General features: G+C 70.2%; 48 protein-coding genes (1 of these 48 cut by a window edge). 31 read left to right on the top strand and 17 right to left on the bottom strand.

Annotated elements, in window-relative coordinates:
• Window positions 1-1,986: the 5' portion of an MFS transporter gene (locus LPC04_RS26405; protein ID WP_275685317.1), read on the bottom strand. It extends 450 nt beyond the left edge of the window; 1,986 of the gene's 2,436 nt are visible here — the first part of the coding sequence; it begins with the start codon at window positions 1,984-1,986; its stop codon lies beyond the left edge, outside the window.
• Between the two features lie 595 nt (window positions 1,987-2,581).
• On the opposite strand from LPC04_RS26405, the gene LPC04_RS26400 reads away from it, so the two are divergent.
• The 4 genes from LPC04_RS26400 to LPC04_RS26385 all read left to right on the top strand — a co-directional run bounded on the left by LPC04_RS26400 (window position 2,582) and on the right by LPC04_RS26385 (window position 10,364).
• Window positions 2,582-4,714 (top strand): putative bifunctional diguanylate cyclase/phosphodiesterase, encoded by a 2,133-nt coding sequence (locus LPC04_RS26400; RefSeq protein WP_275685316.1) that lies wholly within the window; start codon window positions 2,582-2,584, stop codon window positions 4,712-4,714.
• Between the two features lie 155 nt (window positions 4,715-4,869).
• Window positions 4,870-5,787, top strand: a complete 918-nt coding sequence (locus LPC04_RS26395) for a substrate-binding periplasmic protein (RefSeq protein ID WP_275685315.1) — start codon at window positions 4,870-4,872, stop codon at window positions 5,785-5,787.
• Between the two features lie 19 nt (window positions 5,788-5,806).
• A complete protein-coding gene (locus LPC04_RS26390) occupies window positions 5,807-8,422 on the top strand; it encodes a CHASE domain-containing protein (RefSeq protein WP_275685314.1) in 2,616 nt (871 codons plus the stop codon).
• A 37-nt stretch (window positions 8,423-8,459) separates the two neighbouring features.
• Complete coding sequence (locus LPC04_RS26385) at window positions 8,460-10,364, top strand: S9 family peptidase (RefSeq protein ID WP_275685313.1); 1,905 nt, start codon at window positions 8,460-8,462, stop codon at window positions 10,362-10,364.
• A 19-nt stretch (window positions 10,365-10,383) separates the two neighbouring features.
• On the opposite strand, the gene LPC04_RS26380 is transcribed toward LPC04_RS26385, so the two are convergent.
• A complete protein-coding gene (locus LPC04_RS26380) occupies window positions 10,384-13,320 on the bottom strand; it encodes a serine/threonine-protein kinase (RefSeq protein ID WP_275685312.1) in 2,937 nt (978 codons plus the stop codon).
• Window positions 13,321-13,481: 161 nt separating this feature from the next.
• Between LPC04_RS26380 and LPC04_RS26375 the strand changes: the two genes are divergently transcribed.
• Window positions 13,482-13,736 (top strand): hypothetical protein, encoded by a 255-nt coding sequence (locus LPC04_RS26375; protein WP_275685311.1) that lies wholly within the window; start codon window positions 13,482-13,484, stop codon window positions 13,734-13,736.
• A gap of 127 nt (window positions 13,737-13,863) precedes the next feature.
• On the opposite strand, the gene LPC04_RS26370 is transcribed toward LPC04_RS26375, so the two are convergent.
• The gene (locus LPC04_RS26370; protein ID WP_275685310.1) at window positions 13,864-13,992 is read right to left on the bottom strand and encodes a hypothetical protein; all 129 of its coding nucleotides are present in this window, start codon (window positions 13,990-13,992) and stop codon (window positions 13,864-13,866) included.
• 55 nt (window positions 13,993-14,047) lie between these two features.
• Between LPC04_RS26370 and LPC04_RS26365 the strand changes: the two genes are divergently transcribed.
• Genes LPC04_RS26365 through LPC04_RS26355 form a run of 3 tightly spaced genes read left to right on the top strand, consistent with a single transcriptional unit; the run spans window position 14,048 to window position 16,819 of the window.
• Window positions 14,048-14,446 carry a GntR family transcriptional regulator gene (locus LPC04_RS26365; protein WP_275685309.1) on the top strand — a complete coding sequence of 133 codons (399 nt, stop codon included), beginning with the start codon at window positions 14,048-14,050 and terminating at the stop codon, window positions 14,444-14,446.
• A gap of 1 nt (window position 14,447) precedes the next feature.
• Window positions 14,448-15,329 (top strand): ABC transporter ATP-binding protein, encoded by an 882-nt coding sequence (locus LPC04_RS26360; protein ID WP_275685308.1) that lies wholly within the window; start codon window positions 14,448-14,450, stop codon window positions 15,327-15,329.
• An 11-nt stretch (window positions 15,330-15,340) separates the two neighbouring features.
• Window positions 15,341-16,819, top strand: a complete 1,479-nt coding sequence (locus LPC04_RS26355) for a hypothetical protein (protein WP_275685307.1) — start codon at window positions 15,341-15,343, stop codon at window positions 16,817-16,819.
• Between the two features lie 4 nt (window positions 16,820-16,823).
• On the opposite strand, the gene gshA is transcribed toward LPC04_RS26355, so the two are convergent.
• The 9 genes from gshA to ureA all read right to left on the bottom strand — a co-directional run bounded on the left by gshA (window position 16,824) and on the right by ureA (window position 26,481).
• Window positions 16,824-18,365, bottom strand: coding sequence for a glutamate--cysteine ligase (gene gshA, locus LPC04_RS26350; RefSeq protein WP_275685306.1), 1,542 nt, complete (start codon window positions 18,363-18,365; stop codon window positions 16,824-16,826).
• Between the two features lie 206 nt (window positions 18,366-18,571).
• On the bottom strand, window positions 18,572-19,249 hold the full coding sequence (gene ureG, locus LPC04_RS26345; protein ID WP_275685305.1) for an urease accessory protein UreG: 678 nt from the start codon (window positions 19,247-19,249) through the stop codon (window positions 18,572-18,574).
• A gap of 16 nt (window positions 19,250-19,265) precedes the next feature.
• The gene (locus LPC04_RS26340; protein ID WP_275685304.1) at window positions 19,266-19,949 is read right to left on the bottom strand and encodes an urease accessory protein UreF; all 684 of its coding nucleotides are present in this window, start codon (window positions 19,947-19,949) and stop codon (window positions 19,266-19,268) included.
• Window positions 19,949-20,698, bottom strand: a complete 750-nt coding sequence (ureE, locus tag LPC04_RS26335; protein WP_275685303.1) for an urease accessory protein UreE — start codon at window positions 20,696-20,698, stop codon at window positions 19,949-19,951. The genes LPC04_RS26340 and ureE overlap by 1 nt, the downstream gene beginning before the upstream one ends.
• Window positions 20,699-20,787: 89 nt before the next feature.
• Complete coding sequence (locus tag LPC04_RS26330) at window positions 20,788-22,923, bottom strand: M13 family metallopeptidase (protein WP_275685302.1); 2,136 nt, start codon at window positions 22,921-22,923, stop codon at window positions 20,788-20,790.
• Window positions 22,924-22,979: 56 nt separating this feature from the next.
• Window positions 22,980-23,258, bottom strand: a complete 279-nt coding sequence (locus tag LPC04_RS26325; protein ID WP_275685301.1) for a DUF427 domain-containing protein — start codon at window positions 23,256-23,258, stop codon at window positions 22,980-22,982.
• A gap of 841 nt (window positions 23,259-24,099) precedes the next feature.
• Window positions 24,100-25,827: an urease subunit alpha gene (ureC, locus tag LPC04_RS26320; protein WP_275685300.1), complete on the bottom strand. Its 1,728-nt coding sequence runs from the start codon at window positions 25,825-25,827 to the stop codon at window positions 24,100-24,102.
• The gene (locus tag LPC04_RS26315) at window positions 25,827-26,132 is read right to left on the bottom strand and encodes an urease subunit beta (RefSeq protein ID WP_275685299.1); all 306 of its coding nucleotides are present in this window, start codon (window positions 26,130-26,132) and stop codon (window positions 25,827-25,829) included. Before LPC04_RS26315 ends, ureC begins: the two co-directional genes overlap by 1 nt.
• Before the next feature lie 46 nt (window positions 26,133-26,178).
• Window positions 26,179-26,481 (bottom strand): urease subunit gamma, encoded by a 303-nt coding sequence (ureA, locus tag LPC04_RS26310; RefSeq protein WP_275685298.1) that lies wholly within the window; start codon window positions 26,479-26,481, stop codon window positions 26,179-26,181.
• Between the two features lie 68 nt (window positions 26,482-26,549).
• On the opposite strand from ureA, the gene LPC04_RS26305 reads away from it, so the two are divergent.
• From LPC04_RS26305 to LPC04_RS26285, 5 genes are all read left to right on the top strand, one after another.
• Window positions 26,550-30,035 (top strand): hybrid sensor histidine kinase/response regulator, encoded by a 3,486-nt coding sequence (locus LPC04_RS26305; protein ID WP_275685297.1) that lies wholly within the window; start codon window positions 26,550-26,552, stop codon window positions 30,033-30,035.
• The gene (locus tag LPC04_RS26300; protein WP_275685296.1) at window positions 30,028-31,038 is read left to right on the top strand and encodes a response regulator transcription factor; all 1,011 of its coding nucleotides are present in this window, start codon (window positions 30,028-30,030) and stop codon (window positions 31,036-31,038) included. The genes LPC04_RS26305 and LPC04_RS26300 overlap by 8 nt, the downstream gene beginning before the upstream one ends.
• A gap of 65 nt (window positions 31,039-31,103) precedes the next feature.
• Window positions 31,104-31,397: a hypothetical protein gene (locus LPC04_RS26295; RefSeq protein ID WP_275685295.1), complete on the top strand. Its 294-nt coding sequence runs from the start codon at window positions 31,104-31,106 to the stop codon at window positions 31,395-31,397.
• A 111-nt stretch (window positions 31,398-31,508) separates the two neighbouring features.
• Window positions 31,509-32,324 (top strand): helix-turn-helix transcriptional regulator, encoded by an 816-nt coding sequence (locus LPC04_RS26290; protein ID WP_275685294.1) that lies wholly within the window; start codon window positions 31,509-31,511, stop codon window positions 32,322-32,324.
• 71 nt (window positions 32,325-32,395) lie between these two features.
• A complete protein-coding gene (locus LPC04_RS26285; RefSeq protein WP_275685293.1) occupies window positions 32,396-33,433 on the top strand; it encodes a hypothetical protein in 1,038 nt (345 codons plus the stop codon).
• Here the strand turns inward: LPC04_RS26285 and LPC04_RS26280 are convergent.
• Window positions 33,430-33,876: a hypothetical protein gene (locus LPC04_RS26280; RefSeq protein WP_275685292.1), complete on the bottom strand. Its 447-nt coding sequence runs from the start codon at window positions 33,874-33,876 to the stop codon at window positions 33,430-33,432. The genes LPC04_RS26285 and LPC04_RS26280 overlap by 4 nt on opposite strands.
• 128 nt (window positions 33,877-34,004) lie before the next feature.
• Window positions 34,005-34,697: a TetR/AcrR family transcriptional regulator gene (locus LPC04_RS26275; RefSeq protein ID WP_275685291.1), complete on the bottom strand. Its 693-nt coding sequence runs from the start codon at window positions 34,695-34,697 to the stop codon at window positions 34,005-34,007.
• Window positions 34,698-34,991: 294 nt separating this feature from the next.
• On the opposite strand from LPC04_RS26275, the gene urtA reads away from it, so the two are divergent.
• The 5 genes from urtA (at window position 34,992) to urtE (ending at window position 40,647) form a co-directional block, all read left to right on the top strand.
• Window positions 34,992-36,266: an urea ABC transporter substrate-binding protein gene (urtA, locus tag LPC04_RS26270; protein WP_275685290.1), complete on the top strand. Its 1,275-nt coding sequence runs from the start codon at window positions 34,992-34,994 to the stop codon at window positions 36,264-36,266.
• A gap of 7 nt (window positions 36,267-36,273) precedes the next feature.
• Window positions 36,274-37,875, top strand: a complete 1,602-nt coding sequence (gene urtB / locus LPC04_RS26265; RefSeq protein ID WP_275685289.1) for an urea ABC transporter permease subunit UrtB — start codon at window positions 36,274-36,276, stop codon at window positions 37,873-37,875.
• Between the two features lie 70 nt (window positions 37,876-37,945).
• Window positions 37,946-39,082: an urea ABC transporter permease subunit UrtC gene (urtC, locus tag LPC04_RS26260; RefSeq protein ID WP_275685288.1), complete on the top strand. Its 1,137-nt coding sequence runs from the start codon at window positions 37,946-37,948 to the stop codon at window positions 39,080-39,082.
• Complete coding sequence (urtD, locus tag LPC04_RS26255; RefSeq protein ID WP_275685287.1) at window positions 39,079-39,951, top strand: urea ABC transporter ATP-binding protein UrtD; 873 nt, start codon at window positions 39,079-39,081, stop codon at window positions 39,949-39,951. Before urtC ends, urtD begins: the two co-directional genes overlap by 4 nt.
• A 3-nt stretch (window positions 39,952-39,954) precedes the next feature.
• Entirely contained in the window at window positions 39,955-40,647 is a 693-nt protein-coding gene (gene urtE, locus LPC04_RS26250) for an urea ABC transporter ATP-binding subunit UrtE (RefSeq protein WP_275685286.1), read from the top strand.
• 55 nt (window positions 40,648-40,702) lie between these two features.
• On the opposite strand, the gene LPC04_RS26245 is transcribed toward urtE, so the two are convergent.
• On the bottom strand, window positions 40,703-41,539 hold the full coding sequence (locus tag LPC04_RS26245; RefSeq protein ID WP_275685285.1) for an urease accessory protein UreD: 837 nt from the start codon (window positions 41,537-41,539) through the stop codon (window positions 40,703-40,705).
• A 315-nt stretch (window positions 41,540-41,854) separates the two neighbouring features.
• Here LPC04_RS26245 and LPC04_RS26240 point away from each other — a divergent pair, with 315 nt between their 5' ends.
• Window positions 41,855-42,559, top strand: a complete 705-nt coding sequence (locus tag LPC04_RS26240) for a response regulator (protein WP_275685284.1) — start codon at window positions 41,855-41,857, stop codon at window positions 42,557-42,559.
• A 70-nt stretch (window positions 42,560-42,629) separates the two neighbouring features.
• A complete protein-coding gene (locus LPC04_RS26235; RefSeq protein ID WP_275685283.1) occupies window positions 42,630-44,033 on the top strand; it encodes a sensor histidine kinase in 1,404 nt (467 codons plus the stop codon).
• Between the two features lie 166 nt (window positions 44,034-44,199).
• On the opposite strand, the gene LPC04_RS26230 is transcribed toward LPC04_RS26235, so the two are convergent.
• Window positions 44,200-44,655, bottom strand: a complete 456-nt coding sequence (locus LPC04_RS26230) for a DUF3717 domain-containing protein (protein WP_275685396.1) — start codon at window positions 44,653-44,655, stop codon at window positions 44,200-44,202.
• Window positions 44,656-44,675: 20 nt separating this feature from the next.
• Window positions 44,676-45,884 (bottom strand): tryptophan--tRNA ligase, encoded by a 1,209-nt coding sequence (locus LPC04_RS26225; RefSeq protein ID WP_275685282.1) that lies wholly within the window; start codon window positions 45,882-45,884, stop codon window positions 44,676-44,678.
• A 109-nt stretch (window positions 45,885-45,993) separates the two neighbouring features.
• On the opposite strand from LPC04_RS26225, the gene purN reads away from it, so the two are divergent.
• From purN to LPC04_RS26170, 11 genes are all read left to right on the top strand, one after another.
• Window positions 45,994-46,623 carry a phosphoribosylglycinamide formyltransferase gene (gene purN, locus LPC04_RS26220; protein WP_275685281.1) on the top strand — a complete coding sequence of 210 codons (630 nt, stop codon included), beginning with the start codon at window positions 45,994-45,996 and terminating at the stop codon, window positions 46,621-46,623.
• Window positions 46,624-46,738: 115 nt separating this feature from the next.
• A complete protein-coding gene (locus LPC04_RS26215; RefSeq protein WP_275685280.1) occupies window positions 46,739-47,998 on the top strand; it encodes an RsmB/NOP family class I SAM-dependent RNA methyltransferase in 1,260 nt (419 codons plus the stop codon).
• Window positions 47,999-48,204: 206 nt separating this feature from the next.
• Window positions 48,205-49,431 carry a DesA family fatty acid desaturase gene (locus LPC04_RS26210; protein ID WP_275685279.1) on the top strand — a complete coding sequence of 409 codons (1,227 nt, stop codon included), beginning with the start codon at window positions 48,205-48,207 and terminating at the stop codon, window positions 49,429-49,431.
• Window positions 49,432-49,663: 232 nt separating this feature from the next.
• The gene (locus LPC04_RS26205) at window positions 49,664-49,855 is read left to right on the top strand and encodes a hypothetical protein (RefSeq protein WP_275685278.1); all 192 of its coding nucleotides are present in this window, start codon (window positions 49,664-49,666) and stop codon (window positions 49,853-49,855) included.
• A gap of 406 nt (window positions 49,856-50,261) precedes the next feature.
• Window positions 50,262-51,206, top strand: a complete 945-nt coding sequence (locus LPC04_RS26200; RefSeq protein WP_275685277.1) for a LysR family transcriptional regulator — start codon at window positions 50,262-50,264, stop codon at window positions 51,204-51,206.
• 14 nt (window positions 51,207-51,220) lie between these two features.
• On the top strand, window positions 51,221-52,633 hold the full coding sequence (gene leuC / locus LPC04_RS26195; protein WP_275685276.1) for a 3-isopropylmalate dehydratase large subunit: 1,413 nt from the start codon (window positions 51,221-51,223) through the stop codon (window positions 52,631-52,633).
• 10 nt (window positions 52,634-52,643) lie between these two features.
• On the top strand, window positions 52,644-53,294 hold the full coding sequence (gene leuD, locus LPC04_RS26190; RefSeq protein ID WP_275685275.1) for a 3-isopropylmalate dehydratase small subunit: 651 nt from the start codon (window positions 52,644-52,646) through the stop codon (window positions 53,292-53,294).
• Window positions 53,295-53,300: 6 nt separating this feature from the next.
• Window positions 53,301-53,645 (top strand): hypothetical protein, encoded by a 345-nt coding sequence (locus tag LPC04_RS26185; protein ID WP_275685274.1) that lies wholly within the window; start codon window positions 53,301-53,303, stop codon window positions 53,643-53,645.
• 1 nt (window position 53,646) lies between these two features.
• A complete protein-coding gene (leuB, locus tag LPC04_RS26180) occupies window positions 53,647-54,765 on the top strand; it encodes a 3-isopropylmalate dehydrogenase (RefSeq protein WP_275685273.1) in 1,119 nt (372 codons plus the stop codon).
• Between the two features lie 145 nt (window positions 54,766-54,910).
• A complete protein-coding gene (gene asd / locus LPC04_RS26175; protein WP_275685272.1) occupies window positions 54,911-56,038 on the top strand; it encodes an aspartate-semialdehyde dehydrogenase in 1,128 nt (375 codons plus the stop codon).
• 333 nt (window positions 56,039-56,371) lie between these two features.
• Window positions 56,372-57,016, top strand: a 645-nt coding sequence (locus tag LPC04_RS26170) for a type IV pilus assembly protein FimV (protein WP_420854774.1), incomplete at its 3' end; no start/stop codon positions are given.

The raw sequence follows: 57,016 nt of genomic DNA, 5'->3' as shown, positions 1-57,016 counted from the left end.
CTCCTGGTGGATGGGAAAGGCATCGCAGGTCTTCAGGTCGACGCAGTTCTCCTTCTCGCCTTTCGCGTTGGGCACGTCGTTCGTGATGAACACCACGCGGATGCGGTCGCGGATGCCCGCCCAGTCAGTCGCGGCGTCGGCGCCGGCGCCGGTCTTCGCGCGGGCTTCGTAGCCGGCCTCGATGTCCTTGAGCATCTGCAGCAGTGCGAAGCTGCCCGAGTTCTCGAAATAGCCGCCGTCGACCAGCGAGTCCCAGACGCGGCGATTCGGGCTACCTTGCGCCGGCGGATACGGGTCGCCGCGCACGATCTCGCCGCCGGGGCTGATGATCGGGAAACGCGCGCTGTTGTGGACGACGGCCGCCAGCGCAAGCCCGCGCGCCTGCGGCCAGTTGGTGAACAGGTCGTCCGCCTCGCTGGTGGCGATCGTGACCGGCGCCTGGAGCACCGGGCGGCCGAGCCCGGCTCGCGTCGAATTCAGCAGCAGCAGCGGGATGTCGAAGCGCACGCCGCTGGATGCGGTGCCCGGCGCGGCCGCGCTGGCGGGCAGCGCGGCGACGGGTGGATAGAGATCCATGAACGGATGCTCGAAGGTGTCGTCGCCGAAGAGTTCGTGCCAGTCCTTCTGCCAGGCGACCTCGAGGCCGCGGCTGCGATCCCAGCTCGTGTTGCGAAATGGCATGAAGCGCTGGAACAGGTCCGGGAACAGCATGTAGCCGATGGTGGTCGACAGCACGTCGCGCCCGATGAAGCATTCCGACTGCATCGGCATCGGCCAGTCCTTGTGGCCGGTGACCAGCGTCGCGCAATCGTCGGCGCCCGGAAACGTCGGGGCCGACACCGAGGCGGAGGCCGCGGCGCCGCGGCCGTGCGCGAGCAGCGCCACCCAGGTCGCCGCCCCGAGGCTGCCGCCGGAGATGCCGCTGACCGCGAAGACGCGCCGGGAGAACTCGCCGTGCGTTGCATAGTCGGCGGTGCCGAGCACATGGGCCACCCACCAGCCGCTGCGCGATGCGCCGCCCTCGGCGGCCACCAGGAAGATCGGATCGTTCGCGCCCTCGTCCTTCACGACCAGGTCCTTCGGATCCGTCGCCCTGGGCTTCAGGTGATTGGCGAGCCACAGGTCGAACTGGGCGCCGACGGGAGGCCGTCTCTCTTCGGGGGCCGGGTCCGAGACGCCGAAGCCCGCGCGGTCGGACAGTCGATGGTTGTGGTTCCAGTCCTCTTGCGCCCACGCGAGCGCCAGCACGACCGGCAGCCAGACGATCTGCGGCCAGTCGAAGGAGATCGGCAGGTAGACCAGCACGATCGCGCCGAACAGCGTGATGGAGCTCAGCGCGAAGAACAGCAGGGCGGGCGCCCCGAGCAGCCGGGCGATGGCCACGTTGGCGAACGTCAGCGAGAACAACAGGACGAAGGACAGCACCAGCGCCACCACCAGCGTGCGCCGATCGCCGGCGGGCAGCCGGCCGAATCGATCGGTGGGCTGGCCGCGCATCCTCAACAGGAAGCGGCGCACGCCGATGAACAGGGCGACGATGGCCGTCGAGGCGAACGCGACGACCTGCGCGATCGGCAGGCGCTCGGAGTCATCGGGCATCTCGAACGCGATCAGGCCCATCGCGAGCAGTGGAAAAACGCGCGGGAACCAGACGCGCCACCGCTCGATGAACTGCGTCTCGGTGGGCGCGGCACCCGCCTCCCGTGTGCGCCGCTCCTTGGGCGCCTCCTGGGCGAGCAGCAGCCGGGCGGCGTACCAGTTCGCCAGGCCCCATGCCGCATAGCCGAAGAAGAAGGAGACGACGCGCGAGATCTCGTTCGCATCATCCTGCCCGTGCGGGGCGAACGCGGCAATGGCGCGCAACGTCTCGTGGCCTTGCGGCACGCCCAGCAGCACCACGACGGCGACGAGCGCCGAGGCGATCGGAAAGATGCACAGGCGCAAGCTGTGCATGACATAGCCCAGGTTGCGGCCGAAATTGCTCATGGAGACGACCCGCCCAGCTCGTGGTTCGACGCGTCGAACCTCAATTCGGATGCGAATGCGCGTCTGGGCCGGCGGCGTCGCGGCACGGTCGTCCGCCCACGGCAGGGGCTGCCATGAACGAGCGCTCAGGTGCGGCGGCCGACAGTCGGTCCGGTGAGCATTCGCCGTATTGCAGACGGCTTGCGGTCGCTAGGGCGAATGTCTTGCCACGGAGTTTCCTTCCTCGCTGCCTTGTCGTGTCCGAAACTCTTCGAAGGCTAACCTTCAACTGCATCGGACGGCCCGGATCGTCAGGAACTGTCGCTCCGAACCGATTCGATGAACAGCATGGGTTAACCCGAGCCCGGGCGGCAACGACGCTTGCGCTTGCCGGTTGCGGCGTGCGAGGCGCCGCGCGCAGCCCTGGATTGAAGGACGCCGCCGCGCGTTCCTGCGCACGGCCCCGCCGCCCGGTTGATGCCACCGCTTCGGAATTCCTGTTGAATTCGTGCGATTTCTTTCCTGCGCCGCCCTCAATGCCCGGCATCCCGCGCCGATACAAGAGGCAGCACGCCCCCCCCGGCGTCCGACTGCCGCATCCCCGAGGAGCCACGGCGTGACCTTCCTCACACCCGCCTACGACCTGCGCATCGTCGCAGCGTCCTTCTTCATCGCCAGCTTCGCCTCCTACGTCGCTCTCGACCTGGCCAGGCGCGTGCGCACGCCCGATCGCGGCGTGGCGCGCACCTGGTGGGCGTGCGGGTCGGTGGCGATGGGCACCGGGATCTGGTGCATGCATTTCGTGGGCATGCTGGCGTTCTCGCTGCCGATCGCGCTCGGCTACGGCGTCGCGATGACGCTGGGCTCGTGGCTGGCGGCGGTGGTGGTGTCGGGCATCGCGCTGGGCATCGCGAGCCGCACGCACCTGCGCTGGAAACGGCTGGCGCTGGGCGCCGGCGCGATGGGGCTGGGCATCTGCGCGATGCACTATGTCGGCATGGCGGCGCTGGACATGGCGCCCGGCGTCGTGTGGAACCGGTCGCTGGTGGCGGTATCCGCGGTGTGGGCGGTGGTGGCGTCGGGCGTCGCGCTCAAGGTCTTCCACTGGTTCCGCAGCGGGGTGGCGTCGCGCAGCCGGCTCTACCAGTTCGTGGCCGCGCTCGTGCTCGGTGCGGCGATCTGCGGCATGCACTACCTGGGCATGGCCGCGGCGAATTTCCCGTCCGACGCCGTCTGCCTGAGCGCCGGCGGCCTCAGCGGCGAGCGTCTCGGCGCGCTGGTGTCGGTGTCGTCCGTGCTGCTGCTGATGCTGACGCTGTTCACGTCCACGCTGGACGCCCGCATGCAGACGCGTACGGCGCGGCTGGCCGAGTCGCTGCGCAGCGCCAACAGCGAGCTGCAGGCCGCCAACGCAGCCTTGAAGCAGCGCGCGCTGACCGATCCGTTGACCGGCCTGCCCAACCGCGTGCTGTTCGAGGATCGCCTCGCCCAAGCCTGCAAGCGGCCCGACCGGTTCGCCGTGCTGTTCATCGACCTCGACGGCTTCAAGCCGGTCAACGACGTGCTGGGCCACGCCGCCGGCGACCACGTTCTGCAGGAAGCGGCGCTGCGGCTTCGCATCGCGGGGCGCGACAACGACACCGTCGCCCGCATCGGCGGCGACGAGTTCCTGCTGCTGGCCGAGGGCGTCTCGGGCGTGGCCGAGGCGACGACGCTGGCCGACCGCCTCATCAAGCGGCTCGCGCGGCCGTTCGAGGTCGACGGCCGGCGCGTGCACGTGTCGGCGTCCGTCGGCGTGGTGCTGCATCCCGAGCACGGCCAGCGCGAGCAGCTCGTCACTCGCGCCGACGCCGCGATGTATGCCGCCAAGCGCGCCGGCGGCAACACGCGTGCCGTGTTCGAGCCGCGCATGGACGAGGCCGGCGAGGAACGGCTCAACCTGCAGGGCGAGCTGCGCATGGCCATCGAGCGCCGGCAGCTCAAGCTCCACTACCAGCCCAAGATCGACTCGACCACCGGCCAGATCCGCGGCGTCGAGGCGCTGCTGCGCTGGACGCACCCGGAGCGCGGCAGCGTCAGCCCGGTCGTGTTCATCCCGATCGCCGAACGCTTCGGCCTCATCAACGCGATCGGCAACTGGGTCATCGACGAGGCCTGCCGCCAGATGCAGGACTGGGCCGAGGACGGCCTGCGCATCCGCGTCGCGGTCAACCTCTCGGTGCACCAGCTGCGCCAGGACGACCTCGTCGACCGCATCGAATCCGCCTTGAAGCGGCACCACCTCGACCCGGCGCAGCTGCTGTGCGAGGTCACCGAATCGGTGGCGATGGGCGATCCCGAGACGCTGCAGCGCGTCTTCGACGGCCTCGCCCGCATCGGCGTGTTCATCTCGATCGACGACTTCGGCACCGGCTACTCGAGCCTGATCAACCTGCGCCAGTTGCCCGCGGCGCAGCTCAAGATCGACCGCAGCTTCATCAACGACATCGAGACCAGCCGCGACGCGCTGGCCATCGTCGGCGCGGTCGTCAACCTCGCGCATTCGCTGGGCCTGAAGGTGGTCGCCGAGGGCGTGGAGACGGTCGGCCAGCGCGACATCCTGATCGGCATGAACTGCGACGAGATGCAGGGCTTCTACTTCGCCCGGCCGATGGGCGCCGAGGCGCTGCTCGAATGGTTCCTGGGCAACAAGCCGGACGGCTCGGTGGATTTCTCGCCATCGGCGATGCTGGAAGACATTCCGAACTGAGCGGGATCGCGGACTTCGGCACGGCGGCAGCGGGAAACCGGGCAGCCTGTCGTAGGCGCCCTGCAGGCGCATCTGTAACATGGGCGATGCGCCGGGGCCTGTGTCCCGGCATCGCCGTGCCCAGCCGGTCTCCTCGCCCAGCCTTGTCGTCGCCCATGCCTCTTCGAGCCCACCCCCAGTCGTCCCTGCTGCGCCGCGGCATGAGGCTGCGGGTCGCGGGACTCGCGCTCGCGCTGGCTTGCGCGGGCGCGGGCGCGCGGGCCGCGGTGCCCGAGGCGCCGCCGCCGCAGGACTCGGCCGCCCCCGCGCCGCCGCCGGCCCTGGCCGCTCCGGCGCCGTCGCGGGGCGGGGCGCGCCTGCCCGACTGCTCGCGCCCGCTGTCGCTGGGCCTGCACGAGCACGGCCTGCTGTACACGGCGCAGACGGGCGAGGGCATCGACAAGGACATCGCCGAGGAGATGACGCGCCGCAGCCACTGCCACATCACGCTGACGGTGCTGCCGCGCGCGCGCATCTGGCAGCTGATCGAGACGGGCGCGCTCGATTTCACGCTGTCGGGCATCTCGAACCCGCAGCGCGACAAGTTCGCCGCCTACGCCTGGTACGTGTCCAACAAGTACTACCTGCTTGTGCGGCGCGACGCGGACGTGCGCAGCGTGGCCGACTTCCACCGCAGGCGCGCGCTGCGCCTCGGGCTCATCCGCAGCTTCCGCTACGGCGACCGCGCCAACGAGTTCGTCGACGCGCTCGAGAGCGAGGAGCGCGTCACCTATGCCGGCAGCCTCGAGCCGCTGTACACGATCCTGCTCGACGACGACATCCAGGCGATGATCATCGAGCCGTTCGACTTCCCCGTGATCGCTGGCGCGCAGCTGAAGGCGCAGACCCAGATCCTCGAGTTCGCGGATGCGCCGGTGCCGCACGGGCTGGTGATGTCGCGCCGGTCGCTTGCGCCAGCGCAGATCCAGGCCTGGGGCGACATCATCCAGTCCATGCGCGCGGACGGCACGATGCTGCGCATCTTCGCGAAGTACTTCCCGGCCGACCTGGCGCGCCAGATGACGCAGTTCTAGGCCGGGCAGCAGCGAACCCATGCGACGCGCCCTGCCTCACCTGATCGCGCTGTTCGTCGGCGCCAGCACGCTCGCGTTCACGATCGGGCTGTGCGTGCACGAGCGCGACAACGAGCAGGCGCGGCTGCGCGCCGTCTTCGACGCCAACGCGCGCCAGGCGGCCGGCCGCATCGAACAGCGGATCTCCAACTACGAGCAGATGCTGCGCGGCGTGCAGGGCCTGCTGTCGGCCGACCAGGGCATCGATCGCATGGCCTTCGAGGCCTATGTCGACACCGTGATGGCCGGCCCCGACGCCGCGGGCCTGCAGAGCGTCGCGTTCTCGCGGCTGGTGATGCCGGGGGAGCTGGCCGACCACGTCGGCCACGAGCGCATGACGGGCCATTCGGACTACAACGTCCGCCCCGAGGGCGCGCGCGACCTCTACGCGCCCATCGTGCTGGTGGCCCCCGACAGCGTGGCCAACCGGCGCGTGATCGGCTTCGACCCGATGTCGAACGCCACCCGCCGCGCCGCGATGCTGCAGTCGCGCGATTCGGGCAACGCCACGTTGACGGCGCTGGTGCAACTGCAGGTGGACGCCGCCGGCGACCTCAGGCCGGGCTGCCTGATCTACCTGCCGGTCTATCGCAAGGGGGCCTCCGTCGACTCGGTGGCCGAGCGCCGCGACAACGCCATCGGCTGGGTGCGCGGGGCGTTCCGCGTCGGCGACCTGATGTCGACGCTCTACGGCGAACAGAGCCCGGGCCTCGTCGTGCGCGTGCACGACGGCGCCGACACCAGCGCCGCCTCGCTGATGTACCGCTCCGGCCCCGCCGCCGAGCCTGGCCAGGACCTCGACGAGCAGATCCGCCACGCGCGCTTCCAGGCGCGGGAATACGTGACGCTCGCGGGCCACACGTGGACGGTGCAGCTGAACTCGCTGCCCGAGTTCGAGCGCGTGCACGAGCGCAACGCGTCCAGCGTGATCCTGGTGGCCGGCGTGCTGCTGAGCCTGCTGCTGGGCCTGATCACGCACCAGCTCGTCACCGGCCGCGCGCGCGCCACCGCGGCCGCGCAGGCGATGACGCGCGAGCTGCGCGAGAGCGAGGAACGCTATCGCCGCATCGTCGACACCGCCAGCGAGGGCATCTGGCTGCTGGACGCGGCCAACCACCTCGTGTTCGTCAACCCGCGCATCGCGCAGTGGCTGGGCCTGACCGAGGAGGCGATGCGCGGCCGGCCGGTCGACGACTTCATGGACGCGGGCGAGGCCGAGCGCTGCCGCGCGGCGCTGGCGCAGGGCGATGGCGAGGGCAACACGATCGAGCTGCGCCTGCGCCGCCTGGACGGCTCGCCGATGTGGGTGTCGCTGTCGACCCGCAGCATCGTCGACGACGCCGGCCGCGCCTCGGGCGCGCTGGGCATGCTGACCGACATCAACGAGCGCCGCCACGCCGAGGAGCGCCGCGCCGCGCTCGAGACGCAGCTGCGCGACGCGCAGAAGATGGAGGCGATCGGCACGCTCGCCGGCGGCATCGCGCACGACTTCAACAACATCCTCGCCGCCATCATCGGCAACGTGGCGGCGGCGCGCCAGGACACGGCGATCGGCCTGTCGAACGACGCCAGCCTCGTGCAGATCGAGCGCGCGGCCGTGCGGGCGCGCAGCCTGGTGCAGCAGATCCTCACCTTCAGCCGCATGCAGGCGCAGGCGCTGCAGACGCAGGCGCTGCAGCCGGTCATCGACGAGTCGCTGGACATGCTGCGCGCGACGCTGCCCGCGCAGGTCGAGCTGCGCGTCAGCCGGCAGGCCGAGCCGGTGAACGTGCGCGCCGACGCCACGCAGATCCAGCAGATCGTGATGAACCTGTGCACCAACGCCTGGCACGCGCTGCCCGCCGGCCGCGGGCGCATCGAGGTCGGCCTCGCCGCGGAGGATGCGCTGCCCGATTCGCAGGCCGACGCCGCGCGCACCTGGCCGCCCGCGCTGCTGGACGGCCCGCGCGCCCATCTCTGGATCGCCGACAACGGCTGCGGCATGGACGAGGCGACGCGGGCGCGCGTGTTCGAGCCGTTCTTCACGACCAAGCAGGTCGGCCACGGCACCGGGCTCGGCCTGGCCGTGGTGCACGGCATCGTCAGCGGGCATGGCGGGGCGATCCACGTCGAGAGCGCGCCCGGCGTCGGCACCCGCTTCGATCTCTGGTTCCCGCTGCAGGACGCGCCCGGCGAGGCGGTCGAATCGCAACACGGCGCGCTCGACGCGCCGCCGGGCAGCGGCCAGCACGTGCTGTGCGTCGACGACGACCCCGCCATGGTGCTCATGGTCGACGGCCTGCTGCGGCGCGCCGGCTACAAGGTGACGACCTACGAGCAGCCGGCCGCCGCGCTGGCGCGCGTGCAGGCCGACCCGGGCGCGTTCGACATCGTCGTCACCGACTTCAACATGCCCGAGATGAACGGCATGGAGCTCGCCGCCGCGATCGCGCGCGCGGCGCCCGGGCTGCCCATCGTCGTCACGTCCGGCTTCATCTCCGACGAGATGCGCCAGCGCGCCGCCGAGCTGCGCATCGGTGCCTTGCTGCAGAAGGAATACACGCTCGAGCGCCTGGCGGGCATCGTGCATGCGGTGCTCGAACAGCGTCGAGAATGACGGCCCGGGCCGTCGCCACCACCCGCTTCCGACCGACATGACCGATCCCCTCACCGCCCCTTGCGGCACCTGGGCCTCGCCCATCACCGCCGCCCGCGTCGCCGCCGGCGTGCGGCCCGTCTCCGCGCCGCGCATCGTCGGCGCCCGCGTGCTGTGGCTGCAGAGCCTGCCGGAGCAGGGCGGGTGCATGGCCGTCGCCACGCGCGACGGCCTCGTCACGCCGGCGCCGTTCAACGTGCGCACGCGCGTGCACGAGTACGGCGGCGGCGCGCTGGCGGCGGCGGGCGACACGGTGTGGTTCTCCAACTTCGCCGACAACCTCGTCTACGCACAGCAAGGCGACGCGGCGCCGGTGGCGATCACGTCCGACCGCTCGCAGCGCCACGCCGACCTCGAGCTCGACGCGCGCCACCAGCGCCTGATCGCGATCCGCGAGCAGCACGGTGGCGCGGGCGAGCCGCGCAACACGATCGTCGCGCTGAAGCTGGACGGCAGCGGCTCGACAACTCTGGCAGAGGGCGCCGACTTCTACGCGTCGGCGCGCGTCTCGCCCGAGGGCCGGCGGCTCGCGTGGCTGCAGTGGAACCATCCGGACATGCCCTGGCAAGGTACCGAGCTGCGGCTGGCGGCGTTCGCGGACGACGGCTCGCTGATCCACGAGCGACGCGTCGCCGGCGGTCCCGGCGAGTCGCTGTGCCAACCGGCATGGGCGCCGGACGGCAAGTTGCATGTCGTGTCGGACCGCAGCGGCTTCTGGAACCTCTACCGGCTCGAGGTCAACGGGCTGGTGCCGGTGTGTCCGATGGACGCCGAGTTCGGCCTGCCGCAATGGGTGTTCGCGCAGTCGTCCTACGGCTTCAACGGCCCCGGCGAGATCATCGCGGCGTGCCGCGAGAACGCGATCAGCCGGCTCGTGCGCATCGACGTGCGCAGCGGCCGGGCCACGACCATCGCGACGCCGTTCGAGGACATCGCCGAGCTGCGCGTGGGCAACGGCGTCGCCGTCGTCGAGGCCGGCTCGCCGACGATGCCCACCTGCATCGCGGCGATCTCGCTGGCCGGCGGCGCGGTCGAGATGCTCGCCCGCAGCGCCGACGACCTGCCCGACGCATCGGTGCTGTCGGTGCCGCGCGCGATCAGCTACCCGAGCGCCGGCGGCCGCACCGCGCACGCGTTCCACTACGCGCCGCGCAATACCGGGTACCGCATGCCGGACGGCGAGCGCCCGCCGCTGATCGTCATCAGCCACGGCGGTCCGACCGCGATGGCCACCAACACGCTCAAGCTCGCGACGCAGTTCTGGACCAGCCGCGGCTTCGCGGTGCTCGACGTCAACTACGGCGGCTCGACCGGCTTCGGCCGTGCCTACCGGCAACTGCTCAGTGGCCAGTGGGGCATCGTCGACGTCGAGGACTGCATCGCCGGCGCGCAGTTCCTCGTCGCGCAAGGACTCGCCGACGGCGAGCGCCTGGCGATCCGCGGCGGCAGCGCCGGCGGCTTCACGACGCTGGCGGCGCTCGCGTTCCACGACGTCTTCAAGGCCGGCGCCAGCCATTACGGCGTCGGCGACCTGCGCGCGCTCGACGCCGACACCCACAAGTTCGAATCGCGCTACACCAACGACCTGCTGGCGCCGCTGCCCGAGCGCGAGCGCCTGTATCTCGAGCGCTCGCCCATCCACGCGGCCGACCGCCTGTCGTGCCCGGTGATCTTCTTCCAGGGCCTGGACGACAAGGTGGTGCCGCCCGCCCAGGCCGAGACCATGATCGCCGCGCTGCGCGCGCGCGGCATCCCGGTGGCCTACCTCGCGTTCGAGGGCGAAGGACACGGCTTCCGGCGCAAGGAGACAGTGCAGCGGACGCTGGAGGCGGAGCTGTCGTTCTATGGGCAGGTGTTCGGGTTCGAGGCGGGGGATGCGGGCGAGCGGGTGATCTTGTCGTAATCGACTCGGGATCGCGATGTCAGCAGCTGTCGTCGGTCGCGAGCTTCGAAGTCGACGCCTTCGCGGCGGCCGTCTTGCTCGAGGTCAGGTGAAGCGACTGTTCCAGCTTGATCAGAGGCTCCCGATATCTTGGGCCGATGAGCGGCTGTTCATCGAAGGCACGACGAGCCTCGCGCGCGCACTCGACCGCCAGTGCTCGCTGCCCCCCTGCCAAGGCGCAGAGGCCCGCGCGGCTGCGCATCATGGCGATGTCGGGATCGTGGACGTATGTGCCTCCGTCGAGCCCGCGGCGTATCGAGTCGCGCAGCATCGACAGGCCGCGAGTGGACGCTCCAGTCTGGCACAGCACCCTGCTGCGCGTCTCCAGCAACCACTCGCGCTGGCCTCCGCTTTCGCCTTCCTCGGGGGGCAGGAGTGTCCTGGCCCGTTGCGGGTCGCCGCGCGCCAATGCGATGTTGGCGCGCGTGTTGGCAATGTAGACCGCCGCGCGGCTGCTCGATGCCGAGCTGGCTGGGTGCGGCGCTGCATCGAGTACTTGTTCCGCGCGATCGAACTGCCCTTGCCACGTGAGCTCGTTCGCAATGTAGTCATGTGACAGGGCAACGTTCGTGCTGTTTGATCCATGGAGTTGCTGCGTCAGATGCAGGAGTTCCCAGAGCAGATCCAGCGCTTCCGAATCCCGACCGCGAAGATGGGCCATGTACTGGCGCACGCCAAGAGTCGAGATCCTCGAGCGAATGCTGAGCGTGGATCGCTGAAGGACGGCGATGCTGGGGTCCAGCAATTCAGCGGCCAGGCGCACGTTCGTCCAGTCCATGTACATGCAGCCCAGCGCGTAGTCGACCTTGGCGCGCAATGTCGGCGGGATGGCGCTTCCTTGCGCTTCGAGCAGGTCATGGCTTGCCTGCACTTTCACCAGCGTCTCCTGGAACGGGAGGGCGGTCTTCTCGTGGGCGATGGACCAGAAGGAGGCTGATCGCACGGCCTCGCGCAAGCGCGCCAAGCTGCTGCTGCGTTGGCGCGAGATCGACATGGCCTGCTCGAAGTTGGCACGGGCGTCATCGAGCATTCCCAGGCGCAGGAATGCCAGGGCTCTGCCGAACAACAGATCTTCGGCCGACCGCGACCCTGCGCCCTCGGTACGCAACGCCGCCGACACGGCTCTTGCGGTCTGAGGCTTCGATTCCCTGATGTGTTCGTCGAGTGTCAGCAGCATCGCCTCAACGCAGAGCACGCGCGCTGCGGCTGCGGAATCCTGCAGCCGCGGCGCGGCTTGAAGCAGGGTCTGCGCACTCCGCAGGCTCTGGCGTGCCTCGACGATGTTGCCGTTCTCGAATTGCGCTCGCGCCAATGCCGCCAGCGAGTCGAGTCGGAGATCGGACTCCGATCCCGCGACCTCGAGGGCGCGGCGCGCCGTTTTCGCCGCCGCTTCGTCATCCTCGTCCTGCACGTAGGCATTGCTGGCCAACAACAGGCTCTGCACCTGCTGTTTGCGCGTGTCGGGTAGCTGCTGCAGCAGCTGAAGTCGGCGTGTCGCGTATTCGGCAGCCAGCGAATTGGCACCCATGTCGTCGTATGCCTCGCCGACCGCGCCTAGCAAGGCTGCTTGCATCTCGGGTTGTCCGGCGAAGCGGGCTTGAGTCAGCGATGCGCCACGGTCGATGAACTCAGTCGGCACGGGAGCGCCGGAACTGCCGGCGTTGAGCCGGAACAGCTCCGCCACGAACTCCGTCGCCGCCTTGGCCCGCTCCGCCTCACGCGCCGCATGCCGCGCCTGCACGATCGCCGTCGCCCCGCCCGCCACGATCGCCACGCAGATCGCCGCCGCCGCCGCCAGCCCGAACCAGTGCCTGCGCGCGAAGCGCCCCGCGACGTAGAGCGCGCCGTCCGGCCGCGCCTGCACCGGCCGTCCGGCCAGGTGGTTCTCGAGATCGTTGGCGAACGCCTCCATCGTCGCGTAGCGCCGCGCCGGGTCGTGTCGCAGCGCCTTGCCGACGATCGCGTCGAGGTCGCCGCGCAGCGCGCGCGCGGCGCCGCGGTCGACGACGCCGCGGCTCGCGGGCGCCGGATCTTCGCTGGGCGACGCCGGCGACGGCAGGCTGCCGGTCAGCAGCTGGTGCAGCACCACGCCCAGCGAATAGACGTCCGAGGCCACGGTGACCGGACGGCCGTCGGCCTGCTCCGGCGATGCGTAGCGCGGCGTGAGCAGCCGCGCCTGGGTCTGCGTGACGTCGCCGTCGGGCCCGTCGGTCGCCTCGAGCAGCTTGGCGATGCCGAAGTCCAGCAGGTGCACCTCGCCGACCTGCGTGACGAGGATGTTGGACGCCTTCAGGTCGCGATGCACGACCAGGCTGCCGTGCGCGTGGCCGACCGCCATGGCCACCTGCACGGCCAGCGCGAGCCGCTGGCGCAGCGGCAGCGCGCGCGCTCCGCACCAGGCGTCGATGGGCTGGCCGTCGATGAATTCGAGCGCGAGGTAGGGACGGCCCTGGTCGTCCAGGCCGGCGTCGTAGAGGCGGGCGATGTTCGGATGCGCCAGGCGGGCGACGATGTCGCGCTCGCGGGCCATCCGCCGCGCGAGGCCCGGGCCCCAGGCAAGGCGCGGCAGCTTGAGGGCGACCTGGCGCTTGAGCGTGCCGTCGGCGCGCGCCGCGAGCCACACGGTGCCCATGCCGCCGTGGCCCAGCTCGCGGATCAGCACGTAGGGCCCGACGCGCTCGCCCGCGCGCGGGCCGGACGGATCGGGCGCCTCGCCGTCCAGCCGCGGGCCGTTGGACAGGAAGCCGGCATGCGTCGGCGCCGCGTGCCGGTCCAGCATCGCCTGCAGCTGCGGGCGCAGCCGCTGCAGGTCGGGCGGCAGCGCGGCCAGCCACGGGGCGCGCCGCTCGGGCGCGAGGTCGAGCGCCTCGTCCAGCAGGCGGCTCAGGGTGGCGAGGTCGGTGGCGTCCAGCGGCATGGCGTGTCTCGAGGAGTCTTCAGCGACCCGGACGGATTGCCGGCGCCGAAGCGGACATCGCGATGCATGTCCGGTCTTGCCGCCGGCCCGCGTCCGGACAGGCGAGGGCGCAGTTCGCCACCGCCGCGCCGGGCCGCCCTCGCCAACACGAGGAGACGCGCATGACCGCATCGCAGCATCCGAACTGGCGAGTGACCATTGCCCTGGGTCTCGTCGCCGCGGGCGTCGTCGCCGGCGCCCTGGGCCGCGCCGACGAGCCCGCCGACGCGGCGACCCGTCCGGCGACCTGCGCCGACCTCGCGCCCTGCCTGCACCTCTGGCCCCCCGGGGCGCCGCGCACTGGCCCGGGCGACCGCGTGCGCCTGGTCGTCGCGATCATCATGGGCTGCCACTGGGAGCCGTGCGACCGAGGCTGAGCACGCCCGCCGTCGGCGCGACGGTCAACAAGCTCGTCGAAGTCGTCCATGCCTCGGGTTCCCGCGATGCCGGCCCGCGTGCATTCTGCGGCGCTGCCGTCGGGCCGCACAAGCCCGGCCCCCCAGGTCAGCGCAGCGGCTTGGACATCGTGAGGCTGGTCGCCGCGTAGCCCAGGCGCTCGTACGGCGCGCGCGCCGCGACCTTGTGGCCGAACACGCGCAGCGAGAGCGTAGCCGGACGAAATTGCACTTGCATCGCGGTGTCATGGTGTATTACAGTAGTGATACACAAAGACAGGAGCTGCTCCGTCGTGACCGATCTCTCCCTGTTTTCCGTCGTCGCCGGCTCGGCCGAGCCGATCTACCGGCAACTGGTGGCGCAGGTGCGCCGCTGCGTCGCCGGCGGGCAGCTCCGGGCCGGCGACGAGCTGCCGTCGGTGCGCGACCTGGCGCAGTCGCTGGCCGTCAACCCGATGACCGTCTCCAAGGCCTTCGGGCTGCTCGAGGCGGAGGGCCTGGTGACGCGGCGGCGCGGCCTGGCCATGGTGATCGCCGAACAGCACCGGCGCGCGCAGCCCGCCGCCGACCGCATCGACCTGCTGCGCCCGACGCTCGAACGCGCGGCGCAGGAAGCCCGCCAGCTGCAGTTGCCGATCGCGCAGGCGCTGTCCCTCTTCAAGACGATCCTGAACGAACAGGAAGGTGAATGACATGAGCTTCCAGAACAACGACGGCGCGTCCCCGTGCCTCGCGCTGCAAGGCCTGAAGGTGTCGTTCGGCACCCAGCGCGTGCTCGACGGCCTCGACTGGTCGCTGCCCGCGGGCCGCGTCGTCGGCCTGCTGGGTCGCAATGGTGCCGGCAAGACGACGCTGATCGAGACGCTGCTCGGGCTGCGCGCGCCGGAGGGCGGCACGGCGCGGCTGTTCGGCCAGCCGTCGCAGGCGCTGCCCGACGACGTGCGGGCGCGCATCGGCTACGTGCCGCAGCGCTCCGACCTGTTCGAGTGGCTCACGGCCGACCAGCTTCTGGCCTATTTCCGCAGCTTCTATCCGCGCTGGAACACGGCCAAGGTCGACGGCCTGATGTCGCGCTGGGGCATCGCGCGCGACAAGCCGATCCGCAAGCTCTCGGGCGGCGAGCAGCAGCGCCTGTCCATCATCCGCGCGCTGGCGCACGAGCCGGAGTTGCTGGTGCTGGACGAACCCGTCGCGAGCCTCGACCCCGCAGCCCGGCGCGATTTCCTGGGCGAGCTCGTCGACCAGGTCATCGACCGCCGCACCACCATCGTGTTCTCGACCCACATCCTGTCCGACCTCGAACGCGTGGCGGTGGACGTCGCGTTCCTGTCCGGCGGCCGGATCGCGCTGCACGCGCCGCTGGACGAGCTGCTCGAATCGAGCGTTCGCCTGGGCGGCGTGCCGGCCGACATCGAGCGCTTCGTGCGCGAGCATCGCCTGCAGGCGCTCTCGCGCGAGGCGGCCGGCCCCGTGATCGCGCGCGGACGCGACGCCGAGGCGATCCCGCCGGCCACGCCCACGGTCAGCGTGGATCCCGCGACGCTCGAGGACCTGTTCCTCGCGCTCACGGCCTGAGGGAGACACGCATGAACCACTCCGAGTCGTCGGCGATCGCGCGCATCCTCGCCTCGCCGTTCCAGCAGCGGATCAATGCCGGCAGCGCGTGGGGCGCGATCGTCGTGGTCGCCCTGTGCGCGTCGCCCTCGGCGAGCTTCCTCGCATGGAGCCTGGTGGCCGATGCCGCGCAGGCGCCGGCGATCCGGCACGGCGCGGCGGTCAGTGGCGTCATCGCGGCCGCGGCCTTGCTGGTCGCCGGATGGATGATGCTGATCGGCAACCTGCTGCAGCAGAACCGGCCGGCGATGGCGCGGCTCGTGCCGGGCCATGTGGCGCGGTTGCGCGCGGCCTTGCTGCTCGCGTGGGCGCTGGCGGTGCTGGCCATCACCGCCGGGCCGGGCTTCGCGCTGGAGCAGCCGCTCGCTTGGGCCTGCGGCGCGGCCGGCGGCCTGGCGCTGCTGGCGGCCGCGCTGCGCTGGCCGGTGTTGTGGATCGCCGGCTTCCTGTTCGCGTTCGTCGTGCTGCCGGCGATGGCATGGCAGGGCCCGTCGAGCTTCGCGGAAAGCGTGCAGGCGCAATGGCGGCAATCCGGCTGGCTGCTCACGGCCATCGTCGCGACCGCGGGCGCCGCCGCGCTCGCCGCGATCCTCAGCGACGGCGGCGGCGGGACGCGCGCACCGTACGACGCGGGACACGCCCTCGGACGCCTTTTCGCGGATTCGCCGCAAGCCGGTTGCGCCCGCAGGCAGGTCGGCGCCGCGCGTCCCTACGCGGCGTGGCTCGAGCGGCAGCTCGCGCGTCGCGACAGCCCGGTGAGCAGCCGCCTGCTGCTGGGCCTCGGCCCGGCCGTCCACTGGACGATGCGCATCCGCCACGGCCTGGTGTTCGTCGCCGTCGGCGGAGGGATCTGCGCGGTGGTCGTCGGGCTCGCCGCATTCCTCGGCCGCGACCTGCGCGGCGTGCTGCCGTGGCTGTCCTTCAGCCTGCTGACCGGCGCCTCCACCCCGGCGCTGCAGGCCGCGGCGCAGCTGTATCGCACCCAGCGCGAGCAGGCCCTGCTGGTGCTGCTGCCCGGCGTGCCGCGCGGCGCCGGCCTCAATCGCTGGCTGGCGTGGCAGATGACGGCGCTGTTCGTCTTCTCGGCGATGTGGGGCTTCCTGCTGGCCGGCGCGCTGGACGTCCTGGCCGAGGTGCTGCAGCAAGGGCTGGTCAAGCGGTCGGGCGGTGGCGACATGACGGCGGCCATCGTCGTCGCGCTGTTGCCGCAGGTGGTGTTCCAGTGGCGCAGCTGGGCCCGCGTGCGCGGCGCATCCGGGCAGGAATTCCTGCCCTCGCTCACGCCGTTCCTGCTGGGCGGCGTGGCGCTGCTGCTGCACCTGTGGGCCGGGGTCGCCTACCTGCCGATGGGCCTCGTCTTCATGGGCCTGGCGATCGCGTACTGCGCCTGGCGCTGGTGGCGCATGGGCAGCGAGCCGACGGCCATGCCGATCGGCCGCCTGGCGCGCTGAGCCGTCAGGCCGCCGGCACCGGCGCGCCGCGCGGCAGGCGCAGGCGCTCGGGTGCCAGGTACTGCTGGCGATAGACCTCGAACGGCATCGTGTCGGCGGCCTCGATGCGGGCCTGTTCGGCGAGCGACTCGGTCGCGAGTTCGGCCATGTGGGCCGCGACGTTGGCGGGCAGGTCCAGCGCCAGCATGTGCTCGCGCGTGCGCCGCGAATGCGCGCGCACGAAGGCGTCGTGCGAGCCGCCGTGCTTCTCGCGCATCTCGGCCAGCACGCGCGCCGACGGCAGCGTGTCGGGCGCGAGCACCGCGGCGCGCGCCGCGGCCAGCGCCTGTGCGTGGGCGTCGGTGCCCTCGTGGGCATCGAGCAGCGAGGCGATCGGGCCGCACTCGGTGAGGATCTCGCGCAGCCAGTCGGTCATCAGCACCTCGACGCCGCCGCGCTCCAGCTTCAGGCCCGGCTCGCGCCCGCGCGCGGCGACGCGCTGCTGGTTGCGCCCCAGCTCGGCGATCTCGTTGGGCGAGTCCAGCGGGCTCTCGTCGAGCAGGCAATGCAGCAGGAAGATGTCGATCATGCGCATCGTGGCTGGCGCGATGCCGGCCGGCACGAACGGATCGAGGTCCATGCAGCGCACCTCGATGTACTCGACGCCGCGCTCGCGCAGCGCGTGCAGCGGCCGCTCGCCCGGGAAGATCACGCGCTTCGGGCGGATCGTGCCGTAGAACTCGTTCTCGATCTGCAGCAGGCTGTCGTTGAGCTGGTTGTACGTGCCGTCGGCCGCGCGGATCCCCAGCTTCTCGTAGGCCGGGTAGGGCCGCACGAGGGCGTCGGACAACGAGGCCGCGTAGCTGTCGAGGCTGTTGTAGCTGACGGACAGCGAGGTCTGCGCGTCGCTCTGGTAGCCGAGGTTGCCCATGCGCAGCGAGGTCGCGTGCGGCATGTACAAGGTGTCCGGGCCCATCGGAACGAGATCCTTCGCGTGGTCGGCGAAGCCGCGCGCCACCGCCGGCGAGGCGCCGAACAGGTACAGCAGCAGGAACGAGCGGCGGCGGAAATTGCGGATCAGGCCGAAGTACTCGGCGGTCGTCACGTCCGGCAGCGACCAGTTGTAGTGGATGCCCGAGATCGTCTGCATGCGACGCCCGTAGCGATGGCCCAGGCCCATGCGATAGACGGTCTTGGACTGGCCGACGTTGGACGTGCCGTACTGGCCCAGCGGGATCTGGTCGTCCGGCGGCAGCGTGCACGGCATGCTGCCCACCCACATCATCTCGTCGCCGAGCGCGCGATAGACCGCCTGGTGCACCTGCGTCAGCTCGGTCTCGGCGGCCTCGGCGCTGCGATGCACGCCGGTGATCAGCTCCAGCTGCGCTTCGCTGAAGTCGGTGGTGATGTGCGGGTGCGTCAACGCGGCGCCCAGCGCGCGCGGGTGCGGGGTGGTCGCGAGCGTGCCGTCCTGCGTCACGCGCAGGCTTTCCTTCTCGACGCCTCGCCCGATGCCTTGCAGGCGAGCCGAGCTCAGTGCCTTCAGGCGTTCTTGTAGACCGCGCATGCGGTGCCTCCTGGTGCTTGTCAGGCGCGAAAGGTACTGGAAAACGGTGACACTTGCTTGAGTGGGCCGAAGACGCCTTTTTCGCGGATGTGCTACTCAGATGGCGACAGATCGGCGCCGCACAAGGCATCTTGGTGCAAACCCTGTCAGACGCGGCAGCGCCGCCGCGCCATCGCAGCCACCGGCCCGTGGCAAGCGGGATGCCGTCAGCCGGCGACCAGCAATCCGCGCCGCTCGATGAACGAGATCACCTCGTCCAGCCCGGCCTTCGTCTTCAGGTTGGTCATCACGTGCGGCCGGTTCGGCCGCATGCGGCGCGTGTCGGCTTCCATGACGTCCAGGTTCGCGCCCACGTGCGGCGCGAGGTCGGTCTTGTTGATCACGAAGAGATCGCTCTTGGTGATGCCCGGGCCGCCCTTGCGCGGGATCTTCTCGCCGGCGGCGACGTCGATCACGTAGATCGTCAGGTCGCTCAGCTCGGGGCTGAAGGTGGCGGCGAGGTTGTCGCCGCCGGACTCGATGAAGACGATGTCGGCCTCCGGGAACTTCTCTAGCATGCGGTCGATGGCCTCGAGGTTGACCGAGGCGTCCTCGCGGATCGCCGTGTGCGGGCAGCCGCCGGTCTCCACGCCCATGATGCGCTCGGGCGCGAGCGCGCCGGCCACGGTCAGCAGGCGCTGGTCTTCCTTGGTGTAGATGTCGTTGGTGACGACGACGAGATCCCACTTGTCGCGCATCGCCTTGCACAGCATCTCCACCAGCGTCGTCTTGCCCGACCCCACCGGCCCGCCGACGCCCACGCGCAGCGGCGGCAGGCGCTTCGAGCGGTTGGCGATGTGATGCAGCGGGGTGGGGTGCGAAGTCTGCGAAGCGAAGGCGGTCATGGCGGTCTCGTCGGGATCAGGAGCGGAACAGGCGCGAATACTGGGTCTCGTGGCGGGCGCTGGCGATGCCCAGCATCGGCGAGAACGACTGCATGTCGTCGTCGCCCATGGCCAGGGCCTGCTCGACCAGCGCGGGCATGCGCTCGACCAGCGCCTGCAGGATGCGCTGGCCCGCGAGCTGGCCCAGCGGCACGGCCTTCAGCGCCGCCTGCACCATGTTCTCGGCCCAGCCGAACAGCGAGGCATGCAAGGCCTGTGCCGCGGACGCGTCCGCGCGCGCCGTGGCGAGCGCGAAGGCGATCGGCCAGGTGGGCGAGGGCGCCAGCGCGGCGAGATGGGCCAGGCGCGCGTCGTCGCCGCCCGCCTGGTTGCGCAGCCACTCGACCAGCGAGCGGCCCATCTGCTCGCTTTGCAGGCGCAGCTCGCGCGTCTCGCGCGTTCTACCGATGAAGTCGTTCAGCTGGGTGACGCGCGCGAGGTCGTGCCGCCGCCACGCGGCGTGCGCCTGCGCGAGCACCGGCAGGTCGGCGCGCGCGGGGGCCAGCGCCATCTGGTTCGCGAGCCAGTCGGCCGCGCTGGCCTCGCCGGTGACGCGGCCGTCGTCGACCGCGGCTTCCAGCGCCTCGGAGTAGCTGAAGCCGCCGACGGGCAGCGCCGGCGAGGCGAGCCACATCAGCTGCAGCAGCACGGCGTCGGACATCAGTGGCCGTGCTTCTTTTGGCCGTGATCGTGGCCGTGGCCATGCGAGTGGCCATGCCCGTGATCGTGGTCGTGGTCGTGATCGCAGTCCGGCCCGTGCACGTGCGGCTTCGCCTGGCCGACGACCGGGATGCCGATCGCCTTGCCGGCGGCCTTGGGCTTGTCGTGCGAGTGGCCATGATCGTGCTTGCCATGGTCATGCCCGTGGTCGTGCGCATGATCGTGCTTGTGAGCGTGGTCATGCCCGTGCGCGTGGCCCGCATGCGCGTGACCCGCGCCCGCGCCGTACGCGCCGCCCTCGGGCTCGAACGCGCTGGACGCCTCCGTCACGATCAGGTGCTGCCCGCGCAGCATGTCGGCCAGCACGTGGTCGGGCTCCAGCAGCAGGCGATCCGGCTGCAGCTCCAGCGGCACGTGGCGGTTGCCGAGGTGGTAGGCGGCGCGCAGCAGGTCGAACGGCGTGCCGTGGTCGGCGCAGTGCGTGACGACCAGCACCGGCTGTGGCGCGGCCTTCACGCGCACCAGCGAGCCGTCCTCGGCCACCAGCACGTCGCCGCCGCGCAGCACGGTGCCGCGCGGCAGGAACACGTTGAGCGCGCGGCCCAGCGAATCGGTCGCCTCGATGCGGCTCTTCTGGCGCACGTCCCAGTCCAGCTCCACCTCGCTGGCGCGGCGCAGCAGCACCTGGCTGAGGCCCTGGCCGCCGGCGATGCGCTTGCCGACCTGGAGGGGCGCTTGCTTGTCAGTCATCTCGAAATCCTTGCGCGAAAATTGAAGCGGGCCGCGCGATGGCGGCCCGTCTCTTCGAGGCCGCGGCGAGCCGCAGCCACTACCTTACATCACCACACGCGGCAGCGATTCACAGGGGCCATCGGCTGTCCCGGCTTGCACGAGAACGCCGTCTCGAACTCCTTGAAGTTCGCGACCAGGCCGTTGACGCGGTACACGTTGGGCGAGTGCGGGTTGGTCGCGGCCTGCAGGCGCAGCTGCTCCGGACGCGTGTTGGCGCAGGCCCATTGCGCCATGCCGATGAAGAAGCGCTGGTCGGGCGAGAAGCCGTCGACGGACGGCGGCGCCGGGTGCGCGGCCACCTCGGCCTTGTACGCGATGATGGCCAGCACCAGCCCGCCGAAGTCGGCGAGATCCTCGCCCAGCGTCAGCTTGGAGTTGATGTGCACGTCGTCGACGACGATGTACTTGCCGTACTGGTCGGTCAGGCAGGTGGTGCGCTTCTCGAATTCGGCGGCGTCCTTGGGCGTCCACCAGTTCTTCAGGTTGCCCTTGGCGTCGAACTGGCGGCCCTCGTCGTCGAAGCCGTGCGTCAGCTCGTGGCCGATGGTGCCGCCGGTGTTGCCGTAGTTGGGCGCGTCGTCGAGCTTGGCGTCGAACAGCGGCGGCTGCAGCACGCCGGCCGGGAAGTTGATGTCGTTCATCTGGCCGTCGTAGTACGCGTTGACGGTCGGCGGCGTCATGCCCCACTCGCTGTGGTCGACCGGCTTGCCGATCTTGGCGAGCTGCCGGCGTGCCTCGAAGGCGTCGCCGCGCTGCACGTTGCCCAGCAGGTCGTCGCGCTTGATGTCGAGGGCCGCGTAGTCGCGCCACTTGTCGGGGTAGCCGATCTTGTTGACCATGCCGTGCAGCTTCTCGAGCGCCTTCTGCTTGGTCTGCGGGCCCATCCAGTCGAGGTTCCTGATCTCGCCCTCCATCGCGGCCTGGATCTGCTGCGTCATGTGCAGCGTCTTGGCCTTGAGCTCGGGGCTGAAGTTCTCCTTGACGAACTCCTGGCCCAGCGCCTCGCCGATCTGGTTGTCGATCAGCACCACGCAGCGCTGCCACAGCGGGGCGACCTGCGTCACGCCGCGCAGCGTCTTGCGGTAGTAGTCGAAGTTCTCGTCGACGAAGGGCTTGGACAGGAACGGCGCCGACACGTGCGCCACGTGCCAGCGCAGGTAGGTCTTGATGTCGTCCAGCGAGCGCATGCGCAGCTGGAAGTCCAGCGTCTGGAAGAACTTCGGCTGGCTGACGTTGAAGCGGTCGTTGCCCGCCACGCCCATCCCGGCGAGGTAGGACTTCCAGTCGAACACGGGCGTCAGCGACTGCAGCTTGCGCTCGTTGGCCGGATGGAACAGGTGGCGCGGGTCGCGCTGGTCGACCAGCGTCATCGAGCCCTTGGCCAGCGCCGTCTCCATGGACATCACCGTGTCCGCATGCGCCTTCGCGTCGGCCTCGCCGTCGCCCATCAGCTGGAACATGCGCGCCACGTGCGCGACGTACTTCTCGCGCAGCTCCTTGGACTTGGCGTCGGTCTTCAGGTAGTAGTCGCGATCGGGCATGCCCAGGCCGCCCTGCTGCGCGAAGGCGATCACGCGCGAGGAGTCGGCGAAGTCCTGCGCCGAGCCGAAGTTGAAGAACAGGCCGTCGTCGCCGGAATTGAGCTGCAGCGCGGCGAGCACCGCCGGCAGGTCCTTCTTGGACTTCATGCCGTCGATCAGCACCAGCTCCGGCCGCATCGGCGCGGCGCCGAGCTGCTGCGTCAGGCCGTCGTTAGTGCAGGCAGCGAAGGCGTCGCCGATCTTCTGCTGCGAGACGGTGCGGCCGTCGGTCTGCGTCGCGAACTTGTCGAGGATGCCCCACAGCACGCGGCGGTTGTCCTGCGCCATCTTGGCGTAGACGTCCCAGCTCGACTGGTCGGCCGGGATCGGGTTGTTCTTCTGCCAGCCGCCGCAGCTGTATTGGTAGAAATCGACGCAGGGGTCGGCGGACTTGTCCATCGAGCTGACGTCGAGCACTGGCGTGTACGGCAGCCTGGCCAGCGGCGTGGCGGCGGCGGGCGACGAGGCGGCGGTCACGGCGGCGGCGGCCGACGACGCCGCGGGCGCGCCGGCCTTGGGCGGCGCGGCGTCCTGCGCGAAGGCGGACGCGGCGAGCAGGCCGACGGCCAGGGCGGCGAAGGATTTCTTGTGGATGATGGGCATGGACGGTGGTGGGGGTGGGATGTCGTTGTCGTCGGTTCGGCGAGAAGGGGCGCGGGTCACTCGACCTTCACGCCCTTCCAGAACGCCACGCGGCCCTTGATGTTGGCCGCGGCCTCGGTCGGCTCCGGGTAGTACCAGACGGCCTCGGGATTCATCTCGCCGTTGACGAACAGCGTGTAGTAGTAGGCCTGGCCCTTCCAGGGGCAGCTCGTGCGGTGGTTGCTGAACGTGACGTAGTCGCGGTTCAGGCTGGCCTCGGGGAAGTAGTGGTTCCCCTCGACGGTGACGATGTCGTCGCTCTCGGCCAGGACGGCCCCGTTCCAGGTGGCTTTCATGCGGATCTCCGGCGCATGCCGCAGCGGTGTGCGCGGCGCAAGGGCCGTAGTTTCGCAGGTCGGGGAAAGGGTTTCGCCTCGGGGCTTCCCGCGCCGGGCATGTTGTATAGGGAAGGAAACTCCCCCTTGACGTTCCCGAGGAACGTCGCGCGCCGTTGGATGCTCCGTCTTGGCGGAGCCGGCGGGTCGATCGGACGATGCCGATCGTGATCTCAGGCGTCGCGTCGAGCGTCGCCTTGGGTCGCCTGTCCGATCACTTCGGAAGAGGCAGGTTGGTACGCAGTTGGCCTTGACGGTTCACTTCGATGCACGGTGCGTGACCCAGCGGCTTCCACTCCGGCTGCGTCGGTTGCGGACGCACGACGCGTTCGCCGAGAGGCTGCCAAGGGGCGGGGTCCGGTTCGCCAGCGACTTTCATATGCCCTCCTTCTGGGATGTCATCTGAGCCATCAAGCACTAGCAATCGGCGAGCCAGGGCGGAACCACCGGGTGTAAACGATGAGGCCGTCGAGACAGCATGGCAGGTGCTTGTCCATACAACGCGGCAACGCCATCGGCCGTGTACATCGGTTGACGCATTTACACAGGCGCTTCTCGTCTTTCCGGCACGCCGTCGCATTGCATGGACGAGTCCATCGTGCGCGCGTCGAGGCCGAAGCGGAAGCCCCCGAAATGGGCAAGCGTCCCTGGATGTGTGGAGGTTTTCGCAGTTGCACGCCGCGTGAGCGAGTGCCCGCTCAAGCACGCGGTCGTGGTGCATGCGATGCACTCGACCGCAGCTTGCCGCGCGAGGCCGACGAGGTTCGTGGCATTCGGCGTGCGCGCCCCGGCGGGGCGCGTCTCAGAACAGGAAGTAGCGCTGCGCCATCGGCAGTTCGGTGGCCGGCTCGCACGTGAGCAACTGGCCGTCGGCGCGCACCTCGTAGGTCTGCGCGTCGATCTCCATCTTCGGCAGCCAGTCGTTGTGGATCATGTCGCGCTTGCCGACCGTGCGGCAGCCCTTGACGGTGGCGATGGTCTTCTTCAGCCCCGCGCGCGCGGGCACGCCCGCGGCGACGCCGGCCTGGGACACGAACGTGAGCGAGCCCTGCGTCAACGCGCCGGCGTAGCTGCCGAACATCGGCCGGTAGTGCACCGGCTGCGGCGTCGGGATCGAGGCGTTCGGGTCGCCCATCGCGGCCATCGCGATGAAGCCGCCCTTGAGGATCAGCGCCGGCTTGACGCCGAAGAACGCCGGCTGCCACAGCACCAGGTCGGCCCACTTGCCGATCTCGATCGAGCCGACCTCGTGCGCGATGCCGTGCGTCAACGCGGGGTTGATGCCCAGCTTGGCGGCGTAGCGCTTGACGCGCGCGTTGTCGTTGCGTTCGGTGTCGCCGGCCAGCGGCCCGCGCTGGGCCTTCATCTTGTGCGCCGTCTGCCAGCAGCGCAGGATCACCTCGCCGACGCGGCCCATCGCCTGCGAATCGGAGCTGAACATGCTGATCGCGCCCAGGTCGTGCAGGATGTCCTCGGCGGCGATGGTCTCGCGGCGGATGCGGCTCTCGGCGAAGGCGAGGTCTTCCGCGATGCCGGCGTCCAGGTGGTGGCACACCATCAGCATGTCCAGGTGCTCGTCGAGCGTGTTGACGGTGAACGGGCGCGTCGGGTTGGTGGACGACGGCAGCACGTTGGCCTCGCCCACCACCTTCATGATGTCGGGCGCGTGGCCGCCGCCGGCGCCCTCGGTGTGGAAGCTGTGGATCGTGCGGCCCTTGAAGGCGGCGATGGTGTCCTCGACGAAGCCGCTCTCGTTGAGCGTGTCCGAGTGGATCGCGACCTGGATGTCCGTCTCCTCGGCCACGGACAGGCAGCAGTCGATGGCCGCCGGCGTGGTGCCCCAGTCCTCGTGCAGCTTCAGGCCCACCGCGCCGGCCTCGACCTGCTGGCGCAGCGCCTCGGGCCGGCTCGCGTTGCCCTTGCCCAGGAAGCCGAGGTTCATGGGGAACGCGTCGGCCGCCTGCAGCATGCGCGCGATGTTGGCCGGGCCCGGCGTGCAGGTGGTGGCGAAGGTGCCGGTGGCCGGGCCCGTGCCCCCGCCCATCATGGTGGTGATGCCCGAGGCCAGCGCCTCCTCGATCTGCTGCGGGCAGATGAAGTGGATGTGGGTGTCGATGCCGCCCGGCGTGACGATCATGCCCTCGGCCGCGATGACCTCTGTGCCCGGGCCGATGACGATGTCCACCCCCGGCTGCACGTCCGGGTTGCCGGCCTTGCCGATCGCCGCGATGCGGCAGCCGCGCAGGCCGATGTCGGCCTTGACGATGCCCCAGTGGTCGACGATCAGCGCGTTGGTGATGACGCAGTCGACCGCGTCGGCCGGCCCCGGCCCGTTGACGGCCTGGCCCTGGCCCATGCCGTCGCGGATGGTCTTGCCGCCGCCGAACTTCACCTCCTCGCCGTAGCCGCCGGCCGCGAGGGTGAAGTCCTTCTCGACCTCGATGACGAGGTTGGTGTCGGCCAGCCGCACGCGGTCGCCGGTGGTGGGGCCGAACATCTCGGCGTAGGCGCGTCTTCCGATCGTCGGCATCAGAGATCGCCCTGCACGAGGCCGCGGAAGCCGTAGACCGTGCGCGTGCCCGCGAGGTCGACCAGCGCCACCGTGCGCTGCTGGCCCGGCTCGAAGCGGACGGCGGTGCCGGACGCGATGTCCAGCCGCATGCCGCGCGCGGCCTCGCGGTCGAAGCGCAGCGCGCCGTTGGTCTCGGCGAAGTGGTAGTGCGAGCCGACCTGGATCGGGCGGTCGCCGCCGTTCTCGACGACCAGCGTCAGGCGCCGGCGGCCGGGGTTGAGGTCGATGTCGCCATCGTCGGTGAGCAGTTCGCCGGGGATCATCGCGGTCCTCGCTGGGGCGCACCGCGCGGGTGCGTGGGCGCCCTCATCATGTGATTGGCTGATGGACGGTCACCAACTTGGTGCCGTCCGGGAACGTGGCCTCGACCTGGATCTCGGGGATCATCTCGGCGATGCCGTCCATCACGTCGGCCTTCGTCAGGATATGGCGGCCCTCGCTCATCAGCTCGGCGACGCTGCGGCCGTCGCGCGCGCCTTCCATGATGGTCGCGCTGATGAGCGCCACCGCCTCGGGATAGTTCAGCTTCAGGCCCCGGGCCCTGCGCCGCTCGGCGAGCAGCGAGGCCGTGAACAGCAGGAGCTTGTCCTTTTCGCGCGGAGTCAGGTTCATCTTGCAGAGCGTATTGCAGGTTTGATGCCACGCGCAATGGGCACGAGTCTTGAGTGCGTCACCGGACGATGACCGACGCCGCCCTCGCTTCCGCCACCACGCCACCCGCGCCGCAGCGCGTCGTGAAGGTGCGGCGCGACTACAACAGCTGGGTGGCGCAGGAATCGCTGGAGGACTACGCGCTGCGCTACACCCCGCAGTCGTTCCGCAAGTGGTCGGAGCTGCGCGTGGCCAACACCGCGTTCGGCGCGGCGTCGTTCCTGGTGCTGGAGGCGGTCGGCGCGACGCTGCTCGTGCAGGACGGCTTCGTCAACGCTTTCTGGGCGATCCTGGCGACGGGGCTGATCATCGCGCTGGCCGGCTGGCCGATCGCGGTCTACGCGGCGCGCCACGGGCTTGACATGGACCTGCTCACGCGCGGCGCCGGCTTCGGCTACCTCGGCTCGACGATCACCTCGCTGATCTACGCGAGCTTCACGTTCATCTTCTTCGCGCTGGAGGCCGCGGTGATGGCCTACGCGCTCGATCTCGCCTTCGACATCCCGCCGGCCTGGGGCTACCTGGTCTGCGCGGTCGTCGTGCTGCCGCTGGTGACGCACGGCGTGACGGCCATCGGCCGGCTGCAGGTCTGGACGCAGCCGCTGTGGATCGCGATGCTGGTGCTGCCCTACGTCTTCGTGTTTCGCGCGCACCCGCACGCGCTCGCGGGCCTGTGGGCGTACGCGGGCGAGGACGGCCGCGGCGGCCGCTTCGACGTGCTGAAGTTCGGCAGCGCGATGACGGTGGGCATCGCCCTGATGACGCAGATGGGCGAGCAGGCCGACTACCTGCGCTTCATGCCCGCGCGCACCGCGCAGAACCGGCGGCGCTGGTGGTGGGGCGTGGCGATCGGCGGCCCGGGCTGGGTGCTGCCGGGCGTGCTCAAGATGCTGGGCGGCGCGCTGCTGGCGTGGATCGCGATCGGGCAATCGGTGCCGCTGGACCGCGCCGTCGACCCGAACCAGATGTATCTCGCGGCCTGGGACACCGTCTTCAGCCGCCCCGGCATGGCGGTGGCGGCGACGGCGGCCTTCGTCGTGCTGTCGCAGCTCAAGATCAACGTCACCAACGCCTACGCCGGTTCGCTGGCCTGGTCGAACTTCTTCGCGCGCCTGACGCACAGCCACCCGGGCCGCGTCGTCTGGGTCGCGTTCAACACGGCCATCGCGCTGATGCTGATGGAGCTGGACGTCTTCACCGTGCTCGGCAAGGTGCTCGGGCTCTACGCGAACCTGGCGATCTCGTGGCTGATGGCGGTCGTCGCCGACCTCGTCGTCAACAAGCCGCTCGGGCTGTCGCCGCGCGGCATCGAGTTCCGGCGCGCGTATCTGTACGACGTCAACCCGGTGGGCGTGGGCGCGATGGGCGCGGCGTCGGTGCTGAGCATCGCGGCGCACCTGGGCGCGTTCGGGCCGCTGGCGCAGGCGTTCTCGGCGCTGATCGCACTCGTGACCGCGTTCATCGCGTCGCCGTTGATCGCCTGGGCGACCAAAGGGCGCTACTACGTCGCCCGCCGCGTCGACGAGGCACCCGTCAAGTTCTTCGAGGCCGGTGCGACGCAACGGTATCGCGCACTGCGCTGCTCGATCTGCGAACGCGAGTACGAAGGCCCGGACATGTCGCACTGCCCGGCCTACCAGGGCCCGATCTGCTCGCTGTGTTGCTCGCTGGACGCGCGCTGCGGGGACCTGTGCAAGCCCGACGCCCGCCTCGCGACGCAGGCGCGCGACACGGTGCACGCGTTGCTGCCGCGACGCCTGTGGCCGGCGATGGACGGCGGCCTCGGCGGGTGGCTGGCGCTGATGCTGCCGGTGTCGCTACTGCTGGCGGGCGTCTGCGCGCTGCTCTATCAGCAGGAACTGCGCGTGCTGGGCAACGCGGCGCCGGAGGCGTCGGCGGCGCTGCGGCAGTCCGTGATCGGCGTCTTCGCGATGCTGCTGCTGGCCAGCGGCGTCGTCGGCTGGTGGGCGGTGCTGACGCGCCAGAGCCGCCGCGTCGCGCAGGAGGAGAGCAACCGGCAGACGCAGGCGCTCGGCGAGCAGACGGTGCGGCTGACGCAGGAGATCGAGTCGCATCGCCAGACCGACGCCGAGCTGCAGCGCGCCAAGGCCGCGGCCGACGCCGCCAACCAGGCCAAGAGCCGCTACATCTCGACGCTGAGCCACGAGCTGCGCACGCCGCTCAACAGCGTGATCGGCTACGCACAGCTGCTCGACGACGACCCCGCGCTGCCGGCGCACCGGCGCCAGGCCGTCAGCGTGATCCGGCGCGGCGGCGAGCACCTGCTGTCGCTGATCGAGGGCACGCTGGACCTCGCGCGCATCGAGAGCGGCAAGGTGTCGCTCGCGACGGCGACCGTGCATTTCCGCGAGGCCGTCGACCAGCTCGCCGACCTGTTCGAGCTGCAGGCCGGCGCCAAGGGCCTGCGCTTCGTGCGCGACTTCGACCCCGCGCTGCCGCACTGGGTTCGCGCCGACGAGCGCCGCCTGCGCCAGATCCTGATCAACGTGATCGGCAACGCCGTCAAGTTCACCGACCGCGGCACCGTCACGCTGCGCATCCGCCACGAGCGCGAGATGGCCTACTTCGACATCGAGGACACGGGGCCGGGTATCGCCGACAAGGATCTCGAACGAATCTTCGAACCATTCGCGCGCGGCGCCGCGCGCGTGGGCGCGGGCGACGGCACCGGGCTGGGCCTGACGATCGCCAAGATGCTGACCGACCTGATGGGCGGCGAGATGAGCGTGCACAGCACGCCAGGCGCCGGCACGCGGTTCCGCATCGTGCTGTTCCTCGCCGAACAGCGCGCCGGCGCGCCGGTCGCCGTGACCGAAGCCAGGCGGCGCAGCGGCTACGCCGGCGCGCGGCGGAGCGTGCTGGTGGTCGACAACGAGGAGGTCGACCGCGAGCTGCTGCGCCAGCTGCTCGAGCCCATCGGCTTCGGCGTGCGGCAGGCGCCGTCGGGCGAGGCGGCCCTGCAGCTGCTGGGCGACGGCGCGCGGCCCGACGCGATCCTGATGGATCTGGCGATGCCCGGCATCGACGGCTGGGAGACGATCCGCCGCCTGCGCGACCAGGGCCTGAGCGACGCGCCGGTGGCCATCGTGTCGGCCAACGCGTTCGACCGGCGGCTGGACAACGACCTCGGCATCGTCGCCCGCGACTACGTGCTGAAGCCGGTGCGCGGCGAGGAGCTGCTGGACTGGCTGGGCCACGCGCTGCGCCTGCAATGGCGCGACGAGCCCGCGGCCGCGATGGCGGCGCCGGCCGTCGAGACCGCGCCCGCGGCCGCGGCGCTGCCCGAGCGCACGTCGCTGCAGGCGCTGGCCGAGCAGGTGCGCGTCGGCTATCCGCGCGGCATCCACCGCTGGCTCGACCACATCGACGCCAACGAGCCCGCCTGCGCCGACTTCACCCGGCGCCTGCGCGGCCTGGCGAGCCGCTTCCAGCTCGACGCGATGGCCGCGGACATCGCCCAGGCGCTGCAGCTGCGGGAGGCGCCGCATGGCTGAATGGATGCAGGCGTCGACCGACGGCGCGACCGCGCGGGGCGAGGCCGCGGGCGTCGTGCTGATCGTCGACGACATCCCCGACAACCTCGCCGTGCTGCACGACGCGCTCGACGAGTCCGGCTACACGGTGCTCGTCGCCACCGACGGCGCGAGCGCGATCGCGCGCGCCGCGCAGGCGCTGCCCGACATCGTGCTGCTGGACGCCCTGATGCCCGGCATGGACGGCTTCGAGGTGGCGCGCCGGCTCAAGGCCGACGAGGCGACGGCGCCGATCCCCATCGTCTTCATGACGGCGCTGACCGACACCGAGCACGTGCTCGCCGCGTTCGCGGCCGGCGGCGTCGACTACGTCTCCAAGCCGGTGCGTCCGCGCGAGGTCGTCGCGCGCATCGCCGCGCACCTGCAGAGCGCGCGCCACGCCCGCCAGGCCCGCAACGCGCTCGACGCGTTCGGCCATGCGTCGATCGCGCTGCGTCCGGCCGACGGCCGCGTGCTGTGGCAGACGCCGCTGGCGCGCGACCTGATGAAGCGGCACTTCGGGGCGGGCGCGGCCGGTGCACCGATCGCCGGAACGGGCAGCGCCATCGCCGCGCCGCTGCACGCGCCCGCGAGCCTGTGCGACTGGGTTCGCGCGCGCGTCACGCGCACGGACGCGCCCGAGGGCGACACCTGGACGTGCGTGACGGGCACGCAGCGCCTGCACTGCAGCCTGCATCCGGCGAGCGCTGAGGACGAGTGGCTGCTGGTGCTGACCGAGAGCAGCAACGGCGCGGCCATCGAGGCGCTGTCGCTGCAGTTCCGCCTGACGGCGCGCGAGGCCGAGGTGCTTTATTGGGTGGCGCACGGCAAGACCAACCGCGACATCGGCGACATCCTCGGCACGCGTCCGAAGACGATCACCAAGCACCTGGAGCACGTGTTCGAGAAGCTGGGCGTCGAGACGCGCACCGCGGCCGCCGCGCGCGTGCTGGGGACGCTGCCGGAGCTGATGCGCAGAAAATGAGGGCGCGCGTCCCGGCTCGCGCGCGCCTGCACCCGTCACCGCGAGCCACGCACAGGGAGAATCGAATGGACATGGTCAATCCGTACCTGGACGCGCTCACGGCCTGGAGCGCCGCGCCCGTCTTCTCGCAGCCCATCCTGCCGGGCTGGACGATCAACGTGAACAGCAACAACTCGCGTGCACCGCGCACCGAGGGGCTGATCGTCTCGAAGTTCAGCTACGGCCGCCAGCTGGGGCAGATCAGCGACGCGCTGGCCGAGATCATCGCCACGCTGCCGCCGGAAACGCGCAAGCAGGCCGCGGTCGCGCGCTTCATGAAGATGAAGGAGGCGATCGACGTGCTGAAGGACGCGGCGTAGGCTCGTCCGCGCCGGCGGCGCTTCGAGGACGGCGTGCCGCAACCGGTCGCGCCGCGCGTGCGTGACGCGCGCGCCCGTGCGACAGTCGCTGCAACTTCCGGAGACCCCGTCATGCAGCTGCTCGCCGCCAGCGAATCCTTCGGCCAATGCCTGCGCCGCGTCGACGCCTGCGGCACCGTCGTGCGCGACACGCGCCTGGCGCCGTCGTCCGGCGTGCCGCGCCACGCGCACGCCGCGGCCTACGCGTGCGTCGTGCTCGATGGCCGCTACACCGAGCAGGGCGAGGGCGCGGCGCTGCACTGCGTCGCCGGGTCGGTGCTGACGCACGCCGCGGGCCACGCGCACGCCAACCGCGTCGGCGACGCCGGCGCGCGCTGCGTCAACATTGAGCTGGACGAGGCGATGCTGCGCGACGGTCCGCTGCGCGCGCTCGTGCCCTTCCTGCATGCCGACCGCCACGTCGCGCTGCCGCCGACTGCGGCACCCTTGCGCCGGCTGTCCGACGCGCTCGCCGCGGACGACGACCTCGCGCCGCTGCAGGTGCACGCCGCCGCGCTCGACCTGCTGTGCGCCGCCGCGCGCGCGACGCCGCCCGATGCGGCCGTGCGGCGCGCGGCCGTGCTCGATCGCGTCGTCGACTGCCTGGAGTCCGACCTCGCCGCACCGCCCGCGCTAAACGCGCTGGCCCGCGTCGCCGGCCTGCATCCGCACCACCTGATGCGCGCGTTCCGCCAACACCACGGCGAGACGATCGGCGGCTACGTGCGGCGCCGGCGGCTCGAGATCGCCGATGCGCAGCTGCGCCACGGCGAGCTGCCGCTGGTCGACATCGCGCTGGAGGCCGGCTTCTGCGACCAGGCGCACTTCACGCGCGCCTATCGCCGGCAGTTCGGCGTCACGCCGGGGCTGCGGCGGCGGCTGTGCTGACGCGCGATTCCCGTTCAAGCGCGCGACTGGCGTGCAAGATGCGCCGCGCCGTCCCGTCCTAAGCTGCCCACATGACACGCTCTCCCATCCGCCTGCTGGCCGCCACTGCGCTGGCCCTCCTCGCCGCCGCCGTTCGAGCGGACGACTTCTCCTCCGCGCTCGGCCCGGTCTTCCAGGCCGACTTGCCGCAGACGCTGGCGCGCCTGAAGGCCCTGCCCGAGGCATCGCTGTCGGCCAAGGCGCGTCCGGCGCGCGAGTGCATCCTCGCGCGCTTCGGCGCGGCTGACCCGGCCTCCGCGGCGATCGATCCGCGCTTGCCGCCCGACCTCGCCGCGGTGTTGCGCGCCTATCGCCGCTACTGGACGTCCGTGCTGATGCACACCCGCACGCCGGCCGAGGCCGACGCGGCGCTGTCCGACGACCTCGGCCGCCTGCTGCCCGACGCGCCCGCCGGGCTCGACGCTCGCACCGAGGCGTCGGTCGCCTTCGCCGAGCAGCGCGGCTGGCATGCGTTGGGCGGCCTCACCGCGCCGCTGCACGAATACATGTTGTGGAAGGACCAGGCGACGCGGCGCGAGGATGTCGCGCTGCCCGGCGGCACGGTGGCGGTCTCCGTCTCGAAGCTGGATGGCTTCGCGAGCCTGGGCTGGGGCGCCTGGGCCACGTGCGACCTGGCCCACACCGGCGGCTGGGCCACGCCGCAGGGCCTGATGGTGGTGGTGCCCGGCTGGGACTTGTCCAGCGATCGCTACCGCGTCAGCCTGCTGGGCCACGAGTCGCAGCACTTCGCCGACTATCCGCGCTTTCCCAAGCTGGCCGAGCCCGACCTCGAGTACCGCGCGAAGCTGACGGAGCTGGCGCTTGCGCACGACGCGCAAGCCGATCTGCTGGCGATGTTCTCGGCGGGCGCGAAGCGCGACCGCGCGTTGCCGCATCCGTTCGCCGACTGGTGGGTGATGAAGCGCATCGGCGACCGCCTCGGCACCGACGACTGGAAGACGTGGAAGCCCGACGACGTGCGCGCCGCCGCGGCGGCCGAACTGGCGGCGCACACGGCACTGCTGCAGGCGCGCGGCGCGGCGACCGCGACGACGGCGCTTCCCGACTAGGCGGGGCTGCCCTGGCGGCTCGCCTGGAAGTCGAGGAAGCGGATCGCCGAGTCGCGCACGCTGGCGGCGGCCCGGGGATGCGAGGTGACGGCGGTCAGCCGCGCCAGCCACGCGGCGCGGTCCTCGCGCGACTGCTTCGAATTGAGCAGCCGATTGGCCATCCAGGCCGTCAGTTCGGTGGGCTGGCGTTCCAGCGAGGCGGCCAGCAGCGCCGCGTAGCCGGACTGGCTCTCGAGCGCCTGCACCAGCGGGCCGGGTGCGCCGAAGTCCGCCTGCGGATGCCGTTCCAGCAGCGCCAGCAGCGCGGGCGCGACGCGTTCGCAGCCGGGCAGGGCGGCGAAGCCGGCGAGCAGTTCGTTGAGGCGGTGCACGTTGTCCGCGCCGTCCGGGGTGGGCGCGAAGTCCTGCAGCTCGGAGAGGAGTTCGTCGACGGAACGGGTCATGGGGCGTCTGGCTTCCAGCATCGGAAGCCCGAGCGTAGCCGTTCGCGCGAACGCCGCCCGCCCGGTTGCCCAATCCACTGCGATGCGCGTGGATTGCGGCCGGCGCCGGCACCGGCCCCGGCCTTGTGCTATTGGCGCGCGGCGTCCGGCTCGCCCGCGGCGCCGTTGGCCGCGGCCAGGCTCGGGCGCGTCTCGACCTCGGCGCGCGGCCGCAGCGCCGCCTCGATGCCGGCCACCAGGAAGCGCGTCAGCCGATCCTGGTCGTCGGCCGTCGATTCGGCCGGCGAGGCGGCCTGCGCCAGGCGGAACAGGCGCTTGGAGCCGATGAGGAATTTCAGCAGCGAGGCGCTGACGTAGATGTAGGCCGAGGCGGCGGCATGGCGCGACGCCTTCGGATAGCACAGCTGCAGGGCGTCGATGAAGACCAGCGCGGCGTCGTCGAGCTTCTCGCGCACGACCTGCGCGGCCTCCTCGGTCGGATCGTCGATCACGCGGGCCATCAGCCGCAGGAAGGTCTCGCCGTCGGCCTCGGCGGCCGTCGCGAAGCCGATCCGGATCCAGACCTGCACCAGGTCTCGCACCGTGAACGTGCCCGGGCCGGCGGTCACCAGCGCCAGCAGCGACGAGGCCCGGTCGTCCAGCATCTTCCGATGCGAATCGATGACGGCGGACAACAGCTGGTACTTGCTGCCGAAGTGATGGTTCAGCAGCGTCAGCGACACCTGGGCGTCGCGCGCGATGTCGCGCAGACTGGCTCCCCGGAAACCGTGATGGGCGAAATGATGATTGGCCGCGATCAGGATCGCGCTCTTGCGTTGCATGGTTTTTCTTGGTGGCTTTCCCCGGGCTGCACCGCCGTTCCCTCGGGTCGGCGCTGTCCGGTTGACATGTGGGCCATCTTTCTTGCGCGCATGTTGCACTGGGGTCTTTGAACAGCCGTTCAGGACGCAGGGCAGTCGGCAGGCCCGCCATGGAGCGGGCAGGGTCTAGACGACTTTGCGAAGCGGTGCCGGGTCGCGGCTACGACATGTGTCGTATGTCGCCGCGCCGTCGGGCTGCTTATCCTTCATCCATCGTCCTCGGCAACCCGGGGACATCAACAGGAGCGAACTCGAATGACCACTTCCCGCCGCAGCTTCAATCTGACGTTAGGCGCGCTGGCCGCGCTCGCCTCGTTGACCGCGATGACCCCGGCGCTGGCCGCCGACACGATCAAGGTCGGCATCCTGCATTCGCTGTCCGGCACGATGGCGATCTCGGAGACGGTGTTGAAGGACACCGCGCTGATGACGATCGCCGAGATCAACGCCAAGGGCGGCGTGCTGGGCAAGCAGCTCGAGCCGGTGGTCGTCGACCCGGCGTCGAACTGGCCGCTGTTCGCCGAGAAGGCGCGCCAGCTGATCACGCAGGATCACGTGGCCGTCGTGTTCGGCTGCTGGACCAGCGTGTCGCGCAAGTCGGTGCTGCCGGTGTTCGAGGAGTTGAACAGCCTGCTGTTCTACCCGGTGCAGTACGAAGGCGAGGAGCTGTCCAAGAACGTGTTCTACACGGGCGCGGCGCCGAACCAGCAGGCGATCCCCGCGGTCGAATACCTGATGTCCAAGGACGGTGGCTCGGCCAAGCGCTTCGTCCTGCTGGGCACCGACTACGTCTACCCGCGCACGACCAACAAGATCCTGCGTTCGTTCCTGCACTCCAAGGGCGTGAAGGACGAGGACATCATGGAGGAGTACACGCCGTTCGGCCACTCCGACTACCAGTCCATCATCGCCAAGATCAAGAAGTTCGCCGGCGAGGGCAAGAAGACGGCGGTGATCTCGACGATCAACGGCGATTCCAACGTGCCGTTCTACAAGGAACTCGGCAACCAGGGCCTGAAGGCGACGGACGTGCCGGTGGTGGCGTTCTCGGTCGGCGAGGAGGAGCTGCGCGGCGTCGACACCAAGCCGCTCGTCGGCCACCTCGCGGCATGGAACTACTTCATGTCGATCAAGAACCCGACCAACACGGCCTTCATCAAGGAGTGGTCGGACTACGCCAAGAAGAACAATCTGCCGGGCGACAAGGACAAGCCGCTGACCAACGACCCGATGGAGGCCACCTACATCGGCATCCACATGTGGGCGCAGGCGGTCGAGAAGGCCAAGTCCACCGACACCGACAAGGTGATCGCGGCGATGGCCGGCCAGACGTTCAAGGCGCCGGGCGGCTTCGTCTCGACGATGGACGAGAAGAACCACCACCTGCACAAGCCCGTCTTCATCGGCGAGATCAAGCCGGACGGCCAGTTCAACGTCGTGTGGAAGACGCCGGGGCCGATCAAGGCGCAGCCGTGGTCGCCGTACATTCCGGAAGACAAGGGCAAGAAGGACGAGCCGGAAAAGAAGTGAGCCGGGCATGCGGCGACTCATCTTCCGTAGCGCCGCCATCGCGCTCGTCGCGATGATCGGCGCGGTCGCCGCCCCCGCGTGGGCGCTCGACGCGGCCCAGGCGCGCGCGATCGCCGTGGGCGACGGCGACGCGCGCATCGCGGCGCTGCAGGACGCGGTCGCGCGGGCCGACCCCGGCCTGGCCACGTTCGCGCAGGCGCTGCTCGACGACTCCGTGAAGACGACGGCGACCGGCGTCTTTGTCGTCCACGACGACAAGGCCGTCGACGCCGTCACGGGCCAGCCCGCGACGCTGCCCGACGACGCCGAGGACGTCTCCAACAACAACCGCATGCGCGGCGCGCTCGGCACGGCGCTGAGCGGCCTGCGCCTGTTGTCGCCGGACCTGGCGACGCGCCGCAAGGCCGTCGACGACCTGTCCGGCAGCGCCGCCGATCCGGCCTTGCTGCCGGTGGTCGAGAAGGCGTTCGCGTCCGAGCCCGACGCGAAGCTCAAGGCCGCGCTGGGCCGGCTGCGGGCCGCCGTCCAGATCGCGTCGCCCGATCGCGCGAAGCGCCGGCAGGCGATCGCCGACCTCTCGCACAGCGACGAGCCCACCGTGCGCGCGCTGCTGCAGTCGCGCCTCGCGGCCGACGCCGAGACCGATCCCGAGCTGCGCACCGCGATCGCGCAGGCGCTGGTGCAGGTCGACGGCCGCCTCGCGTGGGGCGAGCGGCTGGGCGTGATGTTCACCGGCATCAGCCTGGGCTCGATCCTGCTGCTGGTCGCGCTCGGGCTGGCCATCACGTACGGCCTGATGGGCGTCATCAACATGGCGCACGGCGAGCTGATGATGATCGGCGCCTATACCACCTGGGGTGTGCAGAACCTGTTCCGCCACTTCGCGCCGGGGCTGTTCGACGGCTACGTGCTGGTCGCTGTCCCCGCGTCCTTCCTCGTCTCGGCCGCGGTCGGCGCGATCCTGGAGCGCGGCGTGATCCGCTTCCTGTACGGCCGGCCGCTCGAGACGCTGCTGGCGACCTGGGGCATCAGCCTCGTGCTGATGCAGGTGGTGCGCTCGCTGTTCGGCGCGCAGAACGTGGAGGTCGAGAATCCGTCGTGGATGTCGGGCGGCATCGCCGTCGCGAGCAACCTGACGCTGCCCTACAACCGGCTCGCGATCATCGCGTTCGCGGCGCTGGTGCTGCTGGCGACCTTCCTGCTGATCAGCCGCACGCGGCTCGGCCTGTTCGTGCGCGGCGTGACGCAGAACCGGCGCATGGCCTCGTGCACCGGCATCGACACCGTGCGCATCGACACGATGGCCTTCGCGCTCGGCGCGGGCATCGCGGGCATGGCCGGCTGCGCGCTGAGCCAGGTCGGCAACGTCGGGCCCGATCTCGGCCAGAGCTACATCGTCGATTCGTTCATGGTGGTGGTGCTGGGCGGCGTCGGCCAGCTCGCCGGCACCGTGCTCGCGGCGCTCGGGCTGGGCCTGATGAACAAGGTGCTCGAAGGCGTGGCCGGCGCGGTGCTGGCCAAGATCTTCGTGCTGATCTTCATCGTCGTGTTCATCCAGAAGCGGCCGCAGGGGCTGTTCGCGCTCAAGGGACGGAGCGCCGAATCATGAGCCCGCACGGCCGCCCGAATGGCGAATGCCCCCGCTCGGCGGGGAGGCGCGCAGCGCCAGGGGTGCCCACATGACGCCTGTCTCGCCCGTCCAGCTGCTTCCCGACTCGCGCCGCGGCCTGCTGCTCGGCGCGCGCGGCTGGAGCGTCGTCGTCGGCGCGCTGGTCGTCATCGCGGTGCTGGTGCCGCTGCTCAACCTCGCGGTTCCCGCGGGCAACCCGCTGCACTTCGGCGACTACGGCGTCGCGCTGGTCGCCAAGATCATGTGCTACGCGATGTGCGCGCTGGCGATGGACCTGATCTGGGGCTACACCGGCATCCTGTCGCTCGGCCACGGCCTGTACTTCGCGCTCGGCGGCTACGCGATGGGCATGTACCTGATGCGCCAGATCGGCCACGACGGCAATTACCGCAGCGACCTGCCGGACTTCATGGTGTTCCTCGACTGGAAGACGATGCCGTGGACCTGGGCCGGCAGCGCGTCGTTCGTGTTCCAGATGTTCCTGGTGGTCGCGGCGCCGGCGGTACTCGCAGGGGTATTCGGCTGGTTCGCGTTCCGTTCGCGCATCAAGGGCGTGTACTTCTCGATCATCACGCAGGCGCTGACCTTCGCCGGCATGCTCCTGTTCTTTCGCAACGAGACGGGCTTCGGCGGCAACAACGGCTTCACCGACTTCAAGCGCATCCTGGGCATCTCCATCGCCGCGCCGTCCACGCGCATGGTGCTGTTCGTGCTGACCGGCCTGACGCTGGTCGCGTTCTACCTGCTGGCGCGCGCCATCGTCCACAGCAAGTACGGCCGCGTGCTGCAGGCGATCCGCGACGCCGAGAGCCGTGTCATGTTCACCGGCTACGACCCGCTGAAGTACAAGCTGTCGATCTGGGTGCTGTCGGCCACGATGTGCGGCATCGCGGGCGCGCTGTACGTGCCGCAGGTGGGCATCATCAACCCGAGCGAGATGTCGCCGGCGGCGTCGATCGAGATGGCCATCTGGGCGGCGGTCGGCGGCCGCGGCACGCTGGTCGGGCCGATCATCGGCGCGTTCTTCGTCAACGGCGCCAAGAGCTGGTTCACGCAGGCCTTCCCCGAGTTCTGGCTGTATTTCCTCGGCGCGCTGTTCATCTCGGTGACGCTGTTCCTGCCGCGCGGGATCATGGGCATCCGGGATCGGCTGAGGCGAGAGAAGGGCGTGGAGGTGAAGGCATGACCCCGGACCTGCAGGAAGCAGGCGCCGCGTTGCTGGAACGACACCACCAGCAGCCGGCGGCGACGCCGGCCGGTGGCGCCAGCTTCGGCCGCCTCGTCCACGCGAGCACGCCCGATTTCGCGCACGGCGTCGCGCTCTACCTCGACGAGATCAGCGTCAGCTTCGACGGCTTCAAGGCGCTCAACAACCTGTCGCTGGCGATCGACGTCGGCGAGATGCGCTGCATCATCGGCCCCAACGGCGCCGGCAAGACGACGATGATGGACGTCATCACCGGCAAGACGCGGCCCGACTCCGGCGCCGCGCACTTCGGCACCAACATCGACCTGCTGCGCCTGCGCGAGCCGCAGATCGTCAAGGCCGGCATCTGCCGCAAGTTCCAGAAGCCGACGGTCTACGAGGAGCTGTCGGTGTTCGAGAACCTCGAGCTCGCGCTGGTCAACGACCGCGGCGTGCGCGCGGCGCTGTTCGCGCGGCTGTCGCCGCCGCAGCGCGAGCGCATCGCCGAGATCCTGCAGCTGGTGCACCTGCTGCCCGAGGCGCACCGCATCGCGGGGTTGCTGTCGCATGGCCAGAAGCAGTGGCTGGAGATCGGCATGCTGCTCGCGCAGGAGCCCACGCTGCTGCTGCTGGACGAGCCCGTGGCCGGCATGACCGACGAGGAGACCGAGCGCACCGCGGAGCTGTTCCTCACGCTGGTCGGCAAGCACTCGCTGGTGGTCGTCGAGCACGACATGAAGTTCGTCGACATGCTCACGCAGGGCCATCGCAAGGTGACCGTGCTGCATGAGGGATCGGTGCTGGCGGAGGGGACGCTCGCCGAGGTGCAGGCCAACACGCAGGTCATCGACGTCTACCTGGGACGGTAAGAGATGCTGCAGGTCGAAGGACTCAACCAGTACTACGGCGGCTCGCACATCCTGCGCGATGTCGCGCTGCAGGCCAGGATCGGAGAGGTCACCGTTGTCCTGGGCCGCAACGGCGTGGGCAAGACGACGCTGCTCAAGAGCCTGATGGGCGTGGTGCCCACGCGCACCGGCACGATACGGCTCGACGACAGGGATCTTGCCGGCAAGGCGCCGTACGAGCGCGTGCGATCGGGCGTCGGCTACGTGCCGCAGGGCCGCGAGATCTTCGGGCGGCTCACGGTGATGGACAACCTGCGCATGGGCCTGGCCTCCATGCCCTCGGGCAGCGACGTGCCGGCCGAGCTGTTCGAGCTGTTCCCGGTGCTCGCGCAGATGAAGAGCCGGCGCGGCGGCGACCTCTCGGGCGGCCAGCAGCAGCAGCTCGCGATCGCGCGCGCGCTCGCGCCCGGGCCGCGCCTGCTGCTGCTGGACGAGCCCACCGAGGGCATCCAGCCGTCCGTCATCAAGGACATCGGCCGCGTGATCCGCAAGCTCGCCGACCGCAGGACCATGGCCATCGTCCTGGTGGAGCAGTTCTACGACTTCGCGGCCGAACTGGCCGACGCGTACGTCGTGATGGAGCGCGGCGTGGTGGTGGCACGCGGCGCGGGGGCGGCGATGGAGTCGGATGGCGTCAGGACGTTGATGTCGGTCTGACGGCAGTGGCCGGCCGCGACGGTGTCGAAGGGGTCTGGCACCTGCCCGCCGCCGTTCAGGTGCGCCACACCCGCGGCACGCACGCCTCGCGCGCCCACGCCAGCGCACGCCACGCGCGCCAGACCTGCGCCATCAGATCATGGATCGGCTCGACCCGCGGCGCCAGCACGCGCAGCGCGACGACATCGGGCTGCGGCGACGTCGCGCCCGCGGTGGCCGCCAGCGAATGCGTCGCGAAGATCTCGCGTGCCGCATCGAGCAGCCTTTCGCGGCGATCTTCGGCCAGCGGCGAGCCGGCCGCGAACCACAGGGTGCCGAGCGCGCGATGGCCTGCCCAGCCGCACGGGCCATCGAGCAGCGCGGCGTCCGTCGCGGACGTGCGCCCGCGTTCGAGCCAGCGCGGGCCCACGGCGATGTCGTGGCGGTAGTCGCCGGCGACGAAGGGCGCGTCGGCGGCGGGCAGGCCGAGGGCGACGCAGTCCCAGCCGAACATCTCGGCGCCGGGCGCGAGCTCGAAGCGCATGCGGTTGTCGGCGTGCGCGCCGGAATGCACCAGCGTCTCGAGCGGCAGCCACTCGAGCCGGCCGCCGCCGTCGACGCGGGCGTGGATCGCCTGCAGCGCCCGCGCGCCGCCGCTGCGATAGAAGCGCGTCGCGCCGGGCGTGGTGACGAGCGCGTGGGCGCCGCCGCCGAGCGTCAGGGCGACGTCCAGCGTGTCGCCTCCGACGATGCCGCCCGGTGGATGCACGATCACCGTGTGGCAGACCTGCGGGCCTTCCGGGAACAGGCTCTTGAGCACGCGCAGCGGGCCGTCGTGGCGGAAGTCGGCGCGCGTGCCGCCGGTGGCGGGCTCGGCGCGGTAGTCCAGGGTCAGGCTTGCGTGCCAGGCCATCGGCGAAGGGCAAGGTCGAGTGGGGATGCGGCAGGGTAACTCACATCGGAGCGCGTCCGGGACACCCGCCATTCACAGATCTTTACCGGCCACGCAAGCCCGGTTGACCACGGCTGGGCAGCATCGCCGCAATGACTTCTCATGCCGCGCCATGCCGCCGTCCCGTCGGTCCGCCGGCGGGCATCTCCCACCCGCACGCGGCCTGCGCCGCCCTGAATGACTGACCCGATGACATCCTTCGACTCGATCGGTTACGCTCCGTCCGCGCAGGGAGTCCGCCCTGTCGCCACTTCCTCGCGGAACGCCCATACCTCCATGACCAATCCGCACCTCCTGCTGATCGACGACGACGCGCGCCTGACGCGCATGGTCGGCGACTACCTGCGCACGCAGGGCTTCGACGTCGACACCGCCGGCACGCTGGCCGACGGCCGCATGCGCCTGGCCGCGGGTGCGTACGACGCGCTCGTGCTGGACCTGATGCTGCCCGACGGCGACGGCCTCGACTTCACGCGCGAGCTGCGCGGCCAGCCGGCCACGCGCCGCCTGCCGCTGATGATGCTGACCGCGCGCGGCGAGCCCACCGACCGCATCGTCGGCCTGGAGCTGGGCGCCGACGACTACCTGCCCAAGCCCTTCGAGCCGCGCGAGTTGCTGGCGCGCGTCAAGGCGCTGCTGCGCCGCGCGAGCCCCGAGCCGGTGAACGAGGAAGTGCTGCGCTTCGGCAAGCTCGAGATCGACCTCGGCGCGCACGAGGCCCGACTCGACGGCGTGCGCTGCGACCTCACCAGCCACCAGTTCGACCTGCTGGTCGTGCTCGCGCGCAGCCCCGGCCGCGTGCTGAGCCGCGACCAGATCATGGACGCGCTCAAGGGCCATCCGCTGGAGGCCTTCGACCGCTCGATCGACGTGCACATCTCGCGCATCCGCAGCGTGATCGAGGAAGATCCCAAGAACCCGAAGCGCGTGCTGACCGTGCGCGGCTCCGGTTATCTTTTCGCTCGCAAGCAAGACGCCTGATCCCGCAACGCTCCGCGTCCTGCTCGCAGCGTCGGCCTTGCCGGCGCTGTTTCGTTTCTGAAAGTCCGACTTGCGCTCGCTCTATCTCCGCATCTGGCTCACCGTGATCGTCACGCTGGCGCTCTTCGCCGGCGCGTCGGGATGGCTCGTGCAGCGCCATCTCGACCAGGAGCGCGTGCGCAACCAGGCCGTGATCAACGAGCGCATCGCGGCCTGGGGCGACCTGATCCAGCGCTCGTTGCCGGCCGCCGCCGCGCCGCCCGACGTCCAGGCCGAGGCCCTGAAGGACTGGTCGCAGCGCCTGCGCGTGCCGATGGCGCTGCAGGACGAGCAGGGCCACCGCATCGCCGCGTCCGATTCGTTCGTGCGGCGCGAGGGCGACAAGCAGCTGATGCACGTCGCGATCTACCAGATCAAGCTCGACGACGGCCGCTCGCTGTTCGTGATGCGGCCCAACATGCTCAAGCCGCCGCCGGGCAACGATCCGTCGGGGCCGCCGGACGAGGACATCGGCGGCTTCGGCACCGAGCACCATCCGCAGGTCAGCGAGGCGCGCGGCGCGCCGCCGTTCTGGTTCGCCGGTGTGGTGCCGCGCGGCGTGTCGCCGGGCCTGAGCCTGCTGGCGCTGGTCGTCGTGCTGTTCCTGGCCATCGCGGTGGGCGCCTATCCGTTCATCCGCCGGCTGACGCGGCGGCTCGAGACGCTCAAGCGCGGCGTCGAGGCCTTCGGCCAGGGCGCGCTCGACCGCCGCGTGCCGGTGGAAGGCCGCGACGAGGTCGCCACGCTGGCCACCAGCTTCAACCTCGCGGCCGAACGCGTCGAGGCCCTGGTGCGCTCGCACAAGAGCCTGCTCGCCAACGCCAGCCATGAGCTGCGCTCGCCGCTGGCGCGGCTGAAGATGGCGACGTCCATGCTGGCCGATTCGTCGCCCGAGCAGCGCGAGCACCTGCGCTCCGAGATCAACACCGACATCGCCGAGCTCGACGGCCTGGTCGACGAGGTGCTGCTCGCGAGCCGCCTCGAGGCCGCGCCGGAGCCCGATCATCTCGAGAGCGTGGATCTGCTCGCGCTGGCCGTGGAGGAGGGCGCGCGCGTGGACGCCAGCGTCGACGGCGCTGGCGCCAGCGTGCGCGGCGAGGAACGCCTGCTGCGCCGTGCGCTGCGCAACCTGCTCGAGAACGCGCGCCGCTACGGCGGCGGCGAGATCCGGGTCGATCTCGAGGACAAGGCGGCGGCCGGCGTCGAGATCCGCGTCACCGACAACGGCCCGGGCGTGCCCGAGGCCTTCCGCGAACGCATCTTCGAACCGTTCTTCCGGCTGCCCGGCCACGCCGAGCGCGCCGGCGGCGTCGGGCTGGGCCTGGCGCTGGTGCGCCAGATCGTCGAGCGCCACCACGGCCGCATCCGCTGCGTGCGTCCGCCCGAGGGCGGCGGCTGCTTCGTGATCAACCTGCCGGCGGCCGCGCGCGCGTGACGCACGTCAGGCCGCCGCGGCGGCCATGCTCGCCAGGAGCATCGGCTGGCGCGCCTCGTCGATCAGCGCCTGCACGCGCTGCGCGTCGACCGGGCTGAAGAGTTCTGCTGTCTGGAATCCTTGATGGACCGCGGTACCCCACCCCGTACGCGGTCCGATCGCGGGTTCAGGCGGCGCGGGCGTCCAGCTGCGCGGGATCCGGGTGGTCCTCGCCGGTGGCCCGGCCGGCGCGCTCCGCGTACTTGTTGAAGCGCCAGGCCCTGGACTCCAGCGTGATGCGGCGCCAGACCACGCGCTTCTGGCCGGGCGTCATCGCCGTCCAGTGCTGCACCTCGTCGAAGGTGCGGCCGCAGCCCTTGCACTCGTGGTCGCCCTGCGACGTCGAGCAGATCGCGATGCAGGGGGCGTCCGGCGTCGAGGCGTACCAGTCCAGCCAGGCCGCGCGCGCCACCTCGGGCAGCGTGAATTCGTCGGCCTCGTGCTCGCGGTAGTAGATCATCAGCGCGTACACCTCGCCGAGCGCCAGCACCTCGGGACAGGCCGTGATGCCGTCGGGCGACGGATGGCGCGAGCGCCACCAGTTGATGGCGCTCTCGATGTCGGTGATGTGGATGCCGGCCATGGCGATCGGTTCAGTGGCGGTCAATACGAGAGTCCCATGACGTCGCGGACGTCCTTCATCGTCTGGCGCGCGACGGTGCGCGCGCGCTCCGTGCCCATCTCGACGATCCAGTGCACGTGCTTCGGGTTGGTGAGGTACTGCTCGGCGCGCTCGCGCCACGGCTGCTGCTCGCGCAGGATGGCGGCAATCACGGGCTGCTTGCAGTCCAGGCAGCCGATGCCGGCCGTGGTGCAGCCGTCGTGCGCCCATTGCTTCGTCGTGGCGTCGGAATAGACCTGGTGGAATTGCCAGACCGGGCAGCGCGCCGGGTCGCCCGGGTCGCTGCGGCGCACGCGCTGCGGGTCGGTCGGCATCCGGCGGATCTTGGCCTCGACCTGCGCGGGCTCCTCGCGCATCTCGATCGTGTTGCCGTAGCTCTTGCTCATCTTCTGGCCGTCGAGGCCCGGCAGCTTCGTGACCTCGGTGTGCAGCGCCTGCGGCTCGTGCAGCACGGCGCGGCCGGTGCCCTTGAGGTGTCCCAGCAGCAGTTCGCCGTCCTCGGCGCTGAAGCCGTGGCGGCTGCCGAGCGCCGCCCGGATCAGCGCCTCGCCGTTGCCGAGCGCGGCGGCGTCGCCGCCCTGGCCGAACTCGCGGCGCTGGCGCTCCAGAAGTTCCTGCTGTTCGGGCGGCAGCTTGGCGAGCGCGGCGGCGACGTCGGCCTCGAAGCGCGGCGAGCGGCCGTAGAGGTGGTTGAAGCGGCGCGCGACCTCGCGCGTGAGCTCGACGTGGGAGTCCTGGTCCTCGCCGACCGGCACGTAGGCCGCCTTGTAGATCAGGATGTCGGCCGCCTGCAGCAGCGGGTAGCCGAGGAAGCCGTAGGTGGCGAGGTCGCGGTCGGACAGGTGCTCGATCTGATCCCTGTGCGTGGGCACGCGCTCGAGCCAGGCCGTGGGCGTGCCCATCGCCAGCAGCGTGAACAGCTCGGCGTGCTCGGGCAGGCGGCTCTGGATGAAGAGGGTGCAGAGGTCCGGGTCGAGTCCGGCGGCGATCCAGTCGATCACCATGTCGTAGACGTTGCGCTCGATGACCTCGCGATCCTCGTAGTGCGTGGTGAGCGCGTGCCAGTCGGCGACGAAGAAGAAGCTGTCGTACTCGTGCTGCAGGCGCACCCAGTTCTTCAGGGCGCCGTGGTAGTGGCCGAGGTGCAGGGCGCCGGTGGGACGCATGCCGGACAGGACGCGGGCTCGCATGGGACTCTCTCGAAACGGCGCCTTCGGCGCTGCGGAGCGGGGATTGTAGTGAGCCAAGCCAATCTCCCGGAGGGCCGAATGCCGGGTTAGCCCTTACAATACGCGCCCTATGAAGAGAATCGTGGTCCTGATCTCAGGTCAGGGCTCGAACCTTGACGCGATCGTGCGCGCGTCCGAGGCGCAGGACTGGCCCGGCCGCGTGGTTGCGGTGATCAGCAACCGCGCCGAGGCCCGCGGCCTGCAGTCCGCCCAGGCTCACGGGATCGCCGCCGAGTCGCTGGACCACAAGGCCTTCGCCGACCGCCCGGCGTTCGACGCGGCCCTGGCCGAGCGCATCGACCGCCACGCGCCGGATCTGGTCGTGCTGGCCGGCTTCATGCGCATCCTCACGCCGGCGTTCGTGGCGCGCTACGAAGGCCGGATGCTCAACATCCACCCGTCGCTGCTGCCGTCGTTCACCGGGCTGAACACGCATCGTCGGGCGATCGAGGAAGGATGCAAGGTGGCCGGCGCGACGGTGCATTTCGTGAGCGCCCAACTGGATCACGGGCCCATCGTCGCGCAAGCCGTCGTGCCGGTGCTGGCCGGCGACGACGAGGCCTCGCTCGCGAAGCGGGTGCTCGCGGCCGAGCACGAGCTCTATCCGCGAGCGGTGGGCTGGTTCGTCAAGGGCGAGCTCGAATTGAAGGACGGCCGGGTGACGCACCGCGGCCGCGAGCCGCAAGGCTGGCTGGCCTGACTTTCCCCCGCGCGGGCGCACGAGCGCCCGCGCGCGCAAGATTTTTCCCCGCTCCAGCGGCGCATCCGGCGCCGTTCGGGCTTCATTTCAGCGATAACCGCGAAAGACTTCCGCCATGCATCCGAACGCCCTCCTCGACATCGCCACCGAACTGCTGCGCGAGGTCGGCAAGCTCGACATGCCGGCCGACGTCGTCGTCTCGAACTTCTTCCGCAAGCACCGCGAGCTCGGCCCGCGCGAACGCCACGCGCTGGCCGAGACGGCCTACGCCGTGCTGCGCCAGCGCCTGCTGTTCCAGCACCTGGCCCAGAGCGGCAGCGGCGCGCTCGAGCGCCGCCTCGCGATCCTGGCCTGGCAGGGCAACGAGACGCTGATCCGCGGCGGCCTGGGCCAGCATGAGCAGCAGTGGCTCAACGGCGTGCGCTCGATCGACCGCAACTCGTTCTCCGAGAAGCTGCGCCACAACATGCCCGACTGGCTCGCCGGCGCGCTCAAGAACGACCTCGACGACGAGGGCTTCTGGAACTTCGTGGCGTCGATGTCCGCCAGCGCGCCGCTCGACCTGCGCGTCAACATGCTCAAGACCAACCGCGACAAGGCCCAGGCCCAGCTGCGCGAGGCCGGGATCGAGTCGACCCCGACGCCCTATTCGCCGTGGGGCCTGCGCGTCGAGGGCAAGCCGGCCCTGCAGAAGACCGACGTCTTCCTGCGCGGCGACGTCGAGGTGCAGGACGAGGGCAGCCAGCTGCTGGCGGCGATGGTGTCGCCCAAGCGCGGCGAGATGGTGGTCGACTTCTGCGCCGGTGCCGGCGGCAAGACGCTGGCGCTCGGCGCCGCGATGCGTTCCACGGGGCGGCTCTACGCCTTCGACGTCAACGGCCATCGCCTCGACAAGCTCAAGCCGCGCCTGGCGCGCAGCGGGCTGTCCAACGTGCATCCGGCGCAGCTCACCAACGAGCGCGACGACCGCGTCAAGCGGCTGTCGGGCAAGATCGACCGCGTGCTCGTCGACGCCCCGTGCTCGGGCCTGGGCACGCTGCGCCGCAATCCCGACCTGAAGTGGCGCCTGTCGGCCAAGGCCATCGACGAGCTGTGCGAGCTGCAGGCCAAGATCCTCGAGAGCGCCTGCCGCATGCTCAAGCCGGGCGGCCGGCTGGTCTACGCGACCTGCAGCCCGCTGCGCCGCGAGGACGAGGCGATCGCCGAGGCCTTCTCGGCAGCGCACCCCGAATTCCAGCTGCTGGACGCCGGCGAGCTGCTGAAGGCGGCGGGCGTCGAACGCGCGGACGAGCTCAACGCGAACGGCTACATGCGCAGCTGGCCGCACGCCCACGGCATGGACGGCTTCTTCGCCGCGGCCTGGCAAAAGGCCTGAGCGAAAGTCAGACTATAAGACTCGACAATTCGAATTTTCTGCATCCGGCGGCGCCGTCGAGCAGAACTTTCGGCGTCGGGAATCCTCTCAAGAAGGCGTCCAGGGCCGGAATGAACCCGGTAATGGGCGCATTTTGGTGCCCCTGACTAGTCACGGGCCCCTACAATTCGGCACCCGCTCGTTTTTCGGGCAACTACAGGCAGGCAATGGAAGCGATTCAGACTTTTGTGAACGTGTTCGTGGACTTCTTCGCCAACGGGCTGCTGCACGCCACGTGGTGGCAGATGGTCGTCGTCACGCTGGTGCTCACGCACATCACGATCGCGGCCGTCACCATCTTCCTGCACCGCTGCCAGGCGCACCGCGCGCTGGACCTGGGCCCGATCCCGTCGCACTTCTTCCGCTTCTGGCTGTGGCTGACCACCGGCATGGTCACCAAGGAATGGGCCGCCATCCACCGCAAGCACCACGCCAAGTGCGAGACGGTCGACGACCCCCACAGCCCGGTCACCCGCGGCATCAAGGCCGTGCTGCTGACCGGCGCCGAGATGTACCGCGCCGAGTCGAAGAACAAGGAAACGATCTCCAAGTTCGGCCACGGCACGCCGGACGACTGGATCGAGCGCAACCTCTACAGCCGCTTCCAGTGGCAGGGCGTCGCGCTGATGATGATCATCGACCTGATGCTGTTCGGCGCCGCCGGCGCCACCATCTGGGCCGTCCAGATGCTGTGGATCCCGATCACCGCCGCCGGCATCATCAACGGCATCGGCCACTATTGGGGCTATCGCAACTTCGAAGCGGTCGACGCGTCGCGCAACATCATGCCCTGGGGCATCATCATCGGCGGCGAAGAGCTCCACAACAACCACCACACGTACCCGACGTCGGCCAAGCTGTCGGTCAAGCCGTTCGAGTTCGACATCGCCTGGGGCTACATCCGCGCGATGGAGATGATCGGCTGGGCCAAGGTGCGCAAGGTCGCGCCGCAGCTCAAGACCGGCGACGTGCGCGCCGTGGCCGACAGCGAGACGCTGGAAGCCATCATCGCCAACCGCTACGAAGTGATGGCCAAGTACGCCCGCGAACTGCGCCGCGCCTGCGCCGCCGAGCTGGCCGCACTGAAGAACAAGGGGGCCGACAACACGCCGCACGGCATCAACCTGCGCGTCGCCCGCCGCTGGCTGCACCGCGACGTCGAGAAGATCCCCGGCCACCTGCAAGCCCAGGTCGCCGACGCCGCCGCCACGTCCGAGAAGCTCGGCAAGCTGGTGGCGATGCGCGAGGAACTGCGCGCGCTGTGGACCCGCACGAACGTGTCGGCCGAGCAGGCCGTCGCCGACCTGCAGGCCTGGTGCAAGCAGGCCGAGGAATCCGGCATCGAGGCGCTGCGCGAGTTCTCGCTCAAGCTGCGGGCCGCCAAGGCGGTCTGACTTTCACCGCTGCGCTGCAAGGCCCGCTTCGGCGGGCTTTGTCGTTTCTGGCGCTTGCGATGGCGGCTTTTGGGCGTGTTCGCTGACGGTTCGTCGGCGAAATCGGCAATTGGAGCGGGCTTTCCGGAGACTCGTCGCAAGGCGGTTTGCGCTGCGTTCGCGGGCTCCGATAGTTCACACATCGGATCACGGAACGCATCCGAACCAACCCACCAGACACCAGGAGCCCACCATGACCAAGACCACCCCCCAAGCCGCCGCCGTCGTCCTTTCCGTCCTCATGACCCTGGCCATCGTCGCCGGCATGAACGGCATCGCGACCAGGCAGTACGCAGCGGCGGATGCTCTGGCCATGGCGCCCTACGGCCAGACGCATGTGGCCGTGCAGCACGTGACCGTCATCGGTCATCGCGCGAACGCCTGATACCTCCAGAGCTGCGCGCCAGTCCTGGCGCTTCATGCTCCGTTCGAGCCCTGCCTTCCTTGCGCGGGGCTTTTTTTCGTCTGTTCGTGGCGATGGTCGCCAAGACGCGCAACGCCCAGTCCCGACCAGCCCCGTCGACCAAGCAAAAACATCGACAGACCGAAGACGAACGCAGTACCATCAGTCTTCGTTTGCGAAGAAGGCTGAATTCATCACAGCCGCGCGCGCTTCGCCGACCCTTCGCGCATCATTGCGACAGCGGCTCGGCGATCGGAACACCTATCCGGCGCTTCCGGACCGAGCTAGGGCCCACGTTTACCGGTGTGAGTCCAGAGTTTCGGGCTGAGCCGCGTCAGTCACCGCTGACTTCCTTGCAGTCTCTTCAAGTCAGCCAAAGACCGGTTCCATGCGCTTCGATCTCGTCACCCTCAATCTCGTCCTCGCCATCGCCGAGACGCGCAGCATCACGCGCGGCGCCGAACGCGAGCACCTCGCGCTCGCAGCGGCCAGCAAACGGCTGTCCGACCTCGAGGCGCGCCTGGGGGTCGGGCTGTTCGACCGCCGCGCCCGCGGCGTCGACCTGACCGAGGCCGGGCGCGCGCTGGTGCGCCACATCCGCACGCTCAACGCGTCGCTGCACGCGCTGGAGAGCGAGGTCGTCGAGTTCTCGCGCGGCATCAAGGGCCACCTGCGCGTGGTCGCCAACGCCGGCGCCATCTCCGAGTGCCTCCCGGCCGATCTCGCCGCCTTCGCCCGCGCCCACCCGGGCATCCGCGTCAGCCTCGAAGACCAGACCAGCGCCGACGTGATGCAGGCCGTGGCGGAAGGGCGCGCCGACGTGGGCATCTTCGTCGGGCCAAGCACCGACGTGCGCCTGACCACGCGCCACTACAACACCGGCACGCTGGCGGCGATCGTCCCGAGCGAGCACGTGCTGGCGCGACGCGACGCGGTGCCGTTCGATGCCCTGCTGGACTTCGACATCGTCGGTCTCCACGTGGGCGCGTCGGCGCACGAGCTGATGCTGAAGTCCGCCCTCGAGCGCGGCCGCACGCTCAACGCGCGGCTGCAGGTGCGCGGCTTCGACGCGATCTGCCAGCTCGTCGCCGCGGGCCTGGGCGTGGCGGTGCTGCCGGCCGACACCGCCGCGCGCTTCGCCAAGCTGTTCGACATCAAGGTGCTGGTCCTCGAGGAACCTTGGGCCCGCCGCGACTATCTACTCGCCACCCGCGTGAGCGATTCGCTGCCGGCCGCCGTGCAGCGCTTCGTCGATGCGCTGTGTCCTCCTTCTGCGCCCGCCGCCGCGCCCGCGCCCGTCGCGTCACGCGCGCGCGAGGCGTCCGCCATCTGAAAGGCCTTGTTGCCATGACAGCCCGCACCCTCTACGACAAGCTCTGGGACGACCACGTCCTGCACACCGAGGACGACGGCACCTCGCTGCTGTACATCGACCGCCACCTGCTGCACGAGGTCACGAGCCCGCAGGCCTTCGAGGGCCTGGACATCGCGCAGCGCAAGGTCTGGCGTCTGTCGGCCAACCTCGCGGTGAGCGACCACAACGTGCCGACGACGGATCGCCGCGGCGGCATCGCGGATCCGACCTCGAAGCTGCAGGTCGACACGCTCGACGCGAATTGCGACCGCCTGGGCGTGACGCAGTTCAAGATGAACGACAAGCGCCAAGGCATCGTGCACGTCATCGGGCCGGAGCAGGGCGCCACGCTGCCCGGCATGACGGTGGTCTGCGGCGACAGCCACACGTCGACGCACGGCGCGTTCGGCGCGCTGGCGCACGGCATCGGCACCAGCGAGGTGGAGCACGTGCTCGCCACGCAGACGCTGCTGGCGAAGAAGGCGAAGAACCTGCTGGTGCGCGTGGAGGGCACGCTGCCGCGCGGCTGCAGCGCCAAGGACATCGTGCTGGCCATCATCGGCCAGATCGGTACGGCGGGGGGGACCGGCTACACGATCGAGTTCGGCGGCGCGGCGATCCGCGCGCTGTCGATGGAAGGCCGCATGACGGTGTGCAACATGGCCATCGAGGCGGGCGCGCGCGCCGGGCTGGTGGCGGTGGACGACACGACGCTGGCCTACGTCAAGGGCCGGCCGTTCTCGCCGGTCGGCGTCGAGTGGGACCAGGCCGTCGCGCAGTGGCGCCACCTGCACTCGGACGCGGGCGCGCACTTCGATCGCGTCGTCGACATCGACGCCGCGACGATCCGCCCGCAGGTCACCTGGGGCACGTCGCCGGAGATGGTGCTGTCCATCGAGGACCGCGTGCCCGATCCCGAGCGCGAGAAGGACGACGTCAAGCGCGGCGCGATGGAGCGCGCGCTCACCTACATGGCGCTGGAGCCGAACAAGGCCATCGCCGACATCCGCATCGACAAGGTCTTCATCGGCTCGTGCACCAACAGCCGCATCGAGGACCTGCGCGACGCGGCCGCCGTCGTGCGCAAGGTCGGCGGCCGCATCGCGAGCAACGTGCGTCTGGCGCTGGTCGTGCCGGGCTCCGGCCTGGTCAAGGAACAAGCCGAACGCGAAGGGCTGGACAAGGTCTTCACCAGCGCCGGTTTCGAATGGCGCGAGCCGGGCTGCTCGATGTGTCTCGCGATGAACGCCGACCGGCTCGAGCCGGGCGAGCGCTGCGCGTCGACCAGCAACCGCAACTTCGAAGGCCGGCAGGGCGCCGGCGGCCGCACGCACCTGGTGAGCCCGGCGATGGCCGCGGCCGCGGCGCTGCACGGCCATTTCGTCGACGCGCGTCGCTTCATCTGAGGATCACGCCATGCAGGCCTTCACGTTGCACACGGGCGTCGTCGCCCCGATGAACCGCGAGAACGTCGACACCGACGCGATCATCCCCAAGCAGTTCCTCAAGTCGATCCAGCGCACCGGCTTCGGCCCGAACCTGTTCGACGAGTGGCGCTACCTCGATCCGGGCGAGCCGGGCCAGGACCCGGCCTCGCGCCAGCCCAACCCCGACTTCGTGCTGAACCAGCCGCGCTACCAGGGCGCGTCGGTGCTGCTCGCGCGCCGCAACTTCGGCTGCGGCTCGAGCCGCGAGCACGCGCCGTGGGCGCTCGACCAGTACGGCTTCCGCGCGATCCTCGCGCCGAGCTTCGCCGACATCTTCTTCACCAACTGCTTCAAGAGCGGCCTGCTGCCCATCGTGCTGCCGGAGTCGGCGATCGCGCAGTTGTTCGACGAGGTCGCCGCGTTCCCCGGCTATCGGCTGACGATCGACCTGCCGCGCCAGGTCGTCGTCAAGCCCGACGGCGCGGAGATCCCGTTCGACGTGCAGCCGTTCCGCAAGTACTGCCTGGTCAACGGCTTCGACGACATCGGGCTGACGCTGCGCCACGCCGACAAGATCCGCGGCTTCGAGGCCGAGCGCCTCGCGAAGATGCCGTGGCTCGCCAACCGGCTGGTGGGCTGACAGGCGATGCCCCTGCCGCGTGCGCTGCACCTGCGACGCCACTTCCAGCGCGTCGTGCTGACGCGCCCGTGGCTGACCTTCGTCGTGCTGGGCCTGGCGTTCTTCTGCTTCGGAATGGTGACGCTGAACCTGCTGCACGTGCTGCGCGCGAACGCCGAGCTGATCCTCGACAACGGCGCGATGGCGCTGGCCGACGGCGGCGCGCGGCAGCTGATCGAGCTGGTCGTCGACGGCTACCTCGCCATGCTGGCCTACGTCGTCATGAAGACCTGCGAGCACACGTTGTCGCACTGGCTCGCCGACACTTCCGACACCGAACCTTCCGAAACCGAAACCGAATCCGAGCACTGACATGAAGATCGCAATCCTGCCGGGCGACGGCATCGGCCCCGAGATCATCGACGAGGCCGTCAAGGTGCTCCACGCGCTGGAGCTGCCGTTCGAAATGGAGTCGGCCGACGTCGGCGGCACCGCGTACGCCAACCACGGCCATCCGCTGCCGGAGTCGACGCTGGCGCTGGCGAAGGCGGCCGACGCCGTGCTGTTCGGCGCCGTCGGCGACTGGAAGTACGACAAGCTCGAGCGCCACCTGCGCCCGGAGCAGGCGATCCTGGGCCTGCGCAAGAGCCTGCAGCTGTTCGCCAACCTGCGCCCGGCGATCTGCCATCCGCAGCTGACGCACGCGTCCAGCCTGAAGCCGGAGCTGGTGTCGGGGCTGGACATCCTCATCATCCGCGAGCTCACCGGCGACATCTACTTCGGCCAGCCGCGCGGCCGCCGCACCGCGGTCGACGGCCACTTTCCGGGCGCCGACGAAGCCTTCGACACGATGCGCTACAGCCGCCCCGAGATCGAGCGCATCGCCCATGTCGCGTTCCAGGCGGCGCGAAAACGCGGCGAAAGGAGCGGCGTCAAGAAGGTGACCAGCGTCGACAAGGCCAACGTGCTGGAGACCTTCCAGTTCTGGCGCGACGTCGTCACCGAGGTGCACGCGCAGTACCCGGACGTCGAGCTCGACCACATGTACGTCGACAACGCGGCGATGCAGTTGGTCAAGGCGCCGAAGAAGCTGGACGTCGTCGTCACCGGCAACATGTTCGGCGACATCCTGTCGGACGAGGCCGCGATGCTGACCGGCTCGATCGGCATGCTGCCGTCGGCCTCGTTGGACGCCAGCAACAAGGGCCTGTACGAGCCCAGCCACGGCAGCGCCCCGGACATCGCCGGCAAGGGAATTGCCAATCCTCTGGCTACAATATTGTCAGCCGCCATGATGCTCCGCTACACGCTCCGACAAGCCGACGCCGCCGACCGTATCGAGTCCGCGGTGAGCGCCGTGCTGGAGTCGGGCCTGCGGACCACGGACATCGCATCCGCGGGCATGCGCACGGTGGGCACGCGCGAGATGGGCGACGCCGTCGTCGCCGCCATTCGCACCAAGACCACCACCACGATCAAAACCACGAGCTGACGCTCCGACTCGCTTCGCCCCTGCTTCCTCCACGAGAACCCCAGGCGACACGAGTCGCAGGGCGGGAAGCAGGACAAGCGGTGGCTCCCCGGAGCCGATGATCGACAAGTTCAATGCGTGCAGGGCACGCGACAAGGCGAACGACATGGCATTGGTAGGACTCGTAGGCTGGCGCGGCATGGTCGGCTCGGTGCTGATGGACCGGATGCAGGCCGAAGGCGACTTCGCGCTGATCGAACCGGTGTTCTTCTCGACCAGCGCGGTGGGCGGCAAGGCCCCGGCGCAGGCGAAGAACGAGACGACGTTGAAGGACGCGTTCGACATCGACGCGCTCAAGCGCTGCGACATCGTCATCACCTGCCAGGGCGGCGACTACACCACCGAGGTCTTCCCGAAGCTGCGCGCGGCGGGCTGGAACGGCCACTGGATCGACGCGGCGTCCTCGCTGCGCATGACCGACGACGCCGTCATCGTTCTGGACCCGGTCAACATGCCCGTCATCAAGAACGCGCTCGCCAAGGGCGGCCGCAACTGGATCGGCGGCAACTGCACCGTCAGCTGCATGCTGATGGGCGTGGGCGCGCTGTACAAGGCCGGCCTCGTCGAGTGGATGAGCACCCAGACCTACCAGGCCGCATCGGGTGGCGGCGCGCAGCACATGCGCGAGCTGCTGACGCAGTACGGCAGGCTCAACGCCTCGGTTCGCTCGCTGCTGGACGATCCCAAGAGCGCGATCCTGGAGATCGACCGCCTGGTCGCCGAGACGCAGCGCGGCCTGTCGGCCGAGGAAACGAAGAATTTCGGCGTCCCGCTGGGCGGCTCGCTGATTCCCTGGATCGACAAGGATCTGGGCAACGGCGTGTCCAAGGAGGAATGGAAGGGCATGGCCGAGACCAACAAGATTCTCGGCCAGGGCGAGGGTTTCGGCACGCCGGCGGTTCCCGTCGATGGTTTCTGCGTGCGCGTCGGCGCGATGCGCTGCCACAGCCAGGCCCTCACTTTCAAGTTGAAGAAGGACGTGCCGCTGGCCGACATCGAGGCGATGATCGCCGCCGACAACGCCTGGGTGAAGGTGGTTCCGAATAATCGCGAAGCCACCTTGCGCGACCTGACGCCGGTGGCTGTCACCGGCACGATGACGATTCCCGTCGGCCGCCTGCGCAAACTCGCGATGGGCCCGGAATATCTCGGCGCATTCACGATCGGCGACCAATTGCTGTGGGGCGCGGCCGAGCCGCTGCGCCGCATGCTGCGGATTCTTCTCGACAAGTAATCCACGCCGGCGGGCGTTTTGGGGCGCGCAAGGTTCGGGAGAGCGTTGCGCGCGCGCCAAACCCTACAGACGAAATATCTTGTTACCACTGCAGCGCGTCTTCCCGGCAGGATTTAGGCTCGTCCGTGGCTTATTCGAGTATTTCGGGGTTAACTCTGCGCTTGCGGTGGGCCGCGACGCAGGCAAAATGCGCGCCTGCGCTGGTTAAACCCGGCGACTAGGTGCGAGAATATTCGGGCGGGTCGAGGCCAAAACGGCGGACAGTTGCATCGACGGCGAGTCAATGGATGAGCTTGTCGGCGTATCTGCCTGGTGCTATGGTCTTTTCCAAGTGTGACGCAGGCTTCAGCGGCTGCGCCAGATACCGATGAACTCGTCGAGAGACCTGTCATTCAAGGCGATGTTGCAGGCATCGCCATTTCGCATTCGGGATACAAATTGAAGAATCGCTCGTTGGTCACCACTGGTCGCGCGCTGAACGTCATGGCCGCTGCGGCCCTGGTCCTCCTGTCGACCGGCGCCTCGGCGCTGGGGCTGGGGCGCGTGAACGTGCAATCCGTTCTGGGCGAGGCCCTGCGCGCTGAAATCGAAGTGACGAGCCTGAGTGCGGAAGAGGCTTCCTCCCTGCACGTGAACCTCGCCTCGCCCGACGCCTTCAAGGCCTCCGGCGTCGAATACAACGCGGTCCTCAACGGCGCCACGGTCACGCTGCAGCGCCGCGCCGACGGCCGCCCGGTGCTGGTGCTGTCCAGCGACAAGGTCGTCCAGGAACCCTTCATCGACGTCATCGTCGACTTCCAGTGGGCCACCGGCAAGCTGACCCGCTCCTATACGCTGCTGATCGACCCGCCGGGCCGCAACACCGCCGCCCAGCCGGGCACGACGGCCACCGCGCCGGTGTTCGCGTCGCCGCCGCCGGTCGCGCGCGCGCCGGCCGCGCCCGCGCCGGCCCCGCAGGTGGCGCTCGCGCCGCCGCCC

The sequence above is a fragment of the Scleromatobacter humisilvae genome (genome assembly GCF_023231945.1).
Taxonomy (GTDB): Bacteria; Pseudomonadota; Gammaproteobacteria; order Burkholderiales; family Burkholderiaceae_C; genus Scleromatobacter; species Scleromatobacter humisilvae.
This window is presented reverse-complemented; position numbering and strand designations above follow the sequence as displayed.

Excerpts from the sequence above, each read along its gene's own strand:
- LPC04_RS26380 (WP_275685312.1), bottom strand. The coding sequence starts at position 13,320 with ATGCCGCTGGACGCCACCGACCTCGCCACCCTGAGCCGCCTGCTGGAC.
- LPC04_RS26240 (WP_275685284.1), top strand. The coding sequence starts at position 41,855 with ATGACCAATCCGCACCTCCTGCTGATCGACGACGACGCGCGCCTGACG.
- ureG (WP_275685305.1), bottom strand. The coding sequence starts at position 19,249 with ATGACCGCCTTCGCTTCGCAGACTTCGCACCCCACCCCGCTGCATCAC.
- purN (WP_275685281.1), top strand. The coding sequence starts at position 45,994 with ATGAAGAGAATCGTGGTCCTGATCTCAGGTCAGGGCTCGAACCTTGAC.
- leuB (WP_275685273.1), top strand. The coding sequence starts at position 53,647 with ATGAAGATCGCAATCCTGCCGGGCGACGGCATCGGCCCCGAGATCATC.
- ureE (WP_275685303.1), bottom strand. The coding sequence starts at position 20,698 with ATGACTGACAAGCAAGCGCCCCTCCAGGTCGGCAAGCGCATCGCCGGC.
- LPC04_RS26185 (WP_275685274.1), top strand. The coding sequence starts at position 53,301 with ATGCCCCTGCCGCGTGCGCTGCACCTGCGACGCCACTTCCAGCGCGTC.
- LPC04_RS26395 (WP_275685315.1), top strand. The coding sequence starts at position 4,870 with ATGCCTCTTCGAGCCCACCCCCAGTCGTCCCTGCTGCGCCGCGGCATG.
- LPC04_RS26315 (WP_275685299.1), bottom strand. The coding sequence starts at position 26,132 with ATGATCCCCGGCGAACTGCTCACCGACGATGGCGACATCGACCTCAAC.
- leuD (WP_275685275.1), top strand. The coding sequence starts at position 52,644 with ATGCAGGCCTTCACGTTGCACACGGGCGTCGTCGCCCCGATGAACCGC.
- urtC (WP_275685288.1), top strand. The coding sequence starts at position 37,946 with ATGACGCCTGTCTCGCCCGTCCAGCTGCTTCCCGACTCGCGCCGCGGC.
- LPC04_RS26295 (WP_275685295.1), top strand. The coding sequence starts at position 31,104 with ATGGACATGGTCAATCCGTACCTGGACGCGCTCACGGCCTGGAGCGCC.
- urtB (WP_275685289.1), top strand. The coding sequence starts at position 36,274 with ATGCGGCGACTCATCTTCCGTAGCGCCGCCATCGCGCTCGTCGCGATG.
- LPC04_RS26285 (WP_275685293.1), top strand. The coding sequence starts at position 32,396 with ATGACACGCTCTCCCATCCGCCTGCTGGCCGCCACTGCGCTGGCCCTC.
- LPC04_RS26210 (WP_275685279.1), top strand. The coding sequence starts at position 48,205 with ATGGAAGCGATTCAGACTTTTGTGAACGTGTTCGTGGACTTCTTCGCC.
- urtA (WP_275685290.1), top strand. The coding sequence starts at position 34,992 with ATGACCACTTCCCGCCGCAGCTTCAATCTGACGTTAGGCGCGCTGGCC.
- urtE (WP_275685286.1), top strand. The coding sequence starts at position 39,955 with ATGCTGCAGGTCGAAGGACTCAACCAGTACTACGGCGGCTCGCACATC.
- LPC04_RS26390 (WP_275685314.1), top strand. The coding sequence starts at position 5,807 with ATGCGACGCGCCCTGCCTCACCTGATCGCGCTGTTCGTCGGCGCCAGC.
- LPC04_RS26340 (WP_275685304.1), bottom strand. The coding sequence starts at position 19,949 with ATGTCCGACGCCGTGCTGCTGCAGCTGATGTGGCTCGCCTCGCCGGCG.
- LPC04_RS26280 (WP_275685292.1), bottom strand. The coding sequence starts at position 33,876 with ATGACCCGTTCCGTCGACGAACTCCTCTCCGAGCTGCAGGACTTCGCG.
- leuC (WP_275685276.1), top strand. The coding sequence starts at position 51,221 with ATGACAGCCCGCACCCTCTACGACAAGCTCTGGGACGACCACGTCCTG.
- LPC04_RS26385 (WP_275685313.1), top strand. The coding sequence starts at position 8,460 with ATGACCGATCCCCTCACCGCCCCTTGCGGCACCTGGGCCTCGCCCATC.
- LPC04_RS26300 (WP_275685296.1), top strand. The coding sequence starts at position 30,028 with ATGGCTGAATGGATGCAGGCGTCGACCGACGGCGCGACCGCGCGGGGC.
- LPC04_RS26200 (WP_275685277.1), top strand. The coding sequence starts at position 50,262 with ATGCGCTTCGATCTCGTCACCCTCAATCTCGTCCTCGCCATCGCCGAG.
- LPC04_RS26215 (WP_275685280.1), top strand. The coding sequence starts at position 46,739 with ATGCATCCGAACGCCCTCCTCGACATCGCCACCGAACTGCTGCGCGAG.
- LPC04_RS26370 (WP_275685310.1), bottom strand. The coding sequence starts at position 13,992 with ATGCAAGTGCAATTTCGTCCGGCTACGCTCTCGCTGCGCGTGTTCGGC.
- ureA (WP_275685298.1), bottom strand. The coding sequence starts at position 26,481 with ATGAACCTGACTCCGCGCGAAAAGGACAAGCTCCTGCTGTTCACGGCC.
- LPC04_RS26360 (WP_275685308.1), top strand. The coding sequence starts at position 14,448 with ATGAGCTTCCAGAACAACGACGGCGCGTCCCCGTGCCTCGCGCTGCAA.
- LPC04_RS26330 (WP_275685302.1), bottom strand. The coding sequence starts at position 22,923 with ATGCCCATCATCCACAAGAAATCCTTCGCCGCCCTGGCCGTCGGCCTG.
- LPC04_RS26325 (WP_275685301.1), bottom strand. The coding sequence starts at position 23,258 with ATGAAAGCCACCTGGAACGGGGCCGTCCTGGCCGAGAGCGACGACATC.
- LPC04_RS26305 (WP_275685297.1), top strand. The coding sequence starts at position 26,550 with ATGACCGACGCCGCCCTCGCTTCCGCCACCACGCCACCCGCGCCGCAG.
- LPC04_RS26375 (WP_275685311.1), top strand. The coding sequence starts at position 13,482 with ATGACCGCATCGCAGCATCCGAACTGGCGAGTGACCATTGCCCTGGGT.
- LPC04_RS26355 (WP_275685307.1), top strand. The coding sequence starts at position 15,341 with ATGAACCACTCCGAGTCGTCGGCGATCGCGCGCATCCTCGCCTCGCCG.
- urtD (WP_275685287.1), top strand. The coding sequence starts at position 39,079 with ATGACCCCGGACCTGCAGGAAGCAGGCGCCGCGTTGCTGGAACGACAC.
- LPC04_RS26230 (WP_275685396.1), bottom strand. The coding sequence starts at position 44,655 with ATGGCCGGCATCCACATCACCGACATCGAGAGCGCCATCAACTGGTGG.
- LPC04_RS26225 (WP_275685282.1), bottom strand. The coding sequence starts at position 45,884 with ATGCGAGCCCGCGTCCTGTCCGGCATGCGTCCCACCGGCGCCCTGCAC.
- LPC04_RS26290 (WP_275685294.1), top strand. The coding sequence starts at position 31,509 with ATGCAGCTGCTCGCCGCCAGCGAATCCTTCGGCCAATGCCTGCGCCGC.
- LPC04_RS26245 (WP_275685285.1), bottom strand. The coding sequence starts at position 41,539 with ATGGCCTGGCACGCAAGCCTGACCCTGGACTACCGCGCCGAGCCCGCC.
- gshA (WP_275685306.1), bottom strand. The coding sequence starts at position 18,365 with ATGCGCGGTCTACAAGAACGCCTGAAGGCACTGAGCTCGGCTCGCCTG.
- asd (WP_275685272.1), top strand. The coding sequence starts at position 54,911 with ATGGCATTGGTAGGACTCGTAGGCTGGCGCGGCATGGTCGGCTCGGTG.
- LPC04_RS26275 (WP_275685291.1), bottom strand. The coding sequence starts at position 34,697 with ATGCAACGCAAGAGCGCGATCCTGATCGCGGCCAATCATCATTTCGCC.
- LPC04_RS26205 (WP_275685278.1), top strand. The coding sequence starts at position 49,664 with ATGACCAAGACCACCCCCCAAGCCGCCGCCGTCGTCCTTTCCGTCCTC.
- ureC (WP_275685300.1), bottom strand. The coding sequence starts at position 25,827 with ATGCCGACGATCGGAAGACGCGCCTACGCCGAGATGTTCGGCCCCACC.